Origin of the sequence: Bradyrhizobium sp. Ec3.3 (assembly GCF_000472925.1) — a bacterium.
Classification (GTDB): Bacteria; Pseudomonadota; Alphaproteobacteria; order Rhizobiales; family Xanthobacteraceae; genus Bradyrhizobium.
This window is the reverse complement of the sequence record NZ_AXAS01000001.1, coordinates 282234-339589: the sequence shown is the minus strand read 5'-3', so window position 1 is coordinate 339589 and position 57356 is coordinate 282234. Positions and strand designations below refer to the sequence as shown.

The window sequence follows — 57356 nt, the reverse complement described above, 5'->3', positions numbered from 1 at the left end:
CGATGATCGTATACGGGACAGCAAAGAAAGCGACCGCGCCGGCCCCGAAAGCCAGCGCCGGAACCGCAATGAAGGTGTAGGCCGTGTAGAGGTCGCCGCCTATCAAGAACCAGGTGACGATTGTGCCGAAGCGACGTCCGCCAAGCCCCCATTCATGCAACTGATCGAGGTCGCCCTTGCGCCAATGCGCGGCTGCAAAGCCGAGCCACGTGATCAGCGCAAACAGCACCAGGAAGATGATCAAGGCAGTCCAGTTGACGTCCTGCACGGCACTCCTCCCGATTGGCCCTCCTCGTTATCGTTTCCCCTTGCGTGATTGCACCCGCGAGCGGGCTATTCCTCCGTCGCGAAATAGACCATTGCAGTCAGGATGGCTCCAATGATGACCCAGAGAAGCTGGTACCAGTAGAAGAATGGGATGCCGATGAGCTCGGGCTCGGCCATGTTGTAGAACGGCGGCCAGAGAACGGCGACGAATTGAATGAGGAGGAGCAGGTACCACCAGCTCCATCCGGCGCGTTTTTCGTCCTGCCGGCCGCCGGCTGCTTCCTGGATGCTGTGTTTCGAACCGACGCCGTTTGACATGGAGGCCTCCTTCACCGAGGTGCGCCAATGCCGGTCAATGATGCGGACGGTAGCGGAGCTAACTCGATTATCCCGGCAGCAAAAGTTGGGGCTTGTCACCTCCACGCGGCCTTCTCATCCGCGCCGTCGTCGTAACGCATCACCTGTTCCCGAGTTCCTGTCCCGTTTCGGCTATGGCGCGCTTTCAGCGCGCCGCGACGAGTTGAGGCGGCAATCCTCGCGATTGCTCCGCTCGTCCATCGCGGTCCATCCTATCGGTGACCGTCAGCATTCCGAACTAAGGCGTAGGAGTTTCACTGCCAGCAGGGAGACTACAGGCGTCGGCGACCAACGCGCGAAACCACTGGTGCGCAGGATGCGCGTGAAGACGCTCGTGCCAGATCATTTTGTGAAGAATTCGCTCGGTTTCGAACGGTAACGCGAAGGCTGCGAGCTCGTGCTTCGCGATGAGGGACCGGCCATAGCCGTCGACGTAACTTTGCGGCACGCAGGTCAGCAAGTCGCTTTCCGCGACAATTCGCAAAGCATCAGCGAAGTGGTTGACCACCGCCGCAATCGATCGTGTGTGGCCTTGCAAGCTGAGCCATCCATCGACCACGCCCAGGTCGGTGCCGGATGGCGTGACCAAAACATGATCGGCCGCGACAAACCGTTTCAGGGTCAGCCGGTGGGCCAATTCATGTTCCCGGCGCATCACGCAAATATATTGATCCGTGCGCACGCCTTGGACGTGCATGTGCCTGGGGAGGGCCGGGAACATGCCGACCGCACAGTCCAACGTCCCACGCTCAATCCCCGCCAGGGAATTTGCATTGGTGTGAAAGGAAAACGCGATCCGTGCCAGCGGCGCGGCAGCTCTCAACCTCAACGTTACGGCGGAGACCGCTTCCACGGCCAGGCTGTCAGTGACTGCAAATCGGAAGGTCGTCGTCTCTGTACGAGGGTCGAAATGCTGCGGCGTGATCGACGAGCGGATCATCCCGAGCGAGCGATGAAGCTCTGGCCAGATTGCCAGCATTCGTGCCGTGGGTTGCACCCCGGCGGCCGCCTTCAGGAACAACCGATCCCCGGCAAGGGCACGCGCGCGTCGTAGCGCGTTGCTGACCGCCGGCTGGCTCATGCCGAGGCTGGCCGCGGCACGCGTCACGTTGCGCTCCAACATGATGGCTTCCAGTACGGCGGCCAGGTTTAGGTCGAAACGCACGTTATTCACCCAGATGATGATGGTCCATCAAAATCTAAATTGGACTGGGGAAATGATTTGCGCAACTTATAAACCGAGGCCGCCAAGCATGGGTCTCGCAAGAGCACCTGAGGAAGCCCTATCGCATGAATCCCGCCGTCACCGAGGACCGCCTGCCGAAACTCACGGGGAAAATCGCTCCCGACCGGATACGCCTCGCGCGCGCCCCTCGCCCCCCTCGCGGGCTGGTTGAAGGCTTCAAGTCGATCGGAGATGCCACCAGCGTGATTTCGGACATCATGGATGAGATGGGCATCACCGGGGCGATCGGGGCGTCGTTGCTGAAGCCCACTATCGCGGGCTCAGCCATCGTCGGCCCGGCGCTGACGGTGCGCAACATTCTTCAGCGCGAGCACGTCTATGAAACCGCGCGCGATCACGTCAATCGCATGGCGGAATTCGAGGCGCACAACCTCGCGCTTCCCGGCGACGTGGTGGTGATCGATGGCGTCGCCGGCATTTCCAACATGGGCGGTATTTCGGCGCAAACCGGTAAGCGGCAGGGCGAGGCCGGTGCCATCGTGCACGGCGGCGTCCGCGACGTCGGTCACTCCAGGCGTGTCGGCTATCCGATCTGGGCCACCGAGATCACGCCGGTGACCGGCAAGTGGCGCATCGAGACCGTCGAGATCAACGGAGACATTCAGGTGGCCGGCGTTCGCGTTTCGCCGGGCGATATCGTGGTCGCTGATGAGACCGGCGTGTGCTTCATCCCGCGCGACCGTGCACCGGAGGTGCTGGTGCGCGCACTCCAGAAGGCATCGTTCGAAAGTCGGAAATGCGAAGCCATCGATGCCGGCGTTTCGGTCGCAGATCTCCCGACCAACGCTTGAGCGCGGAGCCATCCCATGCAGCGGCTGCGCGTTGCCGTCATCGACGACTATCAGGACGTGGTGCGAAGCCTCGACTGCTTCAAGAAACTGCGGGGGCACGAGGTGACGATCTGGAACGACCATGTCGGGGATCTCGACGCCTTGGCCGGGCGGCTGGCCGAGACCGATGCGCTCGTGCTGATGCGGGAGCGCACCAAGGTGGACGCGGCGCTGCTCAGCCGCCTGCCGAAGCTCAAGCTGATCAGCCAGAACGGGCACGTGCCCCACATCGATCTCGACGCCTGCACACGGCACGATGTGGTCGTCTGCTCGGCCTTGGGCGGGCGCCTCTCTCATTGCACGGTCGAGTTGACCTGGGGCCTCATCTTGGCTGCGATGCGCAACATCCCCTTCGAAAGCTGCTCCTTGCGCTCGGGACGATGGCAGTCGACGATCGGGTTGGGACTGCATGGCCGGACGCTCGGCGTCTACGGCTTCGGCAAGCTTGGCGCTCTTGTGGCGGAAATCGGTGTCGCATTCGGAATGAAGCTGCTGGTGTGGGGGCGGCAGGGATCGCTCGAGCGGGCGGCGGCCGCAGGCTACCATGTGGCAGCGAACGCGAAGGAGCTGTTCGAACAGTCAGATATCTTGAGTTTGCATCTGCGCTTGAGCGCGGACACCGCGGGAATGATCGGCCCGGACGACCTCGCCCGGATGAAGCCAACCGCGCTGCTTGTGAATACCAGCCGGGCAGAACTGATTAAGCCCGGCGCTCTGGTGACAGCTCTAAAGCAGGGGCGGCCGGGCAAGGCGGCGGTGGACGTCTTCGAGCGCGAGCCGCTCACGAATCCCGACGATCCGCTCCTTCGGCTGCCAAATGCCCTGTGCACGCCACATCTCGGCTATGTGGAGCGTGACAATTACGAGTTCGGCTACGGCAACGCCTTCGACCAGATCGTGGCATTCGCGCGCGGCACGCCAATCAACGTTCGCAATCCGGCCTCGCTCAAACAGGAATCGTGCCAATGAATCTCGAACTGGACGGAAAGGTCGTCCTGATCACCGGCGGCAGCAAAGGCATCGGTCTTGCCTGCGCCCAGGCCTTCGGACGAGAAGGGGCCCGCGTGGCAATTGCGTCGCGCAACGAGGCCAATCTGGACAAGGCCCGAGCCGCGCTTGGCGAGCACGACATTAGCGTCGCCTGCTTCGCGGGCGATCTGTCCAATCCATCGGATGCGGAAAAGGTGGTCGTAGCGGTTGAGGAGCAGGTTGGCCCCCTCGCTGTTCTCGTCAACTCGGCCGGAGGCGCCAAGCGCGTTCCCCCGAGCGAGCTGACGACGGACAAGTGGCGGATTGCCATGGACGCGAAATTCTTCTCCTACATGAACGCGATCGACTTCGCCTTGCCCCGGATGGTCGCTCGCCGGGCCGGTGCGATCGTCAACATCGTCGGCACCGGCGGCAAGATCGCGTCTCCGATCCACCTGCCGGGCGGAGCCGCAAACGCCGCGCTCATGCTCGCCTCTGCCGGACTGGCGGCGGCCTGGGGACATGCCGGCGTCCGCATCAACGTGGTCAACCCCGGAGCCACGCTCACCGATCGTGTGCAGATGTCGCTCGAGGCTGAGTCCCGCCTGACCGGCAAGCCGCCAGAGGAACTGCTCCGACAAAATCAGCAGCGCATTCCGCTCGGCCGATATGCCAACCCGGAGGAGGTGGCCGATGCTGTGCTGTACCTCGCAAGCGCACGGGCGTCGTACGTGACCGGCGCCTCCGTGACGATGGACGGAGGTCTGACGCCTCTCGTCGTCTAACAAGCGCAAACAAACAACAAAAAACAAATCCAGGGACGGATCAGATGTTCGGTTGGTATCGGGAATTGACTGACCGTGAGCGTAGTACGTTTTGGAGTTGTTTCGCGGGCTGGGCGGTCGACGCCATGGACGCGCAGCTCTTCAGTTTCGCGCTCCCTGTCCTGATCGCGGCCTGGGGGATGAGCACGGCGCAGGCAGGCTACCTCGCAACGGCAACTCTTCTTTCCGCAGCGATCGGTGGTTGGGCCTGCGGATATTTGGCCGATCGGTTCGGCCGAGTCCGGGTGATGCAGTTCACGATCCTCTGGTTTTCGCTGTTCACCTTCATCGCCGGGTTCACCCGGGATTTCGATCAACTCATCGTCGTGCGCGTGCTGCAAGGACTGGGGTTCGGCGGTGAATGGGCCGCGGGCGCGGTTCTGATGGGTGAGATCATCCGCCCGGCACATCGCGGCAAAGCCGTGGGTTGCGTCCAAAGCGGTTTCGGCATCGGCTGGAGCATGGCCGCCATTCTGGCGGGTGTCGTTTTCGCGCTCCTTCCGCACGATTATGGCTGGCGCGTTCTGCTGATGATCGGCGTCTTGCCCGGGCTGCTTGTTCTCTATCTGCGTCGCGGCCTCACAGAGCCGGAGGTGTACACAAATACGCGCGCCGCTCTCGCGGAGAGGGACCAACTCCCCGGCCTGGCGGCCATCTTCCGGCCCGCCATTCTTCCGACCACCATTCTGTCGTCGCTTCTGGCCTTCGGCGTGATCGGTGTCGGCGGAGCCATCGTGAACTGGCTGCCCACTTTCATGAAGACCATTCGCCATTTGTCACCAAGCGCCTCGGGGTACTACGTGTTCTTCGTGACTGGTGGAGCCTTCTTCGGCTTTCTGGTGAGTGCCTATCTGTCGGATCAGCTTGGTCGCCGCCGGACGTTTCAGCTGTTCCTGGTCTGCTCCTGGGTCGTGACCGTCGCCTACATGTTCCTGCCGCTCTCCGGCGGGACGCTGATCCTGCTCGGAGTGCCATTCGGTTTCTTCACGATCGGCAACTATGCCGTGCTGGGACCGTTCTTCACGGAGCTGTTTCCGACAGCGATCCGGGCCAACGGCCAAAGCTTCGCCTACAATTTCGGCAAGGCGGTCGGCGCGGCTGCGGTTTCCTGCATTGGAATCCTGGCCCAGTGGATCACGCTGGCTGAGGCGATCGGGCTCGTGGCGTTGATCGGCTACGGCATCGCCCTGGTCGCCACGCTACTGCTGCCCGAAACGAAGGGCATCAGCCTTAAGTCCGGCGTGGAAGACGAGATCAGGCCCGACGCCGGAAAAAATCTCGCCGTCGTCACGACCCAGCCAGGTCCCGCAACCCCGTGATGACGCGCGAAACTGCCACGTGAAGATGATGAGGAGTCCCGCCATGCCTGGCCGCAAGAGCGTTACCGTTTCCGAGATCGCGCATAAATTTCCGGTGCCGAATGCCTGCCGTATCGCCAACATCGTCGTCTCGGGCGCCATTCAACCGGTCGACCCGGCCACTCATGTCATCCCGGATGACCTGGCCGCCCAATGCGCAAACATGTTTGGGAACGTGAAGTCCGTGATTGAAGCGGCTGGCGGAACGACGGACGACATCATCAAAGTAAATGTGTTCATACGGGATCGAAATAACCGCGAGCCGCTGAACGCGGAGTGGTTGCGCATGTTTCCTGACCCTCAGTCCCGTCCGGCCCGGCATGCCCAGCCCCTGCAGGTGGAGGGACCTGCCTTGGTGCTATGTGACTTCATGGCCGTGATCGAGGAACGGCAATAATCGTTTCTTTCTAATGAGGACTCCAACGTCCACAGGGTTGTCCCGCATGATGCTCGATCGCTTGTTTGATCGTTCGAAACGCTCCGCCACCAGCAGCGCCATCGATCTCAGCCGCCGTTCCTTCCTGGCCGCCGGCTGCCTTTGCTGCCTGGGGGCGGGAGCGCCGACAGCGGTGCTTGCAGATGCGCCCATGGCGAAGGGCGACGCGCCTGCGTTCTATCGATTGACGCTCGGTGACTTCGAGGTGGTGGTGTTGTCCGACGGCACCAACATGCTCCCTGCTACGAAACTGCTGAAGGGCGACCCTGCTCGGCTCGAGGAAGCACTGAAACGCAACTATCTCGGCGCCCTTGTCGAGACCTCCCATAATTCGTTTCTGGTGAATACCGGTCGCAAGCTGGTGCTGATCGACGCAGGCGCCGGCTCGTTGTTGGGACCCTCGACCGGTCGTCTCTTAAGCAATCTTCGCGCCGCGGGTTATCAACCGGAGCAGGTCGACGAGATCTATCTCACGCATCTGCATGCTGATCATGTCGGCGGGCTCATGGCCGGGGGGAAACGCGCCTTTCCTAACGCGATCGTGCGCGTCGACAGGCGTGACGCCGATTTCTGGCTCAGCGAGGCAAATATGCGCGCCGCCCCAACGGAGGCGAAGCGCTTCTTTCAGGCCGCCATGGTTTCGATCACCCCCTACATGCAGGCCGGCAGGCTCGTCGTATTCGATGGCGATACCGACCTCATCGCCGGCGTGCGTGCGCAAGCAGCGTATGGGCATACGCCCGGTCACACCATGTACGTGGTCGAGGGCAGGGGCGAAAAGCTCGTTCTGTGGGGCGATGTGGTGCACGTCGCCGCGGTGCAATTCGAGGACCCGTCCGTCACGATCGGTTACGATGTGGACGCGGGAGAGGCCCAACACGTCCACGAGCTCGCCTTTGCAGATGCCGCGGAGAATGGCCATTTGGTCGGGGGCGCGCACATATCTTTTCCTGGACTGGGCCATGTCCGACGCAACGGCGAGAAGGCGTACGCATACGTGCCCTTGAATTACTCGCAGGGTAAGGTCGGCGGTTGAGGCTGCGTCGTTCCACAGGAGTCATCACGCCATCTGTGCCGGCGAAAAGACCGGCGGCGTGTTCTCGGCCTCCCAGGCGTGATCCATCGGCTCTTGGCCGGCATGACGAACTCGGTGGCGCGCGCTTGCGACGTCGGAGGCCGGTCATAGCTCCCGCGTGCGTACCGATACCCCCATGGCGTCGAGCAGCCGAAACATCTGATCGTCGCTGATCTTCAGGCCAGCGAAGTCGGCAAGCGTCGTTAGGTTCAATCCACTCACTTCAGCTCCGGTGAGGTCGGCGCCGGCGAGCTTTGCACCATCGAGGATGGCCTGGAACAGGTCACAGTCCGTCAGGTCGGCATCGGTCAGGTCGGCGCCGGACAAATCGGCTTCACGAAGCCGGTTGCCGGAAAGGCTGCAACCCGGCAATTTCACCTCGGAGAGCTCGACCAGGTCCATCTTGCAGGCATGAAAGTGCGCCCGCGTCTCGATCTGCTTGCGGCTCAGGGCACGACTGAAGTCGACCTTCGTGAACCTCGCCCCCGTCAGATTGCAATCGTGCATCTCGATTGCGAAAAGCTCGGTTCGATCGAACGAAGCCAGCGACAAATCGCACGCGCTGAACGCGGCCCGTTGCAGATCGCTAAAGGCAAAGCTGCAGCGGTTGCCATCCTCATCGGCAAAGCTGCAGCTCTCGAAACGGGCGCCCGAAAGCTGTCCGTGCGAGAAGCGACACGACACGAACCTGCAATTGGCAAAGCGCGCGTCCTCAAAGACGGCATTGGAGAACTGAACCCGCTCGAACACCGAGTCGGCAAATGAGATGCCGGTGCAATCCATCTCGGGCCAGTGATCGTCGGACATCTGGAGCGACCGGACAGGCTTGCCGGCGCTGATCTCTCGGGCGAGCGCGTCGATGTTCATGCGAAATGGCTCTGGATGCGTCAGGAGGAGGTATCTTAACCGAAACGCATCGCACGCGCGCTGCCTTTGCTCGGGGAGTTTTGTGTGCTGGACGGTACCGAGTGTCCAACCCGATCGTTTGCACTATTCCGTTTGGCCCGAGATCATCCCGGCGACACGTTTTGCGTCCGGTCGCAATCGCGATTCCTGTAGGCGCCGCCAACGGGTGGGAGGAACGCCGCTCCAGCGCTCGAAGGCCCGGCTGAAGTGGGCGGGGTCGTCATAGCCGAGCATTGATCCAATTTCACTGATCGATCGGTCCGTCTGACACAGCAGTTTCACCGCCCGTCGCTGCAGCGCGTTTCGCAACAGGTCGCTATAGCTCAGTCCGACTTCGCTGAGCCTGCGCTGCAGTGTTCGTCTCGCGAGTCCCGACCGGATTCCGATGCGTGAAAGGGTAGGACGCCGATCGAGCAGCTCCAATTCGATCAGTACGGAAAGACGGCCCGGCAGGTCTTCTGGATCCGGCAGGTCGAAAATGCGTCCGAGTTCGGTCGCGGTCAGCCCATCGTCCCGTCCGAGATTTGGGTTGACGGCCGTCAGCAGCCGCCGGTCGAACACGATCGCGCTGGCAGTGTTGCCAATCGCCGTGTCGGTACACATCAACTCGCCGATCGGACATCGCAGCCGGGGCGGGAGACCCTCAAAGATGATCCGGCTCGGCAGCCACCATGCGCCGGCAAAATGCCTGACGACAGCGATCATGTACCAGATCGCGAGCATCTCGTTCTGCTGGCGCCCGTCGCGCGCAGGGTCGGTCAATTCATACGACCAGTGAATTTCGCTGCCGTGTCGGCGGACGACCAGCTGCGTGGCGGTCTGCAGCATGTGCGGCAGGCTCGTCCCGGCGCGGTGCATCGCCTCGAGCAAGGTCGGGGCCTGAGTGACCCATCTGCCGAAAACGCCGAGGCCAGCCATCGACGTCTGTCGACCAAGCCGGGCCGCAAAGACTTCGTCGTGCAATTCCCGCGAAGTCACCATCAACAGCCGGAAATGATCGCGCAGCGGCAACAGCGTGTCCGGCGATTCCAGCAGGGCGAGGGGAAGATCGGCACGGCGAAAGACCCGCTCGATCGATCCCCCGGCTGCCGTCACGACCTTGGCAATCGGACCAAGCGTGCTCGCGCGTGTGTAACCTGTCTGGTGCATCTGCCCTCACGCGCCAAATTGGCTGCCACGTCGGCACATCATGGCAGGCTGAATTCGGAGCGAAAATATAGCATTCGAATCCCCATCGATGAACACGGCCAAACTCCCGCGTCGAGTGAGGCCAGGGAGGAATGTATGTGCTTTGCTTGCCTAGGCTTATCGTCTCCAGCTGGGAAAATTTCCCGACGTGATGTCATGTTGCGTGCATCGGCGCTCGGCCTGGTCCTGCCGTTTGCCGGCTCCGCGTCGCGGACGGCGCAAGCGGCAGAGCAGGGCGGTCCGGCTCCAGCGGATCTGGTGAGCGGGATCAAGGATATCATTGCGAAGGCGAGCTCACCGGAACTGGTTTCCTACAAGGCTTTTGAGATCAACGGCACTGATCTCCCATGGACCGATCTTGGTCTCGACGCGGGGCGGGGCCAACAGGTGACGTTCCTCCTGAGCGGCAAAATGTGGCTGTCGCGCGAACACGATCTTTGGTTCGGGCCCGGCCTGATCTTCCACGCGCGCACGCGCGCCCTCCGACCGATCTACAATCCGATGCTGGATACGGGGACCATGACGGCCTCCCACGATGGACGGATCGAGGTCGCGCGTTCGGCAGCGGAATGGGCCAACGAGGACGGGGTACTGGGTACGCCGGAAGACATCTACAAGAAGGCGGACGTCAACATTACCGGTATCGCCCTGCTGTGGCGCGGGGATGCCGGTGTGGGCGTCAAGAGCCTCCTGGCACATGGCGATGTGGGCGGTCTGCTTAATTCCGAGTTGGCGCGTCTTGAGCGTGGGGGCAAGCTGCCAGCGGGCTGGTCGAACCTGCTCGGTTTTGGGGGTGGACAGGAAATCTTCAGCCAAGGCGCGGACGGCGAGATCATCTGCGACACCACGGGCCACGTCAGTATCATCGAGAGGCAGCTGGCGCTTCCGTTGGCCTCACGTCCGCGCCTCGCATGGCGCTGGAAGATCGATCGATTGCCATCCGTCGCCCCGGAGGACCAGGCTGCGACCCACGACTATCTTTCGATCGGCGTGATGTTCGAAGACGGGCAGGATCTGACATACATCTGGAGCGAGCACTTGCCCGAAGGCAAGGTTTTCCGGTGCCCGTTGCCCGCTTGGAAGGCGATCGAGACGCATATGATCGTCCGTTCCGGGAAGGCAGATCTCGGGACCTGGCAAGGGCAGGAACGCGACATCGCAGCAGACTACTCGGCCCATATCGGCGGATCGGCGAAAGCCATCTCGAAAATCTGGTTGCTGGCAGTCGCGCCCTTTCAGCGCCGGCGCGGCGCTTGCCGCTACGCCGACATCATGGTCACCACCGGCGACAACGTTGTGCACAAGGTTTAGTGCGAGCCGCCCCCTCAACTGCACCCGCCGCATCCGCCGCCACCTCCACCGCCGCCGCCGCACCCGCCACCGCCGTCGCCACCACTGCTGCTCATCGTCTGCGAGGCGGCATAGACCGGGGCGTGGGGAGTCCCCGACAGGACGACGGCGCCGGAGAGCGCCACGGCAAGAAGCAGCTCGTGATCGCGCGGGGCGCGCGAGGCCCGCGCGTTGGAGGCCTGATAGCTTGCGAGCGCCTCGTTGCCAGCTCTTGTCCTTATGGGGCGCTGCGCCAGCATGATGCCGCCGATCACCGTGACGATGAGAAGGACAATCAGGATTCCAACCGGGTGGTGCCGCTCTGCGCCGACGGAGGCCTTGATGGCTCCGAGACCCAGCAGGAGCGCGACGAAAGGGAGGACCGTCATATGGAAGGACATCATCTGATCGTCGGTCGGAGCGTAGCCGAGCTGTTGCAGGCGCCCCTGGATCTGCTGGACGATCGGCTTGACCGCGGTCTGGAATTGCTGGCGCGACATGTTCGGCTGGACTGCGAGCGATGCCGGCTTGCGCATGATGGTCGTCAGCGGCGTCTGGTCGGTGACGGTGATATTGCGGCCGTTGGGCGCGATGGTGGCACCATCCCCCGACGTCAGGCTGAGCAGGATCACATCGCCGAGGCGCCGTGCACCGCCGGCGAGATAGGCCAATTCCAGCGCGTTCAATTCGCGCGTCGCGTTTGCGGCGGGACCGATCGTCGACCTGAAATGGTAACCCAGCATGAAGATGATGGCTGCGCTGGTCAGATAGAGAGTCAGGAAAGGACCGGCGGTCCAGTCCAGCGGATTCCACGTCATCGGTTGGTCCTCATCAATCGGCTGCGAATCCATGCGATGGGTCTGGGCATGATAAGCCAGCGGTTGCGGTCCGTCACATGATAGCGTTGGCGTCCGAAGCGCAGATGTGTCGCCGGCCACAGCTCCGCGCTCGGCGGTCCGAACACGCGCTCATGCAGCGCAAGCGTCTCGGCGTATTGCCGGCGATAGGTCGCCTGGGCCTCGGGCCCGCCGGGAGTAGGATCATGGTGCAGAGGCGCCTGCAATCTTTCGCCGCACCAGATCGACCAATAGTCGCGTGAGTAGATCAGATGCTGGTGCCAGACCTCGTCGACGATCTCGCTCGGCGTGACCGGTGTCGGCGAGACGATGGCGAGAAAGCAGAAGCGGCGATAGGCATCGACGGCCGCGCGGGCCTCGTCAATGCTCCAGCCGTGGTCGCGCGCGAGGCGCCGGGTGAAGTTCAGCGGCGTGTCGGGCTCGAAATCATGCTGTTCGATGCGTCGCCACAGCTCCTGTCGCGCCGGCGTCCAGACCGGCTCGTCGGACTGGATGTCGATCTTGAACTGCTGGCGCTGCAACCGAGGCTCCCGATGATCGTCCACGCATCATGATAGCATGGGATCGCGTGGCCGGGATGACGGTCAAGCAACCGGCCGACCACGACACACGCGGTCCAGCAGCGGGCAATACGCGAAGGCGGGCAGGCGGGGAGCGGGCGCTCTCTTACGCGGCCGTGCCGTCGATCGAGCGGCGGATCACCCGTTGCACGTCGGCGTTCGACAGAAACAGATCGTGGTTGATGATACCCCAACCGGCGTCGGAGGCGTCGATCACGCGAACGCCAAGCCGCTCGATGGCAGCCTTCTCGGCGGCGCCGACCCGTGTCATTCCGCCGGCGAGTCGCCCCGACAGCGCAAGTGCGCGATCGTTCGTCGCGGCGATCACGGTGATCTTGCCGGCAAGCGGACCGATGCGGTGGATCGCCGACGAGAACACGTCCATGTCGATATCAGGCGCGGCGAACACCACAGCGCCGATCCTGCCCGTAACGGTGTCGCCGTATCGCGCATAGAGCTGACGCAGGCTTTCGAGCGTCAGCATGGTTCCCATGCTGTGCGCAACGATGTGCACGCGGCCGCTACCTGGCGCTGACACGATGGACGAGAGCACGCGTTCGAAATCGTCGCGGGACCACATCGCGCTGTCGCGGTCATAGGCATAGTCGAACAGTCCTGCCTTGGAAGGCCAGGAGAACACCATGGTCCGGCCGCGGAACTTGATCCCATCGGAGAGATGGGCGGCATCGAGCGCCGCCGTCTCGAATGTCTGCTTGAAGCCGTGCACGTAGATCAATACGTCGCCTCCTCCGCCGGTCTGCGCGAGGAGATCGCCAATTTCGGCCGACGCCGGCTCGACCCGGTCAAGGCGCCAATCGCCAATTCCGACGGAGGCGAGGGAAAGACGGCTGTCGTCCGGCGCCACCAGCTTGGCCCGTGCCACCGTCATCGTGGTGGCGCGCTCCGGCCCGAACCAGGGTTTCGTGCGACCGCCGTTCACGGGCTTGCGCGTGGTGGTGACGAGCAATGTGGGGTCAACCGAGAGGGACGATGCATCGTAGCGCGCGCCGGTCGCACCCAAGCCTGAGCATCCGCCGAGCGCGAGGGCGCTGAAGGACGCGAGCCCGCGCACGAGCGCGCGTCGTGACAGCTGAGTTTCATGTTGCAGAAGAAGATGTCGGACGATCACACGGAACCTTCGGGAACATTGCCCACCGTTTGCCCCGCCCTGCTAGCTCCGTGAATGATGATGGCGGCGAGAAGAGGGCGAGCCCGGTTCCCTTTCAGTCAAGGCCGATAAGCGTTAGCGCTCACGCCGACCCTGGCTCGGAATTCTCGCCACAATTTCAGGCCGGTTCTTCTCGAGCCAGGCCAGGGCCTCCGGCCCGTCGACGACGCACTCGAAGGTTTCCCAGGTCGGGTCCTCCAGGGACTCCTCTTGAAGTCGCTTCGCCGCGTACTCCATGAGGTTATGCAGGCGTTCATATCCTTGCCTGCGCTCGAGCGACTCCGCGATTGCTGCGCTCGTCCATTCTCGTTTGGCCAGATCGATAATGCTCGGAGCGTCGGCCTCGTTGAACCACGGTGTCGCATCGAACTCGAGGCAGACGACGTTGTCTGCGGTATGGCAAGTCGCGTGGATCATTGGTGCCTCCGTTGCGGGCGCGCGTCAGCCCTTGACCAGATCCCCCAGCAGGTTCGCCGCCACCGTCAGCTTGGCGAGCGTCAGGCCGCTGGCAGCGATGTCCTCGACCGAGCGGCGAATCCGCGTTGCCTCGGGGTGAGCCGCGAGCCAGGTCTCGACGGCTTGCTGGCCGGACCGGCCGGTTGCAAGCATATCCGCAGCCAGTCGTCTTTCGGCGGCTGCGATCTGGTCGACGGCGCGATCGATGGCGAGGCGTTCGAAATAGTCGTTGGCCGGCACGCTGCGGGCCGCGGCGATGATGCGGTCGAGACGGAAATTGGCTTCCGCGGCGAAGAAGGTCGCAGCGGCATCGCCGATGGTGCGGGAGGTGCGCTCGGCGACCGTCACGATATCGGGTGCAGCGATCAGCGCTTCGAGATCGGCGAGCTCGCCGGCAAGGCCGGCCGGAACACCGGCCTCGGTGAGCTCCTGCCGGCGCTTGCTGCGCACGGCCTGCAAGTCCGGTGGCAAGGAGTTGTCGAGGGAGGCTGTGACCTCGCGGATACCCGGGCCGAAGCGCGCGATCACTGCCTCGAGGCCGTCCTTGAAATCGACATTGCGCACGTACCAGACCATGCGGGACAGCAGAAGGTCCTGGATCGCCGCATAGAGCGACAGCTGCAATTGCCCGTCGATGCAGGCGTCGAGTCTATCGATCCCGTCATTCAGCCATTTGAGCCCGTAGGATTCATCCACCGCCACATAGGCCATGACGATGGTGGGGATGTCGGCATCGGTCTCGTCGATCAGGCGCACGAGACACGCTGGGCCGCCGCGGTTGATGACGGCATTGGCGAGACTGGTCGCGATGATCTCCCGTCGCAGGCGATGGAATTCGACCGCTGTCGGGAATTTGTCCTGGACCTCGCTCGGGAAATACTGGGACAGTTCGCGGGCAAGATAGGGATCGTCAGGCACGCTGGTGACGAGCAGGTCATCGTAGAGCGTCAGCTTGGCGTAGGCGAGTAGCACGGCAAGTTCGGGCCGCGTCAGGGACTGCCCGCGCCTGGTGCGATCGGTGATCGCGGCGTCATCCGGCAGGAACTCCACGGCGCGACTGAGCAGACCACGCTGCTCGAGCGATTGCATCAGGCGGGTGAGGAAACCGGTCTCGGCCACGCCCTTGCGTTCGGCGAGAGAGAGCGCCAGCGTCTGCAGATAGTTGTTGCGCAGCACCAGCGCGCCGACCTCGTCTGTCATCGCAGCGAGCAGGCTGTTGCGGTCGGCGGGGGTAAGTCGCCCCTCGCGCTCGGGGCGGGCCAGCGCGATCTTGATGTTGACCTCGACGTCGGAGGTGTTCACGCCGGCCGAATTGTCGATGGCGTCGGTGTTGAGCTTGACGCCCTTCTGCGCCGCTTCGATGCGGCCGCGCTGGGTGACGCCGAGATTGGCGCCTTCGCCGATCACCCTGGCGCGGACCTCAGTGCCGGTGATGCGGATGGGATCGTTGGCGCGGTCGCCGGCCTGATCGTCGCTCTCCGCGGACGCGCGGATATAGGTGCCGATGCCGCCAAACCACAGCAGGTCCGTACGCGCTTTCAGGATCGCCGTCATCACTTCGAAGGGCGTCGCCTGCGGCTTGTCGAGATCGAGCAGGGCGCGCACCTCCGGTGCGAGCGGGATGGCCTTGAGCGAGCGCGAGAACACGCCGCCGCCTTGCGAGATCAGCGACTTGTCGTAGTCCTGCCAGCTCGATCGCGGCAGGTCGAACAGGCGCCGGCGCTCGGCCAAACTGGTCGCCGGATCGGGCGAGGGGTCGATGAAGATGTCCCGGTGATCGAAAGCCGCGACGAGCTTCGTCGCCGGCGAGAGCAGCATGCCATTGCCGAAGACATCGCCGGACATGTCGCCGACGCCGGCAACGGTGAACGGCATGGTCTGTATGTCGGTGCCGAGCTCGCGGAAGTGGCGCTTGACCGCCTCCCAGGCGCCGCGCGCCGTGATCCCCATCTTCTTGTGGTCGTAGCCCTGGCTGCCGCCGGAGGCGAACGCGTCGCCGAGCCAATGGTTCTTCTCGGCCGAGATCGCGTTGGCGACGTCGGAGAAGGTGGCGGTGCCCTTGTCGGCAGCGACGACGAGGTACGGATCGTCGCCGTCATGCCGCACCGTGGAGTCGGGCGGCACGATGTCGTCGCCGTCGAGATTGTCGGTGAGTTCGAGCAGCGAGCGAACGAAGATGCGATAGGCCTCGGTACCTTCCGCCATGAAGTGGTCGCGATTGGAAGGGGACGGCAGGCGCTTGGGCACGAAGCCGCCTTTGGCGCCGACCGGTACGATCACCGCGTTCTTGACCTGTTGCGCCTTCACGAGGCCCAGGATCTCGGTGCGGAAATCCTGCGGCCGGTCGGACCAGCGCAGGCCGCCGCGCGCAACCTTGCCGAAGCGCAGGTGAATGCCTTCGACACGGGGTGAATGGACGAAAATCTCGTACAGCGGTCGCGGCGCAGGCAGGTCCTCGATCCCGCGGGCGTCAAACTTGAAGGAGATCACCGGGCGCGGATGTCCATCCTGGCCGACCTGCCACAGATTGGTCCGGATGGTCGACTGCACCAGATTGGTGAAACGGCGCAGGATGCGGTCTTCATCGAGCGAGGCGACGGATTTGAGCTGCTCCTCGATCTCGGCAAGGAGGGCCGTCTCGCGCGCCAGCCGCTCGGCCTCGGTAAGGGCGAGGCGCGGATCGAGGCGGGCCTGGAACAGCGCGACGAGCTTGGCGGTGATCGCGGCGTTCTTGCGCAAGGTCTCCCACATATAGTCCTGGCTGAACGGAGCGCGGATCTGGTGCAAATAGCGGGACAGCGCCCGGATGCTCGAGACTTCCCGCCAGCCCAGGGCCGTGCGCAGGATCAGGGCATTGTATCCGTCGGATTCAGCGCGATCGGTGACAACTGCCATGATCGATGCTTCCAGGCGATGGCTCAATTCCGGGCTGATCTCGATCGGCTTGCCGTCGCTGGTCTCGATCGTCATGTCGTGCAGCCAGACCGGCTCAGGCCTGTTACCGGGCACGATCTGATAGGTGCGTTCGTTGACCACGCGCAGGCCGTGATTTTCGATCACCGGCACGCGATAGGACAGCGACAGCGGCGCTGCGTCCGAGAAGACCTTCAGACCGAAGCGTCTGGGATCGTCGTTGCTCTCGAAGCGGTGAACCGAAATCGTCACCGGGCGGGCTGTCGTCAGCTTTTCGACGGTCGCGATGTCGGCGACCGCCTGTTCCGCCGTGAAAACCTCGGTATAGCCGCCGCTAAAGGCCTGGGCATAGCGATTGGCCAGCATGCGCGCCCGCATGCCATCGGTCGACGCAGTCAGTGCGGCCTTCAGCTTGTCGGCCCATGTTGCGGCAATGGCGCTGATGCCGGCTTCCAGCGTGGCGCGTTCGACGGCGGGAGTCTTACCTTCATAGCGCCCGATGATGTAGTGGACGCGCGCCAATGCGCCTTCGGGGAAGGACACGTACGAGGCCGACAGCGTCCCACGGAAGGCCTGCGCCAGGAAGTTGGCGACGCGCGTACGCACGTCGGTGTCGTATTTGTCGCGCGGAATGAAGACGAGGATCGAGACGAAGCGATCGAACTTGTCGACCCGCGCGAGCGCCCGGACGCGGGGGCGCTCGTAGAGGATCAGGATCTCCATGACGAAATCGTAGAGCGTGTCGACGTCGATCTGGAACAGCTCGTCACGCGGATACTCTTCGAGAATATGCATGAACGCCTTGCCCGAATGGCCGCTCGGGTCGAAGCCGGCGCGCTGGAGCACCCGTGACACCTTGTGGCGGACATAGGGGATCTGCCGGACCGAGCGGGTATAGGCGCCCGAGGTGAACAGGCCGACGACGCGCAATTCGCCCTCGAGCCGGCCGTCGGGCGTGTAGAGCTTGATGCCGACATAGTCCATCCGGATGCGGCGATGGACACGGCTGTTGACATTGGCCTTGATGACGATGAGCAGGGTGGGCTCGCGCATGAATTCGCGAATCTCCGATGTCATCACCACCATTTCGTTGCCGCGGCGCAGAACCTTCGCATTGGGGTCGCGCAGGATGCCGAGGCCTTCGCCGGTCGTGATGTTGTCCGACGCATCGCTGTCGGGCGAGAAGCGATATTCGCGCACGCCCAGAAAGGTGAAATTGTCGGCGCACAGCCATTGCAGGAACTGGTTGGCCTCGGCAACCTCGTCGATCGGGAGCGGCGGCGGGTTGGACGTGAACGTCTTGATCGCCTGCTCGACCCGGTCCCGCATGGCTCGCCAGTCGGTGACGCAGGCGCGCACGTCGTTCAGCGTCTTGGTCAGGCCGACGATCAGCTTCTGCTGGTCGGCCTCGGCATCCAGCCGGGTGATGTGGAGGTGGATCATGCTCTCCCGCGCGCCGCTAGCCCCTTCCGGCAACGCCTCGCCGTAGAAACGCAGCAGCTTGCCCTGGTCATCGCGCTCCACCGCGATGATCGGGTGGGCGACGAGGGTGACCTCGATGCCCTGTTCGGTGAGCTCCGCCATGGTGGAGTCGAACAGGAAGGGCATGTTGTCGTTGAGAATTTCGAGCACGGAAATCTCGCGCCCGTCGGGCATCGTCGGATTGACGACGCGGATGTCGGCACTGCCTGCCGTGCGTCGCTGCACATGCTCCCAGGCTTGCTCTGCGAGGAGAGCCAGCGAGGAGGAATCGTGGTTGGCGAGGTCCTCGAGATTGGTGTAGCCGAACAGAAGCTCGGCAAAGGCCCGGGGGCTCTTGCCCGGCTGGACGCTTCCTGCCGCGTCGCGGATGAGGGTTGCCCGGGCCTTGTCGTCGCGCCACGCCATCATGTCCTCCCTTGCCCGTGCCGTCCGGGCACGGAGCCATTGACGTACCAAGGTCGAGCCGGCGTTGCCTCAATGATGATGGGCCGAGACACCCTTCACGCATTGGGTCAACAGATCGGCGGTGGCGGACTGGCCGACATCACCCAGGCTGATCATGCCGACCATCCGCTTGCTCTTGTTGATGACGGGCAGCCTCCGGATCTTCAGCGTCTCCATGTGATGCACGGCTTTCGCCAGATCGTCGTCCTCGCGGCAACAATGGATGCCTTCGGTCATCACGTCCCGCGCCGTCATGCGCGCGGCGTTGAAATCCTTGCTCGCAAGGCCTTTGCAGACGATATCGCGATCCGTCACCATCCCGATCAAATGGTCGCCTTCACCGATCGGAATGCAACCGACGTCGTGCCCTTGCATCAACTTCGCGATCTCGGTGATCGGGGTGTCGGGGCTGACCCAATCGACGCCCTTGTGCATCACGTCCTTGACTTTCATGGAGGACCTCCGTTGCGAACGCTGCCCCCGTTACGTGACTATACAACGAACCGGGCACGACCGCACGCTTCACCGCGACGAGGGCGTGCCGGTGGAGCATGTCGCCGTCGTGCCGCGTCAGTCGTGCACGCTGAAGCGTCCATGCGGCGCATTGGCCGTCAGGCGCGCGAACTGCGCGTGCGTCAGCTGGAGCAGCGTCGCGTGATCGCCGGCTTCGATATAGACCTCGGGCTGGGCCTGGATGGTGTCATCGACGATGAGATCGAGCCCGTAGCACCTGCCGACGGCCGGGACGGCTCCGTGCGCGCAGTCGGCGAAGATCCGATTGATCTCGGTCTCGTTGGCCATCACGAGATCCTCGCCGAGCCTCTGCTTCAGGTCCGGCAGGTTGAGATGGTGCGATGCCGGCACGACCGCAAGCATGTAGCCGCCGTCATGCCGCAACACGACGGCCTTGGCGAGACGATCGCCCGAGACGTGGCAGGCCTGCGCCGTGCGCGTGGATGACATGGTGAGATCGTGCGGGATCTCGGCATATTGGATGTTCTCGGCAGCAAGATATCGGTGCAGCGTCGGAGCAATGGACATGGCGTGCCCTCCGATGGGTATGCAAGCCGTCCACCGTGAGTCCCCGCCGCACGATAGGCGGCCGCCTGATTTGTCGGGTTCTCAACATAGGCGCTGCGGTCGGCTGCCGCAATTCGTCATTGCGCAACGACACGATTCCACGCCAACCGCTGCGGGGTTAGTCAGTATGGCCGACCTATCTGCGAACCGCGGGGACCGCGCCGCCTCTTCGGTCAACCCATTCCGCCTGCGGAGGGTCGTGTGCCATGCGCACGGCGATCAAGCCAATACGTCGCGACGGCAAGTACGACCCAGCAGAGATTGTAGACAAGGCCGCAGCAAATCACCACCCAGCCCGGGATCGGGCCGATTGCTGCGCGCTCCATGAACTCGTTGAGGTGCGCCGCCATTTCAGGATGAATCGCGAGTTTGCCGATATAGGCGGATGTCTGGATCACGATGATCCAGATGTATGTGCGGCGAACACGGCGCCCGGCGGCGCGAACGAAGCTGATATGATGACGCGGATGCAGGTAGTCTTCCGCGAGGATGTTCCGCCAACCGGCGTCGTCATCTTCGCGTTTGCCGCTCAAGATCGGAACGTACCAATGCGTTTCGAGGAAGCGCGCCCGCGCGCGCCAAACGTTGAAATAGCGATAACGGCGCGCCTCGAGTCCGAGAAAGACCGCGAGCAGCATGCCAATCAGGATGAGCGGCAGCGCCGATGCCTCTTTGGACGAGAATGTCGACGACAGGGCGATGCCCAAGGTTACGATCGACCAGTTGGTCGTGTTGTCGAGGCGTGTGCGCCAGATGGTGCTGCGATAGATCTCGCCGCGATAGAGATGGGCAATCGCACCCAATTCAGCCGGGTTCAGCTCTCGGATTTCACGTGTGTCTTCTGCAGGCCTGAGCATGGCGAGCACCACCCAAGACCAGTGAAATGTTCAGGTCGTGCTTTCGGCAGCGACCCGATGATACTACCACAATTCCGCGTGGTTTGGACAAGCCCGCGATGGGCCGACCGCCCTTAACCCGCAACGGCTTAGCGGTTCACTTCATCACCCGCACGCCCTTCGTCGTGAAGCGCTGCGTCCGGCCGCCCGGGCGCACGGGCCGCCTTGTGCCGGCGGCCTTGCCGGTGCCGGGTGGCTGGTGCGCTGGGACTAACTGGTCGGGGCGGGAGCCGATCAAATCGGCGCGGCCCATCTCCTTCAGCGCCTCGCGCAGCACTGGCCAGTTGTCGGGGTCGTGATAGCGCAGGAACGCCTTGTGCAGCCGGCGCTGCCGAAGGCCCTTGATCGCCTCGACCTTGTCGCTGCCGCCGCGGTGCACGCCGCGCAGCGGATTGACGCCGGTGTGGTACATCGCGGTTGCGGTCGCCATCGGCGAGGGCAGGAAGGTCTGCACCTGGTCGGCGCGATAGCGGTTCTTCTTGAGCCAGAGCGCGAGGTTCATCATGTCCTCGTCGGTCGTGCCCGGATGCGCCGCGATGAAATAGGGGATCAGGTAATATTTCTTGCCGGCCTGTTCTGCGGCTGCATCGAACATCCGCTTGAAGCGGTTATAGGCGCCGATGCCCGGCTTCATCATCTTGTCGAGTGGACCGCGCTCGGTATGCTCGGGCGCGATCTTCAAATAGCCGCCGACGTGATGGGTGACCAGCTCCTTGACATATTCCGGGCTCTCCACCGCAAGATCGTAGCGCACGCCGGAGGCGACCATCACCTTCTTGATGCCCTTGGTCTCGCGCACCTTGCGATAGAGCCGGATCAGGTCGTCGTGCGAGGTGTTGAGGTTCGGGCAGATCTCGGGGAAGACGCAGGACGGCCGCCGGCATGCCGCTTCGACCTTCGGATCCTTGCACGCCATCCGGTACATGTTGGCGGTGGGGCCGCCGATGTCGGAGATCACGCCGGTGAAACCCGGCGTCTTGTCGCGGATGCGCTCGATCTCGCGCAGGATCGAGCCTTCCGAGCGGTTCTGGATGATGCGGCCTTCGTGCTCGGTGATCGAGCAGAAGGTGCAGCCGCCGAAGCAGCCGCGCATGATCGTCACCGAGAATTTTATCATTTCCCAGGCCGGGATCCTGGCATTGCCATAGGAAGGATGCGGCGCGCGGGCGTAGGGAAGGTCGTAGACCGCGTCCATCTCTTCGGTGGAGAGCGGGATCGGCGGCGGGTTCAGCCAGAGGTCGCGATCGCCATGACGCTGGACCAGTGGCCGCGCATTGCCAGGATTGCTCTCCCGGTGCAGCACGCGTGACGCGCGCGCATAGGCCTCGCGGTCCTGCTCGACTTGCTCTAGCGCGGGCAGCCGGATCACGGTTGCGCCCTTCTCGCGCGTTGCGCCCTCGTCGGCGGAATCGAGATCGTCGGCGTGGAGCTCGGCATAGTCTTCAGGCACGCGGCGGAACAGCGCGACGCCCCTGATGTCGTCGAGCTCGCGCGGCGCTTCGCCTTCGGCGAGCCGGTGCGCTACCTCGACGACGGCACGTTCCGCGTTGCCGTAGAGCAGAAGATCCGCCTTGGCGTCGGCCAGCACCGAGCGGCGCACCTTGTCGGACCAGTAGTCGTAATGCGCAATCCGGCGCAGCGAGGCCTCGATGCCGCCGAGCACGATCGGCACGTCCTTGAACGCCTCGCGGCAGCGCTGGGCGTAGACGATGGTGCAGCGGTCCGGCCGCTTTCCGCCTTCGCCGCCGGGCGTATAGGCGTCGTCGTGGCGCAGGCGCCGGTCTGCCGTGTAGCGGTTGACCATCGAGTCCATGTTGCCGCCGGTGACGCCAAAGAAGACCCTCGGCTTGCCCAGCGCCTTGAACGGCTCGGCCGAGTGCCAGTCCGGCTGCGCGATGATGCCGACCCGAAAGCCCTGGGCCTCCAGCAGCCGGCCGATGATCGCCATGCCGAAGCTCGGATGGTCGACATAGGCGTCACCCGTCACCAGCACGATGTCGCAGGCATCCCAACCGAGCGCCGTCATCTCGCCACGGCTCATCGGCAGGAAAGGCGCCGCCTTGCCGGGATGGGCCCGGTGGCGGGGCCAGGAACTCAGGGGTTTTGCGAGGCTGGTGGTGATATCCATGGCGCCCACGCATAAGCCGGGCGAGCCGCAAATTCAATCGAACGGAACATCAATTTCCGCCTGCCATCATCACGATCGCGGCCGTCGCGCACTTCGAACCCGCGAACCCCGGTTTCCGTCCGCGAGCTCGGACGATGTTTTCGTGCCGAGCTTTCGTTCTATCCGTAGCGGCGCAGGCACCGGCGCCTGGCGCGGGCGCATGAGCGAGGTGAACCCGCCTGCAACGCCCGCGCTTGAGGTGAGGCTTCAATTGCCGGCCACTTCCTTGATGCGCGCGATCATCTGGTCGACCGCCTGCTCCACCGGCACCTTGTTGGTGACGATGGCGTTCACGGCCTTTATCCAGACGTTCTCGTTGTTGAGCACCGTGAACTTGTAGTTCTTGCTCATCTCATAGCCACCGACACCCGCGAAGAACTGATCGCGCTCGGCACGGCGATGCACGTCGGTGTCCCAGAAGGGAGACTTCTGGGCGACGGTCTTGACCGGGAACCAGCGGCCGAGCGCGCCCTCGACGTAAGGCTGCAGGTTCTCGTCGCGCAGCAGGAACGACACGAACTCCTTGGCGCGCTCCTTGTTCTTCGCTTGCTCGAAGATCATGCCGACCGTCACCGACGCACGGGTGTGGACCGGCGTGCCGTCCGGCTTGTTCGGCCAGACGATGGTGCGGATGCGGTCATAATAATTCTTCTTCGCTTCCTCGCGTTGCTCGGCGGTCAGCGTCTCGTTGCTGGCATCGTCCAGCCACTTGCCGGGAACGGAGATGGTCGAATTGTGCGTCATGATCGTCGTCTTGTTGTGGAAGGCGACGTTGTTGTCGGGATCCTTCCAGCTCGTCGCCGATTGTGGCGTGCAGCCCTTCGCGGCGATCTCGACATAGTCCTTCATCGCGGCGACGAGGCCCGCCTTCACCTTTGGATCGTCGACCAGGAGCTTGCCGTTGTCGTCGACCAGCACCACGTTATACGCGTCCATGAAAACCAGGAACGAAATGAAGCTGTCGGTGGCGTCGACGCCCATGGGATGGCCGATGCCGTAGATGCGCTTGCCGGTCGCTTTGCGCACGGCCGGCTGCGCCGTGTCGCACCAGAACGACCAGAAGCCCTTCCAGTCCTTCGGGATGTCCGTTTCCTTGAGACCTGCCTCCTCGAGCATGTCCTTCCAAAAGTGGAGATGCAGCGTCGCCTGCTTGACCGGGAAGGCGTAGTAGGCCTTCGCCTTGGTCTTCTCGTTGTACAGCATGACCGTTTCGAGCGGATGCGGAGCGAACTCTCCCTTGATCGGATCGAGGATGGAGCCGAGATCCACGAGCTTGCCTTCGGAGGCCCACTTGCCGACGCCCTGGAAATTGTAGGTGTCCGCATAGGTCACGTCGGGCGGATTGCCGGAATCGAGCGCCGCCACCAGCTTCGGGATCATGTCCTGCGTCGCATATTGCGACAGCTCGACCTTCACGCCGGTCTTGGCCTCGAACTTCTTGATGACGTCGAGCAGCGCGTCTTCCTCGGCCTTGTAGTAGCCCTTGTTCCACCAGACGACGAGCTTCTCCTCAGCGCTTGCGGTCGTTTGCGTCGTCCATGCCGCGCCCAGAAGCACCGACATCGACACGGCGCAGGTCCTGATCGCCTTCCTGTAACCACTCAACACTTCTCGTTTCCTCTCTTTGGTTGTGATTGATCTCGTCACTCATCCGCCACGGGTGGCTCAAGCGATTTGCAATGCCCTCGCATAGGTCTTGCCCGAATTGGTGATGTGCGTGGTCATCAGCTTCTCGAAAGCGGTGAAGTCGCCGCGCTCGAACAGGCGCAGCAGCGTACGGTGCTGCTCGAAGGACTCGGGCGTTCGCACGTCGATCGGCGAGCTCAGATTGGTGCGCAGCGTCGCGATGCGCCCGGAGACCAGCTGATAGGATTCCTGGAGGTAGCGATTGCCGCAGTGGGCGAACAGCGCTTCATGCATCGCGGTGTCTCCGCGCCCATAGGCGACGTTGTCCTTTGCCGCGACCGCCTGCTCCATCCCGGCAATTGCGGCCTCCATCGCCGCGATCGCGCCGGCGCGGTCGTGGACAAAGGCCAGCTCGGCCGCCTTGGGCTCGATCACGATCCGGAACGTGCAGAGCGCCGTGATGTCCTCCGCGCTCGGCGTAAAGACGAAGCTGCCGACCTGCGGCCGGATCACCACGAGGCCCTGCGCCTGCAACTGGCCCATCGCCTCGCGCACGGGGGTGCGGCTGACGCCGAAGGACTGCGCGACCATCTCCTCGGAAATGGCCGCGCCGAGCGCGAACTCGCCGTCGATGATGCCCTGGCGCAGCCGCAGCATCACGCGCTGTGCCAGCGATTTCGGCGGGTCGAGCTTCAGCGACTTCATCGGTCCTCAGATGACCTTACCGGGATTGAGGAGATGATCGGGATCGAGCGCGGCCTTCAGCGTACGCATCAGCGCGATCTCGGCTTCGCTGCGGGCGTGGCCCAGCCACTGCTTCTTCAGCGTGCCGATGCCGTGCTCGGCCGAGACGCTGCCGCCCATCTCGCGCACCAGGCCATAGATGATCGCGTCCATCTCGGCCTTCGGCTGGCGTTCGGTCGGCAGGCCCGTCACCCAGGAAACGAGATGCAGATTGCCGTCGCCGATATGGCCGTAATAGACGCTCTCGCAGCCCTTGATGCTGTCTGCGAGCGCGGCCTTGCAGCGCGTGGCGAACTCGTCCATCCGCTTGACCGCAAGTCCGATGTCGTAGGAGAGGTGCGGCCCCAGCACCTGGCCGAACTCGGAACAGATGTCGCGCACCGCCCAGAATTTCTGCGTCTGCGCCAGCGATTGCGCGACGGCAGCATCCGCCAGAAGTCCGCGCTCCATCAGATCCTCGAGCCAGCTCTGGAAACGCGGTGCATCGAGGCTTTCATCGGTGCCTTGCGCTTCGACCAGCACATAAAGCCCGTGGCCTGCCGCGACCGGCGGCTTGACGCCCGCGCGCGCCGTGATCACCTCCCAATAATCCGGCCACATCACCTCGAAGGCCGACAGCAGCGGGCCGAGGCCGGAGCGTGCGGCATCGAGCAGCGCGACCACGGCGGCATAATCCTTCAGCGCGCACAGCGCGGCCATGGTCGAGCGCGGCTTTGGAAACAGCCGCAGCACCACGCGCGTGATGATGCCGAGCGTGCCTTCCGAACCGATGAAGAGATGCTTCAGATCGTAGCCGGCATTATTCTTGATCAGCTTGTTGAGATTGGTGATGACAGTGCCGTCCGGCAGCACGACCTCGAGCCCGAGCACCAGCTCGCGCGTCATGCCGTAGCGGATCACGCGGTTGCCGCCGGCATTGGTGGAGAGATTGCCGCCGATCGCGCAGGAGCCGCGCGATCCCAGATCGAGCGGAAAGAAGAAGCCGGCCTCATCGGCCGCCTTCTGGATCGTCTCCAGCGGCGTGCCGGCCTTCACCGTCATGGTCGCGGATGCCCGATCGATCTCCTCGATGCCGGTCATGCGCTCCAGCGAGATCGCGACCCAGCCGAGCTCGGGCGAGGCACCGCGGCACAGGCCGGTCAAGCCGCCCTGCGGCACGAACGGCAGGCTTGCCGTGCGGCATGTCGCAATGGCCGCGGCAACGCCGGCCGCATCGACCGGGCGGATCACCGCGAGCGGCGTTTGCGGCAGGCTCGCGCTCCAGTCGTTGCAATTGCGCGCGGGCACCTCGTTGCCGATCAGCACGGCTTGCGGGCCAAGCCGGTCGCGCAGATCGCGCAGCATGTCCTCAGGGCGTTCGAGCATCGTCGTCATGTCGATCGGAGCCTCTTTTTTTGTCTGGTGCTTTACCGGGTCAGCGCCGGCCCATGCATTTTTGACGGCGCGACCCCGCGTCACCTGGAATTGCGGTGATGTTGTATGTAAGGTACAAGAAGTAAATGGGAACGCCAAGCAGGTTTCGCGCTTTTCTAAAAAGGCAAGCCTGATCAATGGTTTAGAACGATAGCTCTCTAACAGAGGACAGGTCATGACGGACGCAATTCGCGGGTTCTGGGTCGCCACGCCGACGCCGCTGACGGCCGAGGGAGCCGTGGATCCCGCCCGGCTGGCGGACCATGCGCTTCGGCTCTTCAAGAAGGGCGTCAACGGCGTCGTGGTGTTCGGCACCACCGGCGAAGGCACCTCGTTTAACGTTGCAGAGCGGATCGCGACCGTGGAGGCCTTGCTCAAGGCCGGCGTCGCCGCCGATCGCATCGGCATTGGCGGCGGCTTTCCCGCGATCACCGACAGCATCGCCCTGACGCGTTCGGTGCTGAGCCTCGGCCTGCGCCACGTGCTGGTGCTGCCGCCCTATTTCGATCGCAGCGTCACGCCTGAGGGAATCGAGGACGCGTTCGCGGCGATCTTCGATGACGTTGCCGACGATCGCCTGCGCGCCTATCTCTATCACATCCCGCAGGTCTCCGGCGTCGCCATCCCGACGCAAGTCGCGGCCAGCTTGCGCAAGCGCTATGGCAAGCTCGTTGCCGGCCTCAAGGACTCTAGCGGCGAGTTCAAGCAATTCCAGGCATTCCGTGCCGCGGCGCCCGAGCTCGCCATCACCGTCGGCAACGAAGCCGACATCACCCGCGCCATCGCGGCGGGCGGCGCCGGCACCATCTGCGGCATGGCCAACATCGTGCCCGAGCTCGTCAAGGGCATGGTCGATGGCAAGGACGTCGGAGCACGCATGCAGGCGGCGATCGATATCGTCGTCAACACGCCTTCGTTCGCCGCGACGCTGAAAGCCATTCTCGCAGCACAGAACGCCGATCCCGGCTGGCTGCGCGTGCGTCCGCCGCTTCGTGGCCTCTCGGACGGCAAGGCGCTGAAGGCGAAGATCGACGCGCTGGTGAGTCCCGCGATCGCGTGACGTCCGCGCAGGGCATCAGGCCAGCGAGCAACGCTCCGCGATGATGCCGCCGATGGTCCGGGCGAAAGCCATGTTGCGGCCTTCGGCAATGCCGAGCGCAAGCTCGACCGGATTGAGGTCGGGCAGCTCGGCGCGTCTGTGGGCGTGCTTCAGCGATTTGCGCGCGGCGAGCCTTGCCGGGAGCGCAGCATAGCCGAGGCCGGCGCGAACGGCGGCCAGCAGCGCTGACAGGCTGCGTGCCTCGCAGGCGATGATCCAGTCTCGGCCTGTCAGGCGCAGGCTGCGGAGCGCCTCCTCGCGATAGGCGCATCCTTCCGCGAACGCCACCAGCGGCACTGCATCATCACGCCCGGCAGGCGCAGAGGTAGCGTCTCCGAACCAGGCCATGGATTCGAACGCGATCGCGGCACTCGCTTCGTTCGACGGCGCGCGCTTGAAGAAGGCAAGATCGAGCCGGCCCTGGCCGACATCCTCGGCCAGCCGCGCCGACAGGTCGGTGCGCAGCGAAAGCCTCGCGTCGGGACAGCGCGCGCGGATCTCGGAGAGGGTCGAGGAAAAATCGCGCTCCAGAAAATCCGCCGGTATGCCAAGCCGGATTCGCTCGCTGGCGGCCGGCCGGCGCATGGCGGCGACGGCGCGTTCGTTGAGCGCGACGATCTCGCGCGCATGCGCGACGAACTCGGCGCCCCGCTCGGTCACGCCGATCACGCGACCGCGCACCCGCTCGAGCAGGGGATGGCCGACCAGGCCTTCGAGGCGGGCGATCTGTAGGCTGATCGCGGATTGCGAACGTCCGACCCGTTCGGCAGCGCGCGAAAAGCTCTTCAGCTCGACGATGGCGATGAGGGAGCGGAGCGTGTCGATATCGAGGGTCGTCGGCATGAGGGCAGCTCCCGAAGATGAGCCCGCTGACAGCGCGCGGGTCCAGATGAGAGTTATCAATAAGGTGATTGCGGAAATCAATTTCTCGATTGCGACGCCTGCCGGCTATTTGTCCGTGCTTCGAATTCTGGATCAGGACGAATCCGGGTTGGCACGGAGAGCAAATGCAGCGTCGCAATCTTCTGAAGGGCCTCGGCCTCACTGCCGCCGTGGCCACCACGTCGGCGGTCGCTCAGAACCGGCAGCCGGCGCAATCGGCACAGATTGCATCATCCTCGCCCTGGCCGGCGCCGCAACTGGCGACGGTGGACCGGCTCGGCCATTGCCGCGTCGGCAATGGCCCGGCGGTCTGCGTGGTGCTGCATGAATGGCTCGGCGATCACGTCAACTGGGAGCCGGTGCTGCCCCATGTCGATCCCACCCGCCACACGCTCATCGTCATGGACCTGCGCGGCTACGGCTGGTCACGCGCCTTGGCCGGCAGCTACACGCTGGATGAAGCCGCCGCGGACGTCCTGCGCACGGCCGATCAGCTCGCGCTCACGCGTTTCCATCTGGTCGGACACTCGATGTCGGGCCTCGTGGCGCAGAAGATTGCGCTCCAGGCCGCCTCGCGGATCCAGAGCGTCACGCTGTTCTCGCCGGTGCCGCCGACGGGCTTCCGCGCCGACGAGGCTGCGCTCAAGGCGCTGAACGCCGTGATCGACCAGGACGAGGCGGCTGCGCGGGCCATCACGGCAAGGACCTCGAGCCGCTATGGCGCCGGCTGGCTGAAGCGCAAGCTGACCATCGCGCGCGAGGCCGGTACGGTCGAGGCGATGCGCGGCTATCTGAAGATGTTCACGACCTCATCGATTACCGAGGATTCGCAACGTCTCACGGCGCCGCTGCACGTTGTGAACGGCGCGCTCGACATCGCCTTCTATCGCGGCGAGCCCTCGCATAACGCGTTCGCAGCTGCCTACCCGCGCGTGACGTTCGAGACCATCGACGATGCCGGCCACTACACGATGCTGGAAACCCCTGTGCGTGTTGCAAGCATCATCGAACAGCAGGTGGCCGCTGCCGGCTGAGGCGTCGCATCGGCCGCGCTGGAGCCGGCGGGCGAGCAAAAAAAGCTCCGCCACCTCATACTGCCTGCAGCGGGTCGCAGGCGCGCACGCGATGGCGGAGTGCGAGAAACGATCGTCAGAAATGATAGTTGACGCCGAGCTTCGCCAGATTGGCGGAAGTTTTGGCGGAGTATGTCGTTGTCACGGCACCGGTAGTGTCCGTGACGTTGTAAGTCTTCGTGCTGAAATTCAGGTAGTTGTATTCGGCGAACACCGAGATGTTTCTGGTGGCCGCCCATTCGGCGCCGGCGCCGACGACGTAGCCGGTCCTGATGTCAGAGAACGGGCTGTAGATCACCGAGGCAAAACCGTCGGCCCGTCCGTCATAGACCTGCCGCGACCAGGCGACGCCGCCCTTGCCGTAAAGCAGCACCTGATCGAAGGTCACGCCGAGACGGCCGGTCAGCGTCGCATACCAATCCGTCCTGCCATTGCTCGTCAGCACGAAGCCAGGCACGTTGATTGCGGGGGTGACGTTCGAGCCATTGGCGCGGGTCCCGGAGACATCGCCGGCCACGCCGAGTACGACATGGCCGACCTGGTAGTTGTAACCCGCATTGATGCCGCCCAGCACGCTCGAGCGATTGGTGGTGTAGCTCGTCCCGACGGGATCGATGGCGAAGCCCGTCGTGCCGAGGAAAGTCTGCGTCTCGTAGACCGATCCGCCGCCAAGATGCGCACCGGCGTAGAACCCGGTCCAGCTGAAAACCTGAGTCTCCTGAAGGGGCGCCTTGCGCGCGATCAAATCGGCCGCTGATGCAGGTACGGCGGCCAGCGACGTGGCAACAAGAAGGGATAGACGACGCATGAAGAGCCTCAATGAATGGAAGGTGGTTGGCCGCGCCCCGCGGCGGCCCCGTCGACACAGTTCCTCGCGCGTGAAGTCGCGCCCGTAAATCCCAGCAGCATCAACCCGCATTGAACATTTCGCCGCGCGCTCGATCAGTCCCATCCGCGCGGGCCGTCGGGATAGCAGACGCCGTCGACCATGGTCGTGCCGCTGGCGCAGAATTGCGTGCTCGTCGAGGAGCTCGACGAGCTGTGCGAATTTGCGAGACTATAGAGCGTATCGGTGCTCCATATGTTCGGATCGTCCTGGCGATGGCGGGCGAGCAGCGGCTTGTCCTTGCCGCCGAAGTAGAATTTTACGCCGCCCCAGATGCCCTGCATGTTGGCTTCGCCCGCGCGGCCCTCGATGAAGGCCGAGGCGAGCACGCCGTGCCCGAGCGGCAGCGCCACCTCGCTACCGAGCGCGAGCGCGTTCCTGCCGCCGAGATAGCGGTGCCCGACATAGCCCGACCACTGATCGCTGAGGTAATATTTGAAATTGACCTGGTCGAAGAACCGCGTCTTCACCGCGTAGCTGTCGAGCATCATCGTCGTGGTCGTGACGCCCGGGGCGCCACCCAAGAGGGGATCGGGGAGGCCCGGCGCAACCGTGCTCGTGCTCGTCGAGATCACCTGCGCGGTGTTGCCGAATTCGACACCGGCGATGCCCTGTAGCGTGAAGCGGCCGAGATAGATCTCGCCTTCGCCCGCGACCTGGCCGAGATAGACGCCGCCATTGCGGTCCCACCAGGTGTGGCTGGTGTAGAGGCCGACCAGGCCGCTGGAGTCGCGCCAGAAGGCATGGCCCGCGACGTTGCCGAAACGGCTGCCGTCGAAGGCACCGGCCGCGGAATCGATCTGCAAGCCGTAATTGCTGCCGAGCGGCATCGAGATCGCGCCTGCGGCACCGCCGAGCGATTTGCCGGCCAGTAAGCCGCCATAGGCTTCGGCCTTGGCATTGACGCCGTCGACCGCCGGAACGACGACCGGCGAGGTCGTGATGTCTCCTGCCTGGGCACTGGAGAACTGGGTACTGGAGATCAAGGCTGCTGCGACTGCTCCGCAGATCATGGGAGCCGAGTGGAGAAAACGTGGAGCACGTGACACGACAAACCTCGAAACGAAACGACTGGTGCACTTTGCTTGGGCGTCGGAGAGAGACGACAAGGCACAGAAGAGATCACCGCTTCGCGTTTAGCGGCTTGCGAGATGCGCTGCCATGCTGGGCGCCCGCTCATTCATCAACCGCCATTGATGTTGGCGAGTTCGGGACATCCGTGGCGCAAACGCCGGCTGCTGATCGCAGGCCATGCCTGACCGGTCGCGTGCGCAGGGCTGGACGAAGGCGCGACACTCCTGCAAAGAAAGGCGCAAGTTGATGGGCGTGCGTGGGGATCGGCCGAGTGCCGGAGGTAGAATCTAACCTTCCTGATCTCGTCGGTTGGACCGGCGAATTTCGCAACGAGGCGACGGAGGCGGAGTTCTGTGCGGGCATTGCGCGGCCGGCGCGTGCAATGGCGCTGCTCTGCGTCCTGGCCGAGACGGCCGCGAGCCTGGCCTTCGTTCCGCTGGATTTTCTGACGCTGCCGGCCTCGCGTCTGGTCTTCTTTCTGGAGATCCGGCTGCTGATCGCGCTTGCGGCCATCGCGGCGCTGCTGGCCTTGCTGCGTGCAGCCAGCTTCAATCGCATCGTCGCGATTACCTATGTCCATCAGTTCACGTTCTTCACGCTCAACGCGCTGGTCTTCAATCATCCGAGTCTGACGCGGCATGGCGGGCTGCTGCTGCCGCTGATCGCGATTGCGCTGAACCTGTGCCTGCCCGGCCGCTTCCGGCTGGTCGCGCTGACCAGCGCCTATGCGCCCATCATCAGCCTGTTGTTCTGGGCGGTGCTGCGGCCGGATCCGGAAAGCCCGCTCGATCTCGCCATCATCCTGCTGGTGGTGATGGTCGGCTATGGTGTCGGCGCGGTCGCCCGCGCCCAGTTCAACCGGCTGCGGCGCGAGGAGTACTTGCGCATCGCGCGCGAGCGGCGGATCAATCTCGACCTCTCCGAAGCCAAGGACGCTGCGGAAGCAGCGGCCCGCGTGAAAACCGACTTCCTCGCGGTGATGAGCCACGAGATCCGCACCCCCATGAACGGAATTCTGGGCATGGCGCAATTGGCGCTGGATGATCCACTGCCGCCGGCGCAACGCAAGCGGCTGTCGGTCATCAAATCGTCGGCGGAGGGGTTGTTGAAGATCCTCGACGACATCCTGGACATCTCGAAGCTCGAAACCCGCGCCGACGTCTACGAGCGAGCGCCGTTCGACCTCGGGCAGGCCGTGCGCGAGATCGTCAATCTGATGACGCCGCGCGCGCATGAAAAGGGGCTGACACTGCAACTGATGCTGTCGCCCGTCGTCCCCGAATTGGTGCTCGGGGATCTGTCGCGCGTGCGGCAGGTGCTGTTCAATCTGATCGGCAATGCGCTGAAGTTCACGAGCAGCGGCGGCGTTACCGTGGAGGTGGTATCTGCCGGATCGACGGACGATGCTGTGATTGCGTTCTGCGTTTCGGACACCGGGATCGGCGTCACTGCAGGGCAGCAGGCGCACCTGTTCGAGCCTTTCGAGCAGGCCGACGCCTCGATCCGCCGCCGCTTCGGCGGTACTGGCCTCGGGCTTGCGATCTGCAAGCGGCTGGTCGAAGGCATGAAGGGCGAAATCGGGGTGACGAGCACGCCGGGGCACGGCAGCCGCTTTCATTTCTCCCTGCCGCTGCCCGCCGTCGAGCTGCCCGGCGAGCGCGGTCGTGTCGGGGCCGCGGCTGTGCGCGTCGCGCCATTGAACCTGCTCCTGGTCGAGGATCTGTTCGTCAATGCCATCGTCGCGCGCGGAATTCTGGGCAAGGCGGGCCACCGCGTTGCGGTGGCATCGTCCGGCGAGCAGGCGATCGAGCTCATGCAGAGCGCACGTTTCGACGCCGTTTTGATGGACATGCAGATGCCCGACATGGACGGGCTGGAGGCGACGCGGCGCATCCGCGCGCTTGCGGAGCCACTGAGCCAGGTCCCGATCGTGGCGCTGACCGCCAACGTCATGGCGACGGACGTGAAGGCGTGTCTTGCCGCCGGCATGGACGGTCATCTGGCCAAACCGATCGACGCCGCGGTCCTGCACAGGACGCTGGACGAGGCGCTGGCACGACGCGGACGGCAACCGTCAGGCACCGGCGCGGCCTTGAATGGGGGCGGCGATGTCCTCGTCGTAGGTGATCCCGGCAAGGCAATGCATGGCCCGCTCGCGCGCCTTGGTTTCCGCGCGTTTCCGACCGTGTCGTTCGAGTCCGCCAGGACGATGTTGTCGGCGCGGGAATTTTCGGGGCTGGTCGCGGTCGCGCCCCCTCCCGGTTCGCTGCGCGCCTGGCGCGAAGATGCTGCACACGATGGCAGGGCACTGTTCGTCATCGCCGCGCCGGCGGACGAGGATGAGGCGCAGCGTCTGCTTGAGGAGGGAGCCGACCTGGTGCTCGCCACGCCGCTGTCGCCGGACGACGTCGCATGGAGGCTCCAGGCGTTCCTCGCACCACAGCAGATGGAGGGATCGTTCGAGCTCGAAGACGTGTTCGCTCGTGCGCGGATCGACGAGCTGCGCGGTCTGTTCGCCGAGAGCCTGTCCGAGCTCGATCGCAGGATCGGGCGCCGCGATCTCGCGCCGGAGGAGCTTGCGAGCATCGCGCATCGCATCAAGGGAAGCGCGGCAAACCTGCGCATGCCGGAGCTTGCCGCGCGCGCCGACGATGCGCTCGCGGCAGCGAAGGCCGTGGCCACGAGCCTCGGGGCTCGCGATCGGGCCGTCGCCGCCCTGCGTCGGCAGATCGACGTCGTCCTGCAGGACCAGCAGGCGGACCCGGTATCTGCCTTCGGACTTCCCAAACCCATCACCACTGAACGCGAAGAGGCTCATGTCGACGACCGTACTCGTGGTTGAGGATGCCCCGGAGAGCCGGGTCATGCTGACGTCATTCCTCAATGAGCAGGGCATGGTGGCGCACGGTGTGGCGACCGCCGCCGAGCTGCGCGCCAAGCTCGCCGCGTTCAAGCCCGATATTGTCCTGCTCGACATCAACCTGCCGGATTCCGACGGCATTGCGCTCGCGCGCGAATTGCGCCTTGGCGAGCAATGCGGATTGATCTTCGTCACCAGCCGGGATTCCGATGAGGATGTTCTCTCCGGACTGGAGGCGGGCGGCGACGACTACGTTTCCAAGCCGGTCAATCTGCGCACGCTGTTGGCCCGCATCCGCAGCGTCCTGCGCCGCACCAGGGAATCGGTGATCACCTTCGACGGCTGGATCCTGGATCCCGTCAGGCGCGAGCTGTTTCGCCCCGACGGCAGGATGGTCGAGCTCACCACGGGCGAGTTCAATATCCTGGCCGCACTTGCCTCCAGGATGACGCAGCCGCTCAGCCGCGATTTCCTGCTCGACGTCATTTCGAATCGAGATCCCCGGGACATCAGCGGGCACACCGTCGACAATCTGATCGTGCGGCTGCGTCGCAAGATGCAGTATGAAGGCGCGATTGCGCCGATTGTGACCGTCCGCGGCGTCGGCTATGCGCTGGTGCCGGCGCAGCCGGCCGCTTGAGGCGGCGTTTCGGCTCAGGGAGATCAATATGTCGTTGGCCAAATGGCTCGTCGGTGTCGTCTTCAGCGCAGCGCTCCTCGGCTCCTTTGCTGCCCTTGCAGACACGCGTTGCAAGGAGCCGGAACCGGGCTCGAAGCAGGTTCCGATGCTGTCGCCGCCGGAGGCCGAAGTCGTGACAGGAACGGGACGGTTGCAATTCTATTCGGCTCCGAACCCCGCCTGCGCCATGAACGGCGTGTTCGTCATCCCCAAGGACGAGCTGATCGCCTATGCCCAGACCAAAGACGGCTGGTCATCGGTGATGTACACCAACCCCAGAACCGGAAATGCCGTGTCAGGCTGGGTCAGATCGGCGCGGCTGAAGGCAACCGGGACGGTCGGCCCGAAGCAATGAGCGCGCGAGGCTAGCCAAGGGCGCGACAATGGTCCAAAAGCGCGAGGCTCATTCCGCAAGGCCTCCGTCCCATGAAGCTTTCCACCGTCACCCCCGCTGACATCCGTCGTGCGCTGCTACTGCGCGAGGAAATCGCGCTGCTCGATCTCAGGCACGAGGCGGCGTTTGCCACCGGCCATCCCCTGTTCGCCGCCAACATGGCGGCGGATCGGATCGCGGTTGAGGCTGAGGCGCGGCTGCCGCGCAAGGACGTGCCGATTGTCATCTATGATGACGGCGAAAGTCTGGTTGGGACAAGCGCCGAACGGCTGCGGGCGCTCGGCTGCACAAATGTCCGCGCGCTCGACGGCGGCCTCGATGCATGGCGCGCGGCCGGCTACGAAGTGTTCGAGGACGTCAACTCCTATGCCAAGGCCTTTGGCGAGCTTGTCGAGGCGCGCCGTCACACGCCCTCGCTCAGCGCCGACGAGGTCGCAAGCCTGATTGCCGACAAGGCCAATGTTGCGATCCTCGATGTTCGCCGCTTCGACGAATACGCGACCATGAATATCCCGGGCTCGGTCAGCGTACCCGGCGCCGAGCTCGTGCTGCGCGCCGGCCGCGCGGCACCCGATCCCGACACCACCATCATCGTCAATTGTGCCGGCCGCACGCGTTCGATCATCGGCACTCAGTCGCTGATCAATGCGGGGGTCCCCAACAAAGTGCACGCGCTGCGCAACGGCACGATCGGCTGGACCCTTGCCAAGCACACGCTCGAGCATGGCGCCGGGCGGCGCGGTGCGATCGGGTCGTTTGAGGGCGCTGCGGCCAGTGCCCGCGACGTCGCCTATCGTGCCGGGGTTCGCCACATCGGCCCGGGCGAGGCGGCGGCACTCGCTGCCCAAACCTCGCGAACGCTTTATCGCTTCGATGTGCGCGACGCCGAGGAATATGCGGCGGGTCACCTCGCCGGCTTCCGCCACTACGCGGGCGGCCAGCTCGTCCAGGAGATCGACATGGCGGCGCCGGTGCGCGGCGCGCGCATCCTGCTGACCGACGACAGGAGCGTGCGCGCCGACATGACTGCGTCCTGGCTTGCGCAGATGGGCTGGGAGGTCTACGTGCTCGAAGGCGGTTATGACGGCGCGCTGGAAATGGGGCCGCCGCAAGTGCTGCCCAAGCCAGATCCCGCGCACCGGTACCGGCGTCCCTACGAGGGCACCGACGTCGCAGAAAGTGCGATGCAGGCCTATCTCGACTGGGAATACGGCCTCGTCGAGCAGCTCCGCCGCGACGCGACGCACGGATTTTACGTGATCTGAACGTGCGCAGGCAGGCCCGGCGGACGATCGAGATGGCCCGCCATCTTGTGTCCACGTGAAAATCATATTGTCTTCCGCCCCGCCGGCGACTAAGCCGCGCGCAAAGGCGATACTCACGGAGATCCCATGTCAGCCACAGGCCAGACCCCTCAGAGAACCGCGAAAGCGCTGCTGCTCGAGGGCGTCAATGACAGCGCAGTGGACCTGTTCAAGAGCGCCCGCTTCACCAATGTAGAGCGGTTGACCAAGGCGCTCGACGGCGAGGCGCTGCGGCTGGCGGTGAAGGGTGTATCGCTGCTCGGCATCCGCTCCCGCACCCAGCTCACCGAGGACGTGCTCGCCTCCGCCGACCAGCTTCTTGCGGTCGGCTGCTTCAGCGTCGGCACCAATCAGGTCGATCTGCTCGCGGCCCGCAAGCGCGGCATTCCCGTCTTCAATGCGCCGTTCTCCAATACGCGCAGCGTTGCCGAGCTCGTCATCGGCGAGATCGTGATGCTGCTGCGGCAGATCTTTCCGCGCTCGGTCGCGGCGCATGACGGCGGCTGGGACAAGTCGGCGACCGGCAGCCGCGAGGTGCGCGGCCGCACGCTCGGCATCATCGGCTATGGCAATATCGGCTCGCAGCTCTCCACCCTCGCGGAAGCCATGGGCATGCGGGTGATCTTCTTCGACCGCACCGACAAGCTGCGTCACGGCAATACCGAGCCGGTCGAGAAGCTCGAGGACCTCCTGGCCCAGAGCGACGTGGTCAGCCTGCATGTGCCGGAAACGCCGGAGACCGCGGGCATGATCGGCGAGCGCGAGCTGCGGCTGATGAAGCCGGGTTCGTTCCTGATCAACAACAGCCGCGGCACCGTCGTCGATCTCGATGCACTGGCGCGTGCCTTGCGCGACGAGCACATCGCCGGCGCCGCCGTCGACGTCTTCCCGGTCGAGCCGTCCTCGAACGCCGATCGCTTCAAGAGCCCGCTGCAGGGTCTGAGCAACGTGATCCTCACCCCGCATATCGGCGGTTCCACGGAAGAGGCGCAGGAGCGGATCGGCGGCGAGGTGGCGCGGAAGCTCGTCGACTATTACGTCACCGGCTCGACCATGGGCGCCGTCAATTTCCCGGAGGTGCAGCTCCACCTCCGTCCCACAGGCGCCCGCTTCAGCCATGTCCACCGCAACGTGCCGGGCATGCTGCGCCGGTTGAACGAGGTGTTCTTGCAGCGTGACGTCAACATCGCCGCCCAATACCTGGAGACGCATGGCGAGCTCGGCTACGTCGTGCTCGACGCCGATCTTGGCGGCCAGGATTCGAACGAGCTGCTCCAGCAGATCCGCGCGCTCGACGGTACGATCGGCGCGCGCCTGGTGTTCGAGCACTGACGCGCGAATGGGCTGACGGCTTTTTGCATCACGACGCTGTGACGTGTCCGGGCGGGCTGCGCTGTTGCGTGGCCCGCCTTCCGCTTTTTAGACTACCTGTGGTTACCGGGGTGCTGAAGACAAGTCTCGTCTAACAAGTCTCGTCTAATAAGTCTCATCGAAGTTGAGCTTAAGTTTCGTGAGTGCGGACACGATGGCCCGAGACCGCATACCGATCGACCTTGCACTTCAAGGCGGAGGCTCGCACGGCGCGTTCACGTGGGGCGTGCTCGATCGTCTGCTCGAAGAGGCATGGCTTGATATCGTCGCCATCTCCGGAACTTCCGCCGGGGCGATGAACGCCGCGGTGCTGGCCGACGGATGGACGGCGGGCGGTGCCAAAGGCGCGCGTGAGGCGCTGGACCAATACTGGCGCCGCGTTTCGCGCGCCGCGGCGTTCAGCCCGCTGCAGCGCTCGCCGCTCGATCGCCTGATGGGTCGCTGGACGCTCGACACCTCGCCGGCCTACGTCTTCACCGACCTGATGTCGCGGCTGTTCTCGCCCTACGATCTCCCGGTCGATTACAATCCGTTGCGCAAGGTGCTCGCCGAGAGCATCGATTTCGAGCGCCTCGCCGGCTCCGAGATCAAGCTGTTCATCACCGCGACGCGGGTGCGCACCGGCCGCGGCCGGATCTTTCGCAACGCAGAGATCACGGCCGACGTTCTCCTTGCCTCGGCGTGCCTCCCGACCATGTTCCGCGCCATCGAGATCGACGGCGAGCCCTATTGGGACGGCGGCTTCGCCGGCAATCCGACGATCACGCCGCTGGTCCGCGAAAGCGACGCCTATGATACCATCCTGGTGCAGATCAATCCGACGGAGCGGCCGGAAGACCCGCGCAGCGCGGCGGAGATCCTCAACCGGCTCAACGAGATTTCGTTCAACTCGCCGCTGATGAAGGAATTGCGCATGATCGCGCTGCTCCGTCAGGCCGCGGATCCCGGAAGCGGCGAGGGTGCACGCTGGGCGCGGATGAGGACGCACCGGATCAAGAGCGATATTTTGACCACGTTCGGCGCCTCCTCCAAGCTGAACGCGGAATGGCAGTTTGTTTCGATGCTCCGTGCCGAGGGCCGGCTGGCCGCGAGCGAATTCCTCGAACGTCACGGCGATGACCTCGGCCGGCGCTCGACGGCCGATCTCGACGTTCTCCTGGCGGAGTGCTGAGACGTGGGGCTTCTTGGCATTCTCGTCGGGCTCGGCCTGCTCGTGGTACTGGCCTTCCGCGGCTGGAGCGTCCTGCTGCTCGCCCCGTTCGCGGCGCTCGTTGCCGCAGCGTTCGGCGGCGAGCCGCTGCTCGCCAACCTGACGCAAATATTCATGGCGAGCGCCGCGGGCTTTTTGGCGCAGTTCTTTCCCATCTTCCTGCTCGGTGCCGTCTTCGGCAAGCTGATGGACGACAGCGGCGCGGTGACGGCGGTCGCCGCCTTCATGGCGAAGCGACTCGGCGAAAGGCGCGTGATTCTCGCAGTCGTCCTGGCGGGGGCGCTGGTGACCTATGGCGGCGTCAGCCTGTTCGTCGCCTTCTTCGTCATCGTTCCGATGGCACAGTCGTTGTTCCGCGCGGCCGCCATCCCGCGCCGTTTGATTCCGGCGACGATCGTGCTGGGCACCTCGAGTTTCACGATGTCGGCTCTGCCGGGCACGCCGTCGATCCAGAACGCGATCCCGATGCCATTTTTCGGCACGACGCCGTTTGCCGCGCCGGGTCTTGGCATCATCGCTTCCCTCATCATGCTCGGCACGGGATTGTGGTGGCTGCAACGGGCGGAGGCGAAGGCACGTCAGGCGGGTGAAGGCTATGGCGAGGAGGCGCAGGGTACAGCCGAAGCTGCGGCGGATGACGAGCTGTTGCGCGAACGCGCGACGACGGCGCGCGAGTTCGACCCGGCGGAAATCCGGCACGGGCGCCGCAGCGAAGCGCCTTCGCCGGTGGTGAACGCCATCGCGCCGCTGGTTGTCGTCGTAGCCGTCAATCTCGTGATGTCGCTCCTCGTGTTGCCGCGGCTCGATGTCTCATATCTGAGCGAGCAGCGTTTCGGCGGCACGTCGCTTGCCGCGGTTGCAGGCGTTTGGTCTGTTGTCGTCGCGCTCGCCACTGCAATTGCCACAACCATTGTGCTCAACTGGAGCCGGCTGCCGTCGCTGCGGCAGACGATGGATGCCGGCGCCAATGCCTCCGTGCTCCCGGCGATGAGTGTTGCAAGCCTGGTCGGATTTGGTGCCGTCATCGCCGCACTGCCGGCCTTCGAGATGGTGCGTGACTGGGTGCTCGCGATCGAGGGGGGACCGCTGGTGTCACTCGCGGTCGCGACCAACATTTTGGCCGCGCTGACCGGCTCGGCATCCGGCGGCCTCACGATCGCGCTCGATGCGCTCGGTCAGACCTATGTGGAGATCGCCGCGCGAACCGGCGTCGACCTCGCGCTGATGCACCGCGTTGCGGTGATCGGTTCGGGCACGCTTGATATCCTGCCGCACAACGGCGCGGTGGTCAGCCTGCTTGCGATCTGCGGACTGACCCACCGCGACAGCTACCGGGATATCGTGATGGTCGGCATCGTCGCGTCCCTGCTGGCGCTGGTCATCGTCATCGCGCTCGGCAGTGTCGTGGGTTCGTTCTGACGGCGGGCAATCCGGCGCTGGCAATTGACGGACGGCCGAACGTTGCGTTGAATGCACCCGCTTGTCGTTGATAACAAGAAAATGCGGGTGGAAACGATGACGCGTTCTCGGATCAGCGTAACCGTGTGTTTCGCAAGCCTGCTGATGGCCATGGCTCATGTCGACGGCGCGTCCGCGCTGCCGCTGGCCGAGGATGCAGACACCGTCTGCAAGGGCCTTGCTTCGGACGCCGGCGCCGTCAAGATCGACTCCGCGACGCTCCAGGCGCCGTCGCCGCTCGCCGTCGCTGAACGCGGACCGACGTCGTCGGGACGTGTCACGCCGGCCAATCCTGCTTTCTGCAAGGTGCTCGGTCACATTGAGCCGACAGATCCAAAAGCGCCGCCGATCAGGTTTCAGGTCAATTTGCCGGTCGAATGGAACGGGCGCTCGCTGCAATATGGCGGCGACGGATTCAATGGTGTCCTGATCACGGGCCTTGCGCTGCCGCCGGCCTATCCCTTCGACAAGCCTTCGCCGCTGGCGCGCGGCTTCGTCACCTACGGCACCGATTCCGGCCATGAGACCAAGCCAGGCGAGCCGCCCCAGGCCTTCGCGCTCAACGACGAAGCGTTCGAGAATTTTGCGCACCGCGCCTACAAGAAGGTGCGCGATGCCGCCGTCGCGCTGATGGAGCGCGCCTACGACAAAAGACCGCAGAAGATGTACTTCATGGGCTCGTCCGAGGGCGGCCGCGAAGGGCTGACCATGGCGCAGCGCTATCCCGAGGATTTCGACGGCATTTTTTCGCGCGTGCCCGTCATCAACTGGGTCGGCTTGCAGCATGCCGGCACCCGGTCGGGGCTGGTGACCATGGGCGACGCCTGGATTAGGCCGGCCCAGGTGAAGCTCGTGGGTGACGCTGTGCGCGCCGCCTGCGACAAGGCCGACGGCTCCGACGATGCGCTGGTGCAGGATCCCGTCGATTGCAAATCGACCTTCAAGCCACAGAAGCTGCGCTGCGCGAGCGAGCGGAATGGCGATCAATGCCTCACCGACCCGCAGATCAAGGCGATCGACACGCTGCATGGTGCTTACAAATTCCCGTTCCCGCTTGCCAACGGCCTCGATGATTACCCGGGCTGGGGCGTGTCGGGCGAGGACACGCCGTCCGTCGGCCCGACCGGCGGATGGACAGCGTGGTGGCTCGGCACGGCACCGCCTGCGCAGCCGCCGGCACCGAACAACGGGATCGCCTGGATCTACGGCGCCGGCACCATTCAGTATGTCTTCGCCCGCGATCCCAAGCTCGACGTCACCACCTACAAGCCCGAAGACCACAAGGCGCGGCTACTCGAAATCTCCCAACTGATGGATTCGACCAATCCCGATCTCAGCCGTTTTCGCGCTCATGGCGGCCGCCTGATCGTGCTCGAGCATATGGCCGACTATGCGCAGAGCCCCTATGCCGGCATTCGCTATTTCGAGAACGTCGAGCGCCTGATGGGCTCGGCGACGACGGACTTGTTCGCAAGGCTCTACACGGCGCCCGGCGTCGACCATGTCGGCTCCGGTGCGCCGGCCAATGTCGATATGCTGAGCGTGCTGGTCGACTGGGTCGAGAAGGACAAGGCGCCCGGCGATCTCGAGGTCACCGAGCAGAAGGTCGAGGCGCCGGCGTTTTCTGTTGTGCGCGCGCTGCCGCTGTGCCGCTGGCCAGCCTGGCCGCATTACAAGGCGGGGCCGGTGACGGACTCGGCAAGCTTCTTCTGCGCGCAGTGACGGAGCACGCCGGACGCGGATAGCTGGTGCGAGGCTGCCGGGACCGCCAGCCTCGCGTGAACCGATCGTCAGGCCGCCTTGACCTCGATCTTCTTGGCAGGCTTCTGCGCCTCCGCGGTCTTGGGCAGCGTCACCTTGAGCACGCCGCTCCTGAACGAAGCTTCGATCTTGTCGGCCTCGACATCCTCCGGCAGAGCGAACGTGCGCTCGAAGGAACCATAGCGGCGCTCGGAGACGTAATAGTCCTTCTGCTTCTCCTCTTTCTCGACCTTCTTCTCGCCCTTGATGGTGAGACCGCCATTGGCGAGGTTCACCTCGATGCCCTTCTCGTCCATGCCGGGCAGCTCGGCCGTGATCTCATAAGCCTTGTCGGTCTCGGCGACATCGACGGCCGGTGCGCTCACGAGCTTCTGCGCGAGACTGCGCTCGAGCCCGGCGAGCGAGCGGAACGGCCGACGCCAGAAATCGTCGCGACCAAAATCCTCGAACAGGCGGTCGACCTCGCCGCGGAGCGTCTCAAACGGGTTCCACGTTCCGCCGGAGAACACCGGTTCGTTGGTCTTCTTGGTCACCGGAAGCTTGGTTTCGTTGGCCACGATTTCTCTCCTTCATCTCTTTCTTTGAGAGACTAGAGTTCATTCGATGATCAAACGTCCACCTGTTCTCGCGACCAGTCGTTGATTTCTCTCAAATTCGCTGGACAATGCACCGGACGTCGCGGGCAAGTTCCCCGTGCTTACACATTGGTAAGCACAGCACACGCATCTTGCCGCGGCAGGCTCGCGTTGATTTGAATCAACCCGCTGGCGGGTGAACGGTTGAATGTCGAAGCGAAAGCTGGAGCGTCGACATGAGCGGCCTGGTGATCCCCCACGGTGCCTTCGTCTTCATCGGCGACGGCTGCAAGGCGCTGTTCCTGCGCAACGAAGGCAATCCCGCGCAGCCGAACCTGAAAACCGAGGACGTGTTCGCGGATGAGAATCCGCCGACGCGCGAGCAGGGGACCGATCGTCCCGGCCGTCTCAACAAGCCGACAGGGCAAAGGGCGGCCGTCGAGCCGACCGACTGGCACGATATCGAGGAGCATCGTTTCGCGCGGCGGGTCGCAGCCGCGATGGAGCAGCTCGTCCGCGAGCGCGACGTGAAGGCGCTCGTCGTCATTGCACCGCCGCGCGCACTGGCGGACCTGCGCGACGCGTTTCACGCGGACGTCAAGGCACGCATCGTCGGCGAACTGCCCAAGGACCTGACGCGGCTTCCGGTCGGCGACATCGCCCGGCATCTCGCGGCGGAGTACTAGACGCTCTAAAGCGCGATGAGATTGGGATGAATCGTCATCGCGCTTTAGGCTCTTGTTTGAGCATGATCTTTTCGGAAAACCGCTTCACACTTTTCCGGATCATGCTCCAGCGGCGAGAACGGTCATCATCCCGCCGCCATCGCTTGCGCGCCGCCGAGCAGCTGCGCATTGAGGCGACCGCCGGAGAACAGCATGTCGTCCAGCGCCTCATCGATGTCGGCGGAGATGACGGAATTGCCGCCGTCGCGTGCCAGGCTCGCCTGTGCCAGCCGCCGCATCAATTCCTTGATGAAGGCGCAGCTCGTGCCCGCACTGCGCTGCGCCGCTTCGGTGACGATGGCGTCATCGAGCGGCAGCCCCTTGCCGTAGAGCCGTACCAGCTTGCGGCGGCCGATCTCGTCGGGGAGAGGCACTTCGATGGCCTGGTCGATGCGGCCGGGCCGGCCGGCTAGCGCACCTTCGAGGTCCTCCGGCCGGTTGGTGGTCAGGACGAACAGGATGTCTGCGTCCTCCTTCAGCCCGTCCATCTCGTTGAGCAATCTGTTCAGAAGGGATTCCTCGCACGGCCCCATGTCATCGCGATCGCGGGCGATGAGATCGACATCCTCGATCACCACCATCGAGGGCTGAAGGAGCCGCGCCAGGCTCATATAAGCGCCGAGAAGGCCCATTTGCTCGGCGGTGATGATCAGGGTCGTATGCCCGGGCAGGTGCGTCGCGAGATAGCGGATGGTGTGGGTCTTGCCGGTGCCCGGGGGGCCGTACAGCAAAACGCCTTTGCGCGTCGACTGGCCGAGCCGGCGCAATTGATCGCGCGTGCCGACGAATCTCAGGACATTGCGATCAAGCAGCCGCAAGGTCTGCTCCGGCAGGATCACCTCGTCGCGTGCGACCGGCGGCAGGCGATGTACGGTGATGCCGCGCGAGCGGCCGCGATAATCGCTGTCGGCGTCGAGCGAGAGGATCTTGCCACGATAGGTGCGCGCGGCCTGCACGGCCTGCTCCAGCTCGCCGAAGCATCGTTGGACGAGGGCTGCGCCCGCGGCGCCCGAGGGTACGGCGATTTCGATCCGGATGCCGGGCTCGCGGCTGAACTCGCGATGCGCACAGAGCAGCACGGCGTAGCGGAGATCGCCCTGCGCGCATAGCCACAGCCCGTTGTTGAGGCACTTGACCGGGTTCTTCTCGCCAATGTCGACATCGAAATACTGGAGCGGCGCAATCGCCTGCGCATGGCGCCCGTCACGCAGAAGCCTTGCAATCGACAGCGTCTCGTAGCGTTGCTCGTCGTTGATGCCGAACAGCCGGATTGCGGAGGCGAACAGCCGGTCAATGGCCGCCTGAACGTCTGCGCGCATGTGACCGGGAAACTGGCGGACCGTGGTCACGAGCTTGCTGCGCGGAACGCCGGCAAAATGCCGGTCCAGAACCTCGCAGGCATATCCGAACTCCTCTTCTTCCGGCTCATTGCCGGTGTTGCCTGCAGCACGCATGCACTCGCTGCACAGCCAGATCGTACGGCTCCCGAGGCGCACGTCGGTCTGCGCCTCAGGCTTGCCGCAAAGCTCGCAAGTCGTCTTGACCGGTTCGAGCGTGATCCGCAGGCCATGACCTGCAAATTGAATGTGCTGGAGCGCGGATTTCAGCAGAGCGTCGGCGACGGACCGCGGGTAAGGGCCGCAACCGGCTTTTTCCTCTTGCTCGATCCGGGTCATCAGCGCGAGCGCCTCCCGCTCCGACTTGCCGAAAACCCGGCGCAGCAACTCGATCACAAATTCTTCCGGCGTATCTTCGTCATCGTGAATCACGAGCTGGGCCGGCCCGCTATCGCTGTGCATATCACTCATCATGAAATTAACTCGTGCTACAACCTGTGCTTGAATGGAACAAAGAAAGAACACAAAAAGTAGCGGCCGTCAAGCGTGACGGCCGCTCAAAAAAACCGGATGATTGAAGCCTAGTGCGCCGGCCCGCCCGCCGCCTTGACCTGCCGCGTCAGCAGCACGGCGATCGCGGCCAGTACCAGCACCACCCCGATCACGGCAAAAGTGTCGGAAAAGCCCATCACCAGCGCCTGGCGCTTGACCAGCTTGCCAAGGGCGATGACGGCCTGCTCATGCGCGGCGTTTGGGTCGGGCACGCCGTGGGCCATGAAATAGTTCGTGAGCTGCGCGATGCGTCCGCGGACCTCTTCGCGGCCGAGCGTCACCGACTGGCCGATGACGTTGGAGTGAAACTGCTCGCGCTTGGTGATGATGGTCGCGAGTACCGCGGTGCCGATCGCGCCGCCGAGGTTGCGCATCATATTGGAGATGCCGGAGGCGGCGGCCGCGTCCTGCGGCGCGACGCTGCCGAGGCTCAGCGCGGAGAGCGGCGCCAGGGTGAGCGCTTGTCCGACCGCGCGTACGATGTTGGGCAGCAGGAACTGATCGCCGGAATAGTCGAGTGACATTTCTATGTTCATGAAGGAACTGGTTGCGAACAGGATGAGGCCTATGGCCGCGATATAGCGGGTGTCGAACCGCTGCATCAGCTTCGGCACCAGCGGGATCAGGAGAAGCTGCGGCAGGCCGGTCCAGGCCAGCACGTTGCCGATCTGCTCGGCATTGTAGCCCTGCACCTGACCGAGATAAGCGGGCAGGAGGTACACCGAGCCGAACAGGGCGAAGCCGAGGAAGACCGCGGCGATCGTGCCGACGCCGAAATTCCACTGCGTCAGCAGCCGCAGGCGCAACAGCGGCTTCTCGACGACCAGCTCGATATAGATGAACAGCGAGAGGCTGATCGCAGCGGTAACGGCAAGCCGCACGATGAAGGGCGAGCCGAACCAGTCGTCCTTGTTGCCCTCCTCGAGCACCGCCTGGAGGGATGCGAGGCCAATCGCCATGGTCACGATGCCGAACCAGTCGCCGTCGCGCAGCAGGCCGAGCTGAAGCGGCTGGCGCTCCAGCGTGAAGAACAGCGTGGTGACCATGATCGCGGTCGGCACGACGTTGACGAAGAAGATGGTCTGCCAGCCGTAATTCTCGGTGAGATAGCCGCCGATCGTCGGGCCGATCGCTGGCGCAAAGGTCACCGCGAGGGAGAACATCGCAAGGCCAATCGGCTGCTGGCCCTTGGGCAGCTTGGTGAACACGAGCGTGAAGGCCATCGGGATCAGCACGCCGCCGAAGAAGCCCTGCAAGCCGCGCATCGCGATCATCGAGGGCAGGTCGTGGGTGAAGGCGCAGGCGACGGAGAATGCCGCAAACAGCGTCGCGAAGCTCAGGATGATGTTACGGAACGAGAAGACCCGCGACAAATAGTCGGTGAGCGGGATCACGATGATCTCGCCGATCAGGTATGACGTCGAGATCCAGGAGCCATTGTCGACGCCGGTGCCGATGCCGCCCTCGATATTGAGCAGCGAGGCGTTGGTGATCTGGATGTTCAGGATCGCCATGAAGGCGCCGATCATCGCCGCGAACACGGCGATCCAGATCGTGGCACTGGCGCGGTTCGGATCGGCGATGGCGCGATCAGGCGTCGCGGCCGGAATCAAGCGTGCGGACGCCGGGATTGTGAGGCTGTTGGACATGGCGCGACCCTCCGGAGGTCTGGTTTGCCTTGGTCTGGTTTGCCTTGGGTGAAGTCACTGCCAGCGCGGCGGGCGCGCTGGAACGCGTCGCAATCGTCGGGATCACGGACATGCCCGGACGCAGCGCGATCGACGGCGCGTTCTCGGCATCGAGCGCGATCCTGACGGGGATCCGCTGAACCACCTTGGTGAAGTTGCCGGTGGCGTTGTCCGGCGGCAGCAGTGCGAACTCCTGGCCGCTCGCGGGCGCGATGGAATCGACATGGCCGTGCACGACATGGCCCGGGAACATGTCGACATCGATGTCGACGGTCTGGCCGGCATGCACGTTGGTGAGCTGGGTCTCCTTGAAATTGGCGACCACATAGGCGCCGTCGGCCGGCACGATCGACATCAACTGCGTGCCGGCCTGGACGAACTGGCCGACGCGAAGTGTGCGGTTGCCGACCACGCCGTCGATCGGAGAGACGATTTTCGTGTAGCCAAGATTGAGCTCGGCCTGGTGCTGCACGGCTTCCGCGCGGGCGAGGGCGGCCATGGCCTGCACGATCTCGGCTTTCAACAGGTCGACCTGCTTGAGGGCGGAGGCGAGATTGGCGGTGTCGCGCTGAATCGCGGCGTTTGCACCGGCATCACGCGCCTGCGCCTGCTGCGCATTCTGCACGCTGCCGAAGCCCGACGCAGCGAGGTCCGTGTAGCGCTTGTTCTCCTGGCTCGCGAAGGTCTTGGCTGCAGTGTCGACGTCGATCGTCGCCCTGGCCGCCGCGATCACCGCCTGCTGAACCTCGAGCTGCGCCTCCTTGCTCGTGATGGTGGCGCTCGCGGCCGCAACGTCGGCCCGGGCCTGGTCGAGTGCGACCTTGAAGTCGCGGTCGTCGATCCGGGCCAGCACCTGGCCAGCCTTCACTTGCTCGTTATCGGCAACCTGCACCTGGACCAGGTAGCCGCTGACCTTCGGTGCGATGGTGGTGTTGTCGGCCTTCACATAGGCGTCATCGGTGGAGACGAGGAAGCGGCCGACCGTCCAGTAGTCCCAGCCATACCAACTCGCACCGGCTAGCGCCGCGGCCGCGACACCAGCCAACAACAGCTTGCGAAAGTTGAGCTTTCTGGGCGGGGCGGACGGCGTTTCCACGGGCAGCAGGCTCTCCGGAACGCTGGCCGGAATCCCTGTGGTTTCGATCTTGGATGGGCTGGTGTGGACGGTCATGGCCGGCTCCCTGAATTAGGAAACTTGACGGTTTCCAAAATAGGACTAGCTTGAAAACTGTCAATAGAATGACAGGCATCATGTAAAAGCATGGCTCAGGAAAAATCTTCCAGTGAATACCGCCCCCGTGGACGGCCGCCACTGCGCTACGACGGCGAGACGCGTCAGATCATCTTCGACGCCGCGCGGCACGCTTTTGCCGAGAACGGCTACGCGGCGACCAGCACCGAGGAGCTGGCGCGCCGCGCCGGCATTTCGACCAAGACGCTCTATCGGTTGTTTCCGGCCAAGGCGGCGCTGTTCGAGGCCATGGTCGCCGACCGGCTCGACCGGCAGCTCTCCGACGTCCAGCTCAAGGGCATCGATCACACCGATATTGCGGAGGCCCTATCCACCGCGTTGCTCGCCTGCGCCGACCTCGCGCTTGATCCCGAGGTCGTCGCCCTGCAGCGCATCGTGCTCCAGGAATCGGCGGCGTTTCCGGATCTTGCCGTAGCGTTCTATCGCAATGGCATTGCGCGCACGGCGGCCGCGCTGGCGCGCTGGCTGCGCGTCCAGGTGAAGGCGGAGCGCCTCGCGCTCGATAATGTCGAGGAGGCCGCGGGCATGCTGATCGGGATGGCCGTCTCGGCCCCGCAGCGCGCCACGATCTATGGCGGCGTGCCGCTGCCATCGCGCAACGAGATCGAGCGCCGCGTCCGCGCCGCCGCGGCTCTTTTCCTGGACGGATGTCGCGCCGCAACGGCGTGACGCCCACGCCGCTTTACAGGCTCGTTTTGCCGGACTATATATTTCGCATGCGAAATAAATCGAGCCGCGCATGACCTCGGCAAGGCACCCCCGGCTGATCTACCTCCTGAACGTCGCGCAGCGCCGGCTGCAGCGCTTCATGGCGGCGCAGCCGGAGAGCGAGGTGACGCCATCCCAGGCAGGACTCCTCTTCATCCTCGGCCGGCAGGACGGCGCCTTGATGGGTGAGGCGGGGGCCGCGCTCGATCTTGGGCCGGCGGGCATCTCCGGCCTCGTCGACCGGATGGCCGCGGCAAGGCTGGTCGAGCGGCGGGCCGATCGCGAGGATGGCCGCGCCTGGCGCGTCTGGCTCACCCCCAAAGGCCGTGCGGTCGAGGTGCGGGCGAAGGCCGCGGCGGCGGAAATCAACGCCGCGCTGACAGACGGATTTTCCAGCGCCGAGATCGACATCGTCGCGCGCTGGCTGACGAGCATTCAAACCAAGTTTCCACGAGCAACCGACGAATGAGAGGAGCCGTTTCATGACCGAGCATGTCCGGACCGAGATGACCAATGGCGTGCTGACATTGACCCTGGCGCGCCCCGACAAGAAGAACGCGCTGACCGATGCGATGTACGGCAAGCTCGCCGATACCATCGAGGGTGCCGAGACCGACTCGTCGGTACGCGTGCTCTTGATCCGCGGTGAAGGCGACATGTTCACCGCCGGCAACGACGTTGGCGAGTTCGCCGCGGTCGCCACCGGTAAATCCGAGGGCAGCCGCAACGTCGTCAGGTTCATCCAGTCGCTGGCGCGCTGCACGCGCCCGCTGGTCGCGGCCGTCCAGGGCCGCGCGGTCGGCGTCGGCACCACGATGCTCCTGCATTGTGATCTCGTCGTGCTGGCCGACAATGCGCTGTTGTCGACGCCCTTCGTCAGCCTCGCACTGGTGCCGGAGGCGGCCTCGAGCCTGTTGATGCCGCTGCGCATCGGTCACGTCCGCGCTTACGAGATGTTCGCGCTCGGCGAGGCCGTGCCGGCGAACACCGCGCTCGAATGGGGGCTCGCCAGCCGCGTGGTGCCGCTGGCCCAGCTCGACGCCGAGGCCGCCGCGCTCGCCCGGCGCCTCGCCCAGCAACCGGCCGGCGCGCTGGTCGCGACCAAGCAGCTGATGCGCAACGGCGAGGCTCTCGTCGCTCAGATGGCCGCCGAAGGCGAGCAGTTCGCAAAGCGCCTGCGCACCGCCGAGGCGCGCGAGGCGTTCACGGCCTTCGCCGAGCGCCGCCCGCCCGACTTCACCAAGGTCGCATGACGCCGGCCCTGACGGGAGCGTGGTCGGCGCCTCTATCCGCCTGAGCGGATTGAACGAAATGGCCCCGGCCCGCGACGAACGGGCATCTAGCTTGTGGGGGACCGATGTTGGCGTTGCGGATGATGGGTCTGGTCGTGGTGCTCGCTTTGGCGGGGCTGCCGGGCCATGCCCAATCGCGGGAGCTGAAATGCCTCGGCGATACCGACCGGCCGCTCAGCGAGCAGCTTGCTGCCTGCACCAAGGCGATCGATGCGGGTGCCTTCACGGGGCGCGACCTCGCCGTCGCTCGGTTCAATCGAGGCGTTGCGCGGATGACGGGCGGCGATCTCGATCGAGCGCGTACCGATTTTGACCTGGCAATTCTGACGGATCCCAGCTTCGGTTCGGCCTTCGGCGGACGCGGAATGTTCTATCGGCGTAAGGGCGAGCTGGATCACGCGCTCTCCGATTTCGAGCAGGCCGTTCGTCTTGACCCCACCGATGCCGAAGCGGTCAACAATCGCGGTACGATCTACCAGATGCGGGGTGATCCCGATCGGGCGCTCGCCGACTTTGAGACGGCGATCCGGCTCAATCCCAAATACGCCATGGCGGTCGCCAATCGCGGCCAAGTCTATCAGGCGAAAGGCGATCTGGACCACGCGCTCGCCGATTATGACGACGCGATCCGGATCGATCCGGCCTATGGCAGCGCCTATGAAAGCCGCGGCAGCGTTTACGGCGCCAAGGGCGATCAGGACCGTGCGATTGCCGACTATAATGATGCCATCCGCATCAATCCGAAATCATCGCACGCCTTCTACAACCGCGGCAGCGCGCTCCTGATGAAGAACGAGCCCGATCGCGCGATCGCTGATTTCGACGAGGCGATCAAGCTCGATCCGACCGATGCCATGAGTCTGCTCAACCGCGGTCTCGCTTACCAGAAGAAGGGTGATCTCGATCGCAGCATCGCGGACTACAGCGCAGTGCTCCGTCTTGAGCCCGATGAGGTCTACGCGCTGAACAATCGCGGCCTTGCCTGGCGCGATAAGGGCGCTTTCGATCGCGCGATCGCCGACTATGATGAGGTGATCCGGCGCGAGCCTGAATTCGTTACGGCCTATTACGGGCGGGGCCGCGCCTTCCAGGACAAGCACGAACTCGATCGCGCCATTGCGAATTACGACAAGGCGCTCGAATTGCTGCCGACCTACGCGCTCGCCATGCATTGGCGCGGTGTGGCCAAGCGGGAGAGGGGCGATGTGGCCGGGGGCGATGCGGACATCGCCGCCGCGAACAAGCTCAGGCCCGATCGGCGCTAAATCGGCCGCAGGCCTGCCGGCGCGCTGGTCGTCACCAACCAGCCGTTGCGCAAATTTGCATTGCAGCCAATTCGACTAAAAACTTAACGAAACATTGGCAGGTCGCCCGGCAAAGTGGCCGCGCAATCTGGGCGCCTCGGCAATGACGATAATCAAGAAATCGGTAAGCACGCTTCTCCTGGTGCTGATGGCTCTGCTGGCCATTGGTGCTCTGACCAGCACGGCGATCCAGATGACCGGAGCCATCGGTCGCTATCGTGACAGCCAGGAGACCGGACGGCTGGCCGCCGCCGACAAGGCAATCTTCCAGGGCGTGCTGTCGCTGCGGACCAACCGCGGCGATGCCCAGAGCGCGCTGCTTGGCGAGGACGATCCGCGCAACCGCCTGGCTGAGATCGAGAAGCTCGAACAGGCCGGCTACGAGTCGATCGCCGCAGCCATCGAGACCGTCGAGTTCGCCCGTCGCGAGGAGCTTGCGAGCACGTTGAAACAGCGTTGGGGCGAGGCCGCGCCGCAGTTCCGCCTGTTCTTCGACGAAGCCGCGCGTCCGCGCGCCGAGCGCAAGATCGACCGCACCAATTCCTGGTACGATGCGGTCACCAAGACCATCGATGCGGCGAACCTCGCCTCGACTGCGGTCTCGAACCGCGCCTGGATGAACGATCCCTTCATCGCCCGAATGATCCAGGTCCGCCGCCTCGCCTGGCAGGTGCGCGACCGCTATGGCATCCAGTGCTCGGCGCTGCGTCCCAACGTCAACGCGAGCAAGCCGCTCGACGAGACCCAGAAACTGAACGTGGCGCAATGGAACGGCGTCGTCGGCGCGGGCTGGACCGGGATCGAGGAACTTCTCGCCGCGCCCGATGTGACCGCGGACCTCGTCTCCACGGCCAAGGAAGCGCGCGCGAAGACCGACACGGTCGTCCAGCAGATCTCGCAGATCACCAAGAATTTCGACGGCAGCGGCCGTCCAGCCGTCTCCGCCCAGGAGTGGAATGCGCTCTGCCAGTCGCCGTTCGGGCCGATCGTGGCCGTCGCAAACAAGGCGCTGGACCAGTCGATCGCGCGCGCGGAAGTGGTGCAGGAGACGGCGCTCAGCAAGCTCGTGGTGCAGTCGCTGGCCTTCCTGGCGGCGCTGACAGTGACATTGGCCGGCGTGTTCGTGGTGCGCAATCGCCTGGTGCGGCCGGTGCAATCGCTGATGGGCGCGATCGCCCGGATCAGCGCCCGTGACTACGCAACGCCGGTGCCGCGGTCGAAATATCCCGACGAGTTCGGCACGATGGCGTCAGCGCTCGAGAGCCTGCGCGAGAGCGCGGCGACGGCGGAGCGGCTGGGTCAGGAGCGCGAGGCGCAACAGGCCCAACAACTCGCGCGATCCAGCACGGTCGACGCGGCCTGCCGGCGCTTCGACGACACCGTGCAGGCGGTGATCCACAGCGTTGCCGAATCCACGAGGGAGCTGGACGCCACCGCGACGGGGGTGCGCTCACTGGTATCGGAGTCGAGCAACCAGACGGCGGCGGTGTCATCCGCGGCCGAGCAGGCCACCAACAATCTCGAGACCATTGCGGCCGCGACCGAGGAGCTGTCGGCATCGGTCGGCGAGATCTCGGCGCAGGTGCAAGCCAGCGCGCGCGAGGCGCGCGAGGCGGTCGCGCAGGCCGAGCACACCAACGCCACCGTCGAGATCCTGGACCAGACCGCCGCGCGCATCGGCGAGGTCGTGAAGATGATCAGCGCCATCGCAGGCCAAACCAACCTCCTGGCGCTGAACGCCACGATCGAGGCGGCGCGTGCCGGCGAGGCGGGCCGCGGCTTCGCCGTGGTCGCCGGCGAGGTCAAGAACCTCGCCTCGCAGACGGCGACCGCGACCGAGGAAATCTCGCGCCAGGTCGCCGAGATCCAGTCCGCGACGGGGCAGGCGGTATCCGCAATCCGGTCGATCGGCGGGGCGATCAGCGGCATCGACGAGAAGATGACGGCGATCGCTGCGGCGGTCGAAGAGCAGCGTGCGGCGACCACCGAGATCTCGCGCAATTTCCAGCAGGCCGCGCTCGGCACCCGCGAGGTGACCGACACCATCGGCAGCGTCGCCAGCCTCAACCGCGAGACCGGCAATGCCGGTACCGTGTTGACGGAGTCGGTCAAGAAGATGTCGGCCGATGCCGACCACCTGCGCGTGGCGGTCGAAGGTTTCCTGGGCGCCGTTCGTTCGGCGTAGCTCCATCAGATCTGAAGTTCCCGCCGCGATCGGCATTGCCGCAGGTGCGCTGCCGCGCTAAATGGTAGCGGTACCATGCTCGCGCGGCATCGCGGGCGGCCCACCACAAAGTCGCGGCAAGAATTCCAGGGAGTAAGTTTCGATGTCGGCCACGCCCCAAACCAAAGTCCAGCGTCCATACCGGGGCGTCTTTCCCGTCGCCCCCACGATCTTCAACGAGCGTGGGGAGCTCGACCTCGAAGGCCAGCGTCGCTGCATCGATTTCATGATCGATGCCGGCTCGAACGGCATCTGCATCCTCGCCAACTTCTCCGAGCAGTTCGTGCTGACCGACGCCGAGCGCGAGACCGTGATGCATGCCGTGCTGGAGCACGTCGCCGGCCGCGTCCCCGTCATCGTCACCACCACCCATTTCTCCTCGGCCGTGTGCGCGGCGCGCAGCAAGCAGGCTGAGGCCGCCGGCGCCGCCATGGTGATGGTGATGCCGCCCTATCACGGCGCGACCTTCCGGGTGCCCGAGAAAGGCATCGTCGAGTTCTTCAAGGTGCTGTCGGCGGCGATCAACATCCCCATCATGATCCAGGACGCGCCGGTCGCGGGCACGCCGCTGTCGGTCGAGCTGCTGGCGCGCCTGGCGCGTGAGTTTTCCAACATCCGCTATTTCAAGATCGAGGTGCCGGGCGCCGCGGCGAAGCTGCGCAGCCTGATCGAGGCGGGCGGCAGCGCGATCGAAGGTCCATGGGACGGCGAGGAGGCGATCACGCTGATGGCCGATCTCGACGCCGGCGCCACCGGCGCGATGACCGGCGGCGGCTATCCCGACGGCATCCGCCAGATCATCGATCCCTATTTTGCCGGCAAGCGCGAGGAGGCCAAGGCCGCCTATGAGCGCTGGCTGCCGCTGATCAACTACGAGAACCGCCAGTGCGGCCTGATCGCCTGCAAGGCGATGATGCAGGCCGGCGGCGTGATCAAGTCAGACGCCGTGCGCCATCCCCTGCAACCGCTGCACCCGGCCACGCGCGCAGGCCTGCTCGAACTCGCCAAGGAACGCGACGCGCTGGCGCTGCGCTGGGGGAAGTAACGCGCCACGCACGCTGCTGTCGTCCCGGCCCCCGTGCGCAATTGCGCACTAGGCCGGGACGACGCCGAGGACGGGAGCGCGATCCAGCCTTCTCGGCAGCTTCCCTTTCGGCTCCAAGCGTCGAATTGGCGCGCTTCGGCCGGTTTCGCGCGGCGGCGCGATGACGTAATCTTCCCGGGCCGACCAGGCCTGCGGAGCAACTTAAAGACATCGCGCGTCAGCACTTCATTATGCCGTTATCCCGAGCCAGGTTGGCGCAAGCCGACGCAAACAGGGAGGCAGTGCCATGACAATGCGGCCAGATCCGACCTTCCACGCATCGCCAAAACTCGCGATGGAAGCGCCGCCCGAAAACTTCGCTTATACGTTGCTGCTCAGCCCGGATTTCTCAAAGCCCGACGCACTTGCGGTCATCGACGCCAAGCCGGGATCGCCGACCTACAGTCAGATCGTCCATACCGTGACGATGCCGAACAAGGGCGACGAGTTTCATCATTTCGGCTGGAATGCCTGCTCGTCGGCATTGTCTCCGCTCGCCGGGCACGCCTTCATCGAGCGGCGCTATCTCATCATTCCCGGACTCCGCTCGTCGCGAATCTACATCATCGACACCAAGCCTGATCCGACCCAAGCGAAAATTCACAAGGTCATCGAGCCGGAGGAAGTCTTCAAGAAAACCGGCTACTCGCGGCCACACACCATCCATTGCGGGCCGGACGGCATCTACGTCAGCACGCTCGGCGGTGGCGGCAAGGACGGCACGAGCGGGCCTCCCGGCGTCTTCATCATGGATTGCGAGACGTTCGAGGTGCTCGGTCGCTGGGAGATCGATCGCGGTCCGCAGACGCTGCACTATGACTTCTGGTGGAATCTGCCGCGCGACTACATGGTGACGAGCGAGTGGGGGCTGCCGCCGCAATTCGAGAACGGGATCGTACCCGAAGATCTCCTGTCGAACAAATATGGCCACCGGCTCCACTTCTGGGATCTCCGGGCCCGGCGCAACGTCCAGACCATCGACCTCGGTGCCAACCATCAGATGGCGCTGGAGGTGCGGCCCGCGCACGATCCGGTTCGTGAATATGGCTTTGCCGGCGTGGTGGTCGACACCACCAATCTGGAAGGCTCGATCTGGACCTGGTGGCGCGAGGGCGGAAAATTCCACGCCGAAAAGACGGCGACGATTCCACCGGAGCCTGCGCCGAAGGAAAAGCTTCCGCCGCTCTTGCAGGGCTTTGGTGCGGTCCCGCCACTGGTGACCGACATCGATCTGTCGATGGACGACAGGTTTCTCTACGTCTCCTGCTGGGGCACCGGCGAGATGCGCCAGTACGACGTCAGCGATCCCCGGAAACCCAAGCTTGCGGGCTCGGTGTACACCGGAGGCATCGTGCGTCGCGCGCCGCATCCGAGCGGCAAGGCCTATGCCGGTGGCCCGCAGATGGTCGAGATCAGCCGCGACGGCAAGCGGGTGTACTGGACCAACTCGCTCTACTCGACCTGGGACGACCAGTTCTATCCCGATGGCGTTCCCGGCGTCGAAGTGATGGCCAATGTCGGTCGCAGCGGCGGGCTCGAACTCGCCAGCGATTATTTCGTCAGCTTCCCGGAAGGCTATCGGGCCCATCAGGTCAGGCTTGAGGGCGGCGACTGTTCGACGGATTCCTTTTGCTATCCGTCGGCCTAGATTGGGGAGAGGCGAGCCGGACACTTGGCTGGCTCTGGCTCGCTCTCCTTGCGAGCGGCATCTATCACGGCATCAATCCGGGAATGGGATGGCCGCTCGCGGTTTCGGCAGGGCTCATGGAACGAAGTCCGCGCGCGCTGCTTGGCGCGCTCGGAGCGCTGTCGGCGGGGCATCTGCTGGCAACGTTCCTGGTGTTGCTGCCGTTCGCGCTGCTGCTGGCGCTGGCCGAGTGGCAGCGTCCGATCCAGCTCGGCGCGAGCCTGCTGGTGATCGGCTTCGGCGCCTACCGTCTCATCGACCGGCGCCATCCGCGGGCGCTGGCGCG

At 64.5% G+C, this 57356-nt stretch carries 50 protein-coding genes (2 of these 50 cut by a window edge); 26 read left to right on the top strand and 24 right to left on the bottom strand.

Annotated elements, in window-relative coordinates; genetic code table 11:
- The 3 genes from mctP to YUU_RS0101690 all read right to left on the bottom strand — a co-directional run.
- Positions 1-268, bottom strand: partial view of a monocarboxylate uptake permease MctP gene (mctP, locus tag YUU_RS49890; protein ID WP_035660722.1) — the start only. It extends 1286 nt beyond the left edge of the window; only the first 268 of its 1554 coding nucleotides appear in the window; the start codon lies at positions 266-268; the stop codon falls past the left edge of the window.
- Between the two features lie 65 nt (positions 269-333).
- Positions 334-585 (bottom strand): DUF3311 domain-containing protein, encoded by a 252-nt coding sequence (locus YUU_RS0101695; RefSeq protein WP_084801315.1) that lies wholly within the window; start codon positions 583-585, stop codon positions 334-336.
- Positions 586-862: 277 nt separating this feature from the next.
- Positions 863-1789, bottom strand: a complete 927-nt coding sequence (locus YUU_RS0101690; protein ID WP_027520789.1) for a LysR family transcriptional regulator — start codon at positions 1787-1789, stop codon at positions 863-865.
- Between the two features lie 125 nt (positions 1790-1914).
- On the opposite strand from YUU_RS0101690, the gene YUU_RS0101685 reads away from it, so the two are divergent.
- From YUU_RS0101685 to YUU_RS0101660, 6 genes are read left to right on the top strand one after another with little or no spacing between them, the layout of a single operon-like run.
- A complete protein-coding gene (locus YUU_RS0101685; RefSeq protein ID WP_027520788.1) occupies positions 1915-2661 on the top strand; it encodes an RraA family protein in 747 nt (248 codons plus the stop codon).
- 15 nt (positions 2662-2676) lie between these two features.
- Complete coding sequence (locus tag YUU_RS0101680; RefSeq protein ID WP_198031679.1) at positions 2677-3669, top strand: D-2-hydroxyacid dehydrogenase family protein; 993 nt, start codon at positions 2677-2679, stop codon at positions 3667-3669.
- Complete coding sequence (locus YUU_RS0101675; RefSeq protein ID WP_027520786.1) at positions 3666-4454, top strand: SDR family oxidoreductase; 789 nt, start codon at positions 3666-3668, stop codon at positions 4452-4454. Before YUU_RS0101680 ends, YUU_RS0101675 begins: the two co-directional genes overlap by 4 nt.
- Before the next feature lie 44 nt (positions 4455-4498).
- On the top strand, positions 4499-5812 hold the full coding sequence (locus YUU_RS49885) for an MFS transporter (protein ID WP_051389577.1): 1314 nt from the start codon (positions 4499-4501) through the stop codon (positions 5810-5812).
- A gap of 43 nt (positions 5813-5855) precedes the next feature.
- Positions 5856-6248 (top strand): RidA family protein, encoded by a 393-nt coding sequence (locus tag YUU_RS0101665; RefSeq protein WP_027520785.1) that lies wholly within the window; start codon positions 5856-5858, stop codon positions 6246-6248.
- Positions 6249-6294: 46 nt separating this feature from the next.
- Entirely contained in the window at positions 6295-7323 is a 1029-nt protein-coding gene (locus tag YUU_RS0101660; RefSeq protein WP_245287925.1) for an MBL fold metallo-hydrolase, read from the top strand.
- Between the two features lie 144 nt (positions 7324-7467).
- Here YUU_RS0101660 and YUU_RS0101655 read toward each other — a convergent pair whose 3' ends face one another.
- On the bottom strand, positions 7468-8229 hold the full coding sequence (locus YUU_RS0101655; protein ID WP_051389576.1) for a pentapeptide repeat-containing protein: 762 nt from the start codon (positions 8227-8229) through the stop codon (positions 7468-7470).
- A 123-nt stretch (positions 8230-8352) separates the two neighbouring features.
- On the bottom strand, positions 8353-9417 hold the full coding sequence (locus tag YUU_RS49880; RefSeq protein ID WP_051389575.1) for an AraC family transcriptional regulator: 1065 nt from the start codon (positions 9415-9417) through the stop codon (positions 8353-8355).
- Between the two features lie 135 nt (positions 9418-9552).
- Here YUU_RS49880 and YUU_RS0101645 point away from each other — a divergent pair, with 135 nt between their 5' ends.
- Positions 9553-10767: a DUF3047 domain-containing protein gene (locus YUU_RS0101645; RefSeq protein ID WP_027520782.1), complete on the top strand. Its 1215-nt coding sequence runs from the start codon at positions 9553-9555 to the stop codon at positions 10765-10767.
- Positions 10768-10781: 14 nt separating this feature from the next.
- Here the strand turns inward: YUU_RS0101645 and YUU_RS0101640 are convergent, their stop codons facing one another.
- From YUU_RS0101640 to YUU_RS0101585, 12 genes are all read right to left on the bottom strand, one after another.
- On the bottom strand, positions 10782-11603 hold the full coding sequence (locus YUU_RS0101640; protein WP_027520781.1) for a TIGR04222 domain-containing membrane protein: 822 nt from the start codon (positions 11601-11603) through the stop codon (positions 10782-10784).
- On the bottom strand, positions 11600-12163 hold the full coding sequence (locus tag YUU_RS0101635; RefSeq protein ID WP_245287924.1) for a hypothetical protein: 564 nt from the start codon (positions 12161-12163) through the stop codon (positions 11600-11602). Before YUU_RS0101635 ends, YUU_RS0101640 begins: the two co-directional genes overlap by 4 nt.
- Before the next feature lie 145 nt (positions 12164-12308).
- The gene (locus tag YUU_RS0101630; RefSeq protein WP_035660925.1) at positions 12309-13292 is read right to left on the bottom strand and encodes an alpha/beta hydrolase; all 984 of its coding nucleotides are present in this window, start codon (positions 13290-13292) and stop codon (positions 12309-12311) included.
- Positions 13293-13445: 153 nt separating this feature from the next.
- Entirely contained in the window at positions 13446-13787 is a 342-nt protein-coding gene (locus tag YUU_RS0101625) for a hypothetical protein (RefSeq protein WP_027520778.1), read from the bottom strand.
- A 24-nt stretch (positions 13788-13811) separates the two neighbouring features.
- Positions 13812-18626, bottom strand: a complete 4815-nt coding sequence (locus tag YUU_RS0101620) for an NAD-glutamate dehydrogenase (protein WP_027520777.1) — start codon at positions 18624-18626, stop codon at positions 13812-13814.
- A gap of 69 nt (positions 18627-18695) precedes the next feature.
- On the bottom strand, positions 18696-19118 hold the full coding sequence (locus tag YUU_RS0101615) for a CBS domain-containing protein (RefSeq protein WP_027520776.1): 423 nt from the start codon (positions 19116-19118) through the stop codon (positions 18696-18698).
- Positions 19119-19235: 117 nt separating this feature from the next.
- Complete coding sequence (locus YUU_RS0101610; protein WP_027520775.1) at positions 19236-19706, bottom strand: aminoacyl-tRNA deacylase; 471 nt, start codon at positions 19704-19706, stop codon at positions 19236-19238.
- Positions 19707-19918: 212 nt separating this feature from the next.
- Entirely contained in the window at positions 19919-20602 is a 684-nt protein-coding gene (locus YUU_RS0101605; protein ID WP_035660922.1) for a DUF2270 domain-containing protein, read from the bottom strand.
- Positions 20603-20738: 136 nt separating this feature from the next.
- Complete coding sequence (locus YUU_RS0101600; RefSeq protein WP_027520773.1) at positions 20739-22769, bottom strand: YgiQ family radical SAM protein; 2031 nt, start codon at positions 22767-22769, stop codon at positions 20739-20741.
- A 246-nt stretch (positions 22770-23015) separates the two neighbouring features.
- Positions 23016-24371: an ABC transporter substrate-binding protein gene (locus YUU_RS0101595; RefSeq protein ID WP_035660718.1), complete on the bottom strand. Its 1356-nt coding sequence runs from the start codon at positions 24369-24371 to the stop codon at positions 23016-23018.
- Positions 24372-24473: 102 nt separating this feature from the next.
- A complete protein-coding gene (locus YUU_RS0101590) occupies positions 24474-25139 on the bottom strand; it encodes a GntR family transcriptional regulator (RefSeq protein ID WP_027520771.1) in 666 nt (221 codons plus the stop codon).
- A gap of 6 nt (positions 25140-25145) precedes the next feature.
- The gene (locus tag YUU_RS0101585; protein WP_027520770.1) at positions 25146-26558 is read right to left on the bottom strand and encodes an FAD-binding oxidoreductase; all 1413 of its coding nucleotides are present in this window, start codon (positions 26556-26558) and stop codon (positions 25146-25148) included.
- Between the two features lie 208 nt (positions 26559-26766).
- Between YUU_RS0101585 and YUU_RS0101580 the strand changes: the two genes are divergently transcribed.
- Positions 26767-27651 (top strand): dihydrodipicolinate synthase family protein, encoded by an 885-nt coding sequence (locus YUU_RS0101580; RefSeq protein ID WP_027520769.1) that lies wholly within the window; start codon positions 26767-26769, stop codon positions 27649-27651.
- A 15-nt stretch (positions 27652-27666) separates the two neighbouring features.
- Here YUU_RS0101580 and YUU_RS0101575 read toward each other — a convergent pair whose 3' ends face one another.
- The gene (locus tag YUU_RS0101575) at positions 27667-28533 is read right to left on the bottom strand and encodes a LysR family transcriptional regulator (RefSeq protein WP_027520768.1); all 867 of its coding nucleotides are present in this window, start codon (positions 28531-28533) and stop codon (positions 27667-27669) included.
- 164 nt (positions 28534-28697) lie between these two features.
- Between YUU_RS0101575 and YUU_RS54925 the strand changes: the two genes are divergently transcribed.
- Complete coding sequence (locus tag YUU_RS54925) at positions 28698-29606, top strand: alpha/beta fold hydrolase (RefSeq protein WP_027520767.1); 909 nt, start codon at positions 28698-28700, stop codon at positions 29604-29606.
- A gap of 115 nt (positions 29607-29721) precedes the next feature.
- Here YUU_RS54925 and YUU_RS49870 read toward each other — a convergent pair whose 3' ends face one another.
- Together YUU_RS49870 and YUU_RS0101560 are read right to left on the bottom strand one after the other, a co-directional pair.
- Positions 29722-30453, bottom strand: a complete 732-nt coding sequence (locus YUU_RS49870; RefSeq protein WP_051389574.1) for an outer membrane protein — start codon at positions 30451-30453, stop codon at positions 29722-29724.
- Positions 30454-30587: 134 nt separating this feature from the next.
- Complete coding sequence (locus YUU_RS0101560; protein WP_156944032.1) at positions 30588-31517, bottom strand: hypothetical protein; 930 nt, start codon at positions 31515-31517, stop codon at positions 30588-30590.
- 359 nt (positions 31518-31876) lie between these two features.
- On the opposite strand from YUU_RS0101560, the gene YUU_RS54920 reads away from it, so the two are divergent.
- From YUU_RS54920 to YUU_RS0101520, 8 genes are all read left to right on the top strand, one after another.
- Positions 31877-34447: an ATP-binding protein gene (locus YUU_RS54920; protein ID WP_051389573.1), complete on the top strand. Its 2571-nt coding sequence runs from the start codon at positions 31877-31879 to the stop codon at positions 34445-34447.
- Positions 34422-35105, top strand: a complete 684-nt coding sequence (locus YUU_RS0101550) for a response regulator transcription factor (RefSeq protein ID WP_027520765.1) — start codon at positions 34422-34424, stop codon at positions 35103-35105. Before YUU_RS54920 ends, YUU_RS0101550 begins: the two co-directional genes overlap by 26 nt.
- Positions 35106-35133: 28 nt before the next feature.
- The gene (locus YUU_RS0101545) at positions 35134-35499 is read left to right on the top strand and encodes a hypothetical protein (RefSeq protein ID WP_027520764.1); all 366 of its coding nucleotides are present in this window, start codon (positions 35134-35136) and stop codon (positions 35497-35499) included.
- Between the two features lie 71 nt (positions 35500-35570).
- On the top strand, positions 35571-36803 hold the full coding sequence (locus YUU_RS0101540) for a rhodanese-like domain-containing protein (protein ID WP_027520763.1): 1233 nt from the start codon (positions 35571-35573) through the stop codon (positions 36801-36803).
- Between the two features lie 126 nt (positions 36804-36929).
- On the top strand, positions 36930-38174 hold the full coding sequence (gene serA / locus YUU_RS0101535) for a phosphoglycerate dehydrogenase (RefSeq protein WP_027520762.1): 1245 nt from the start codon (positions 36930-36932) through the stop codon (positions 38172-38174).
- Positions 38175-38367: 193 nt separating this feature from the next.
- Positions 38368-39384 carry a patatin-like phospholipase family protein gene (locus tag YUU_RS0101530; RefSeq protein WP_027520761.1) on the top strand — a complete coding sequence of 339 codons (1017 nt, stop codon included), beginning with the start codon at positions 38368-38370 and terminating at the stop codon, positions 39382-39384.
- Between the two features lie 3 nt (positions 39385-39387).
- Complete coding sequence (locus YUU_RS0101525; protein WP_027520760.1) at positions 39388-40842, top strand: GntP family permease; 1455 nt, start codon at positions 39388-39390, stop codon at positions 40840-40842.
- 144 nt (positions 40843-40986) lie between these two features.
- Positions 40987-42603, top strand: a complete 1617-nt coding sequence (locus tag YUU_RS0101520) for a tannase/feruloyl esterase family alpha/beta hydrolase (protein ID WP_371260466.1) — start codon at positions 40987-40989, stop codon at positions 42601-42603.
- Between the two features lie 68 nt (positions 42604-42671).
- On the opposite strand, the gene YUU_RS0101515 is transcribed toward YUU_RS0101520, so the two are convergent.
- A complete protein-coding gene (locus YUU_RS0101515) occupies positions 42672-43199 on the bottom strand; it encodes an Hsp20/alpha crystallin family protein (RefSeq protein ID WP_027520758.1) in 528 nt (175 codons plus the stop codon).
- A 254-nt stretch (positions 43200-43453) separates the two neighbouring features.
- On the opposite strand from YUU_RS0101515, the gene YUU_RS0101510 reads away from it, so the two are divergent.
- Entirely contained in the window at positions 43454-43903 is a 450-nt protein-coding gene (locus YUU_RS0101510; protein ID WP_027520757.1) for a host attachment protein, read from the top strand.
- 125 nt (positions 43904-44028) lie between these two features.
- Here YUU_RS0101510 and YUU_RS0101505 read toward each other — a convergent pair whose 3' ends face one another.
- The 3 genes from YUU_RS0101505 to YUU_RS0101495 form a co-directional block, all read right to left on the bottom strand.
- Complete coding sequence (locus YUU_RS0101505; RefSeq protein ID WP_245287923.1) at positions 44029-45753, bottom strand: ATP-dependent Clp protease adaptor ClpS; 1725 nt, start codon at positions 45751-45753, stop codon at positions 44029-44031.
- A 107-nt stretch (positions 45754-45860) separates the two neighbouring features.
- Positions 45861-47480, bottom strand: a complete 1620-nt coding sequence (locus YUU_RS0101500) for a DHA2 family efflux MFS transporter permease subunit (protein WP_198031678.1) — start codon at positions 47478-47480, stop codon at positions 45861-45863.
- On the bottom strand, positions 47422-48690 hold the full coding sequence (locus tag YUU_RS0101495; protein WP_027520754.1) for an HlyD family secretion protein: 1269 nt from the start codon (positions 48688-48690) through the stop codon (positions 47422-47424). The genes YUU_RS0101500 and YUU_RS0101495 overlap by 59 nt, the downstream gene beginning before the upstream one ends.
- Positions 48691-48780: 90 nt before the next feature.
- Between YUU_RS0101495 and YUU_RS0101490 the strand changes: the two genes are divergently transcribed.
- The 8 genes from YUU_RS0101490 to YUU_RS0101455 form a co-directional block, all read left to right on the top strand.
- Positions 48781-49440 (top strand): TetR/AcrR family transcriptional regulator, encoded by a 660-nt coding sequence (locus tag YUU_RS0101490; protein ID WP_027520753.1) that lies wholly within the window; start codon positions 48781-48783, stop codon positions 49438-49440.
- A gap of 70 nt (positions 49441-49510) precedes the next feature.
- Positions 49511-49948 (top strand): MarR family winged helix-turn-helix transcriptional regulator, encoded by a 438-nt coding sequence (locus tag YUU_RS0101485; protein WP_027520752.1) that lies wholly within the window; start codon positions 49511-49513, stop codon positions 49946-49948.
- Positions 49949-49961: 13 nt separating this feature from the next.
- Positions 49962-50732 (top strand): enoyl-CoA hydratase, encoded by a 771-nt coding sequence (locus YUU_RS0101480; RefSeq protein WP_027520751.1) that lies wholly within the window; start codon positions 49962-49964, stop codon positions 50730-50732.
- A 104-nt stretch (positions 50733-50836) separates the two neighbouring features.
- Complete coding sequence (locus YUU_RS49860; protein ID WP_051389571.1) at positions 50837-52036, top strand: tetratricopeptide repeat protein; 1200 nt, start codon at positions 50837-50839, stop codon at positions 52034-52036.
- Between the two features lie 142 nt (positions 52037-52178).
- Positions 52179-54260 (top strand): methyl-accepting chemotaxis protein, encoded by a 2082-nt coding sequence (locus YUU_RS0101470; protein WP_027520750.1) that lies wholly within the window; start codon positions 52179-52181, stop codon positions 54258-54260.
- A 142-nt stretch (positions 54261-54402) separates the two neighbouring features.
- On the top strand, positions 54403-55344 hold the full coding sequence (locus YUU_RS0101465) for a dihydrodipicolinate synthase family protein (protein ID WP_027520749.1): 942 nt from the start codon (positions 54403-54405) through the stop codon (positions 55342-55344).
- A 286-nt stretch (positions 55345-55630) separates the two neighbouring features.
- Positions 55631-57031 carry a selenium-binding protein SBP56-related protein gene (locus tag YUU_RS0101460; RefSeq protein WP_027520748.1) on the top strand — a complete coding sequence of 467 codons (1401 nt, stop codon included), beginning with the start codon at positions 55631-55633 and terminating at the stop codon, positions 57029-57031.
- 83 nt (positions 57032-57114) lie between these two features.
- Positions 57115-57356: the start of a hypothetical protein gene (locus YUU_RS0101455; protein WP_035660903.1), read on the top strand. 352 nt of this gene lie beyond the right edge of the window; the window shows 242 of its 594 coding nt (coding positions 1-242); the start codon lies at positions 57115-57117; its stop codon lies off the right edge, out of view.

What these genes read in the sequence shown, in the direction of transcription:
- YUU_RS0101695 (WP_084801315.1), bottom strand. Translation starts at nt 585, where the DNA reads ATGTCAAACGGCGTCGGTTCGAAACACAGCATCCAGGAAGCAGCCGGC.
- YUU_RS0101685 (WP_027520788.1), top strand. Translation starts at nt 1,915, where the DNA reads ATGAATCCCGCCGTCACCGAGGACCGCCTGCCGAAACTCACGGGGAAA.
- YUU_RS0101680 (WP_198031679.1), top strand. Translation starts at nt 2,677, where the DNA reads ATGCAGCGGCTGCGCGTTGCCGTCATCGACGACTATCAGGACGTGGTG.
- YUU_RS0101675 (WP_027520786.1), top strand. Translation starts at nt 3,666, where the DNA reads ATGAATCTCGAACTGGACGGAAAGGTCGTCCTGATCACCGGCGGCAGC.
- YUU_RS49885 (WP_051389577.1), top strand. Translation starts at nt 4,499, where the DNA reads ATGTTCGGTTGGTATCGGGAATTGACTGACCGTGAGCGTAGTACGTTT.
- YUU_RS0101665 (WP_027520785.1), top strand. Translation starts at nt 5,856, where the DNA reads ATGCCTGGCCGCAAGAGCGTTACCGTTTCCGAGATCGCGCATAAATTT.
- YUU_RS0101660 (WP_245287925.1), top strand. Translation starts at nt 6,295, where the DNA reads ATGATGCTCGATCGCTTGTTTGATCGTTCGAAACGCTCCGCCACCAGC.
- YUU_RS0101655 (WP_051389576.1), bottom strand. Translation starts at nt 8,229, where the DNA reads ATGAACATCGACGCGCTCGCCCGAGAGATCAGCGCCGGCAAGCCTGTC.
- YUU_RS49880 (WP_051389575.1), bottom strand. Translation starts at nt 9,417, where the DNA reads ATGCACCAGACAGGTTACACACGCGCGAGCACGCTTGGTCCGATTGCC.
- YUU_RS0101645 (WP_027520782.1), top strand. Translation starts at nt 9,553, where the DNA reads ATGTGCTTTGCTTGCCTAGGCTTATCGTCTCCAGCTGGGAAAATTTCC.
- YUU_RS0101640 (WP_027520781.1), bottom strand. Translation starts at nt 11,603, where the DNA reads ATGACGTGGAATCCGCTGGACTGGACCGCCGGTCCTTTCCTGACTCTC.
- YUU_RS0101625 (WP_027520778.1), bottom strand. Translation starts at nt 13,787, where the DNA reads ATGATCCACGCGACTTGCCATACCGCAGACAACGTCGTCTGCCTCGAG.
- YUU_RS0101620 (WP_027520777.1), bottom strand. Translation starts at nt 18,626, where the DNA reads ATGGCGTGGCGCGACGACAAGGCCCGGGCAACCCTCATCCGCGACGCG.
- YUU_RS0101615 (WP_027520776.1), bottom strand. Translation starts at nt 19,118, where the DNA reads ATGAAAGTCAAGGACGTGATGCACAAGGGCGTCGATTGGGTCAGCCCC.
- YUU_RS0101610 (WP_027520775.1), bottom strand. Translation starts at nt 19,706, where the DNA reads ATGTCCATTGCTCCGACGCTGCACCGATATCTTGCTGCCGAGAACATC.
- YUU_RS0101605 (WP_035660922.1), bottom strand. Translation starts at nt 20,602, where the DNA reads ATGCTCAGGCCTGCAGAAGACACACGTGAAATCCGAGAGCTGAACCCG.
- YUU_RS0101600 (WP_027520773.1), bottom strand. Translation starts at nt 22,769, where the DNA reads ATGGATATCACCACCAGCCTCGCAAAACCCCTGAGTTCCTGGCCCCGC.
- YUU_RS0101595 (WP_035660718.1), bottom strand. Translation starts at nt 24,371, where the DNA reads ATGTCGGTGCTTCTGGGCGCGGCATGGACGACGCAAACGACCGCAAGC.
- YUU_RS0101590 (WP_027520771.1), bottom strand. Translation starts at nt 25,139, where the DNA reads ATGAAGTCGCTGAAGCTCGACCCGCCGAAATCGCTGGCACAGCGCGTG.
- YUU_RS0101580 (WP_027520769.1), top strand. Translation starts at nt 26,767, where the DNA reads ATGACGGACGCAATTCGCGGGTTCTGGGTCGCCACGCCGACGCCGCTG.
- YUU_RS0101575 (WP_027520768.1), bottom strand. Translation starts at nt 28,533, where the DNA reads ATGCCGACGACCCTCGATATCGACACGCTCCGCTCCCTCATCGCCATC.
- YUU_RS54925 (WP_027520767.1), top strand. Translation starts at nt 28,698, where the DNA reads ATGCAGCGTCGCAATCTTCTGAAGGGCCTCGGCCTCACTGCCGCCGTG.
- YUU_RS49870 (WP_051389574.1), bottom strand. Translation starts at nt 30,453, where the DNA reads ATGCGTCGTCTATCCCTTCTTGTTGCCACGTCGCTGGCCGCCGTACCT.
- YUU_RS0101550 (WP_027520765.1), top strand. Translation starts at nt 34,422, where the DNA reads ATGTCGACGACCGTACTCGTGGTTGAGGATGCCCCGGAGAGCCGGGTC.
- YUU_RS0101545 (WP_027520764.1), top strand. Translation starts at nt 35,134, where the DNA reads ATGTCGTTGGCCAAATGGCTCGTCGGTGTCGTCTTCAGCGCAGCGCTC.
- YUU_RS0101540 (WP_027520763.1), top strand. Translation starts at nt 35,571, where the DNA reads ATGAAGCTTTCCACCGTCACCCCCGCTGACATCCGTCGTGCGCTGCTA.
- serA (WP_027520762.1), top strand. Translation starts at nt 36,930, where the DNA reads ATGTCAGCCACAGGCCAGACCCCTCAGAGAACCGCGAAAGCGCTGCTG.
- YUU_RS0101530 (WP_027520761.1), top strand. Translation starts at nt 38,368, where the DNA reads ATGGCCCGAGACCGCATACCGATCGACCTTGCACTTCAAGGCGGAGGC.
- YUU_RS0101520 (WP_371260466.1), top strand. Translation starts at nt 40,987, where the DNA reads ATGGCCATGGCTCATGTCGACGGCGCGTCCGCGCTGCCGCTGGCCGAG.
- YUU_RS0101510 (WP_027520757.1), top strand. Translation starts at nt 43,454, where the DNA reads ATGAGCGGCCTGGTGATCCCCCACGGTGCCTTCGTCTTCATCGGCGAC.
- YUU_RS0101505 (WP_245287923.1), bottom strand. Translation starts at nt 45,753, where the DNA reads ATGATGAGTGATATGCACAGCGATAGCGGGCCGGCCCAGCTCGTGATT.
- YUU_RS0101500 (WP_198031678.1), bottom strand. Translation starts at nt 47,480, where the DNA reads ATGTCCAACAGCCTCACAATCCCGGCGTCCGCACGCTTGATTCCGGCC.
- YUU_RS0101495 (WP_027520754.1), bottom strand. Translation starts at nt 48,690, where the DNA reads ATGACCGTCCACACCAGCCCATCCAAGATCGAAACCACAGGGATTCCG.
- YUU_RS0101490 (WP_027520753.1), top strand. Translation starts at nt 48,781, where the DNA reads ATGGCTCAGGAAAAATCTTCCAGTGAATACCGCCCCCGTGGACGGCCG.
- YUU_RS0101485 (WP_027520752.1), top strand. Translation starts at nt 49,511, where the DNA reads ATGACCTCGGCAAGGCACCCCCGGCTGATCTACCTCCTGAACGTCGCG.
- YUU_RS0101480 (WP_027520751.1), top strand. Translation starts at nt 49,962, where the DNA reads ATGACCGAGCATGTCCGGACCGAGATGACCAATGGCGTGCTGACATTG.
- YUU_RS49860 (WP_051389571.1), top strand. Translation starts at nt 50,837, where the DNA reads ATGTTGGCGTTGCGGATGATGGGTCTGGTCGTGGTGCTCGCTTTGGCG.
- YUU_RS0101470 (WP_027520750.1), top strand. Translation starts at nt 52,179, where the DNA reads ATGACGATAATCAAGAAATCGGTAAGCACGCTTCTCCTGGTGCTGATG.
- YUU_RS0101465 (WP_027520749.1), top strand. Translation starts at nt 54,403, where the DNA reads ATGTCGGCCACGCCCCAAACCAAAGTCCAGCGTCCATACCGGGGCGTC.
- YUU_RS0101460 (WP_027520748.1), top strand. Translation starts at nt 55,631, where the DNA reads ATGACAATGCGGCCAGATCCGACCTTCCACGCATCGCCAAAACTCGCG.